The following is a 57,671-nucleotide window of genomic DNA, read 5'->3' as shown; positions in this document are numbered from 1 at the left end:
CTACCCTCCCAATTATCCGGAGGTCAGCAACAACGTGTCGCCATTGCTCGCGGGCTAGCCATGAAGCCCAAAATTATGCTGTTCGATGAGCCTACATCTGCACTTGACCCGGAAACGATCGGAGAGGTTCTTGATGTAATGAAAAAGCTCGCTAAAGAAGGAATGACGATGGTCGTGGTAACACATGAAATGGGCTTCGCACGTGAGGTGGCTGATCGAATTGTCTTTATGGATCAAGGCCAAATATTGGAGGAAGCGCATCCCGATCAGTTCTTTGCCAATCCACGTGAGGAGCGGGCCCAGTTATTTTTAAGCCGGATTTTAAATCATTAATCTTTTCTAGATAAAAATAAGGAAAAGGGGTAATCAAATGAAAGCAAATAAAACCTGGAAAAAAGTATTGGGTGTAGGCTTGGCAGTGATGTTGAGCGCAACATCACTAGCAGCATGTGGGTCTAGTAAAACACAGGATGGGGCTAGCTCATCAGGAAAGGCCGCAGCGACTACTAGTACAGTAGCCAAGATTAAAGAGCGAGGCAAGTACGTAGTCGGGGTTAAGTATGATTTGAATTTATTTGGGTTAAAAGATCCAGCCACGGGGAATGTCGAAGGCTTTGATATTGATATAGCGAAGGCAATTGCTAAAAAAATTCTAGGCGATGAAAATAAAATTGAATTGAAGGAAGTAACCTCTAAGACTCGTATTCCGATGTTAAAAAACGGAGAGATTGATTCCATTATTGCCACGATGACAATTACTGATGAACGCAAGAAGGAAGTCGATTTCTCTGACGTATACTTCATGGCCGGTCAGTCCTTCCTCGTGAAGAAAGACAGCACTATCAAAGGTCTTGAGGATTTTACAAAGGGTAAAAAAGTAGTGACGGCAAAGGGCTCTACTTCAGCCAAAAACATACGTGAAAATGCTCCAGAGGCAGAGGTTCTTGAATTTGAAAACTATGCAGAAGCCTTTACAGCATTAAAGGCAGGACAAGGTGATGCGTTAACTACAGATAATGCTTTGTTATACGGAATGGCTAAACAAGATCCGAATTTCCGTGTCGTAGAGGGAACATTTACGGAAGAACCCTATGGAATTGCTTTGCCAAAGGGTGATGCGGAATTCGTAGCATTGGTCAACGAACTCCTAAAGGAAATGAAGCAAAATGGTGAATATGACAAGCTTTACGAAAAATGGATTGGTGAAAAGCCAAAAAATTAGACCCGAGTGATTTGAAGACCTGAATGGAATGGGCGTCCTCCCTACCGCTCATTCCTTTATGTCATGAAGATAAAGGGGGATTACAGCAAAGATGATCGATTTTTCTATTCTTTTAGAGCACTCCGATCTATTTATAGAAGGCTTTGGAAATACGCTTAAAGCGAGTGTGCTGGCATTAGCGGGAAGCTTGTTATTAGGGACAATTATTGCCGTTTTTTGTATTGCACCAGTACGCCCACTAAATTGGATAGGGGTAGCATATGTAGAATTTATTCGAAATATTCCTCTCCTTCTGGTTGTGTTTTTATTTTTTGTGGGGTTACCTGCATTGGGAATTGTATTAAAACCGTTTCTGGCTGGTACGCTGGGGCTTACAGTCTACACAGCGGCGTTTATTGCCGAAACGATACGCGCAGGGATCATGGCTATACCTAAGGGGCAGAGTGAGGCAGCGCGTTCGTCAGGCCTTACTTACGTACAAACCATGCGCTACATTATCTTGCCGCAGGCGTTTAAAGTTGTAATTCCACCCATGGGGAATCAATTTATCAATCTAGTGAAAAATTCCTCGATACTTGGGGTGATTGCTGGCCTTGATTTAATGTATTTTGGTGATCTGATATCGGCCGAGACCTTTGTTACATTTGATGTTTATATATTTGTTGCTATTTTTTATCTCATGATAACTCTGCCGCTAAGCTTCCTCGTAGGATATCTGGAGCGACGCTTGGCGAGCCATAAATAAAGGGGAGGGCATATATGGATTTTATCGGAGCATACTCTCCTCAGTATCTTGTCTTTTTGGTAGAAGGCTTTGGGGTTACGCTCAAAGTAGCATTCATTTCGATTGTCTTGAGCTTTGCTATTGCGATTATGATCGGAACCATGCGATATGCTCGGATTCCTGTTGTGTCACAGGCGCTTGCTACGGTGGTTGAGCTTATTCGTAATTTGCCGCTTCTGTTAATCATTTTTTTCACGTATTTTGCCTTGCCAGAGGTTGGCTTAAAGCTGGATAAGGTAGCAGCGGCTATTTTAGCACTGGTAATTTTTGAAGCGGCTATGCTGTCTGAAATTGTTCGCAGCGGTTTGCATTCAGTTGATAGGGGGCAGATAGAAGCGGCACGTTCATCCGGTCTATCTTATATGCAAACACTTTGGCATGTGGTGCTTCCGCAAGCTCTGCGTAAAATGGTTCCGCCTATTGTAAGTCAATTTATCTCCTTACTTAAGGATACATCGCTTGCAGTTGTTATTGCGCTGCCAGAATTAATGAATCATGCCCAAATTATTAACGGCCGAAACGTTAATTATGTGATACCAACCTTTTTGATGGTGGCGATGATGTATTTTGTAGTGAATTACAGCTTGTCACGAGTCTCTAAACGCTTAGAAAATAAACATATATAAAGGAAATGGTTTTGCACATCTCTTTTTCCTAGTAAAATAGGGGAAAGAGATTTTTCTTTTTTTAGAAAAGGAGGTTTTATGCGCGAACGTCTTCTGTTATTGCTGATAATTATGCTAGCAACCGCCTTTTTTGGAGAGATGAAAGTGAATCCATTTGGAGGGACGTTTCGGTTTTCGTTAGGGATTGCTGCCTTCTTCTTCGGGTTATTGTGGTTCCAGTCAGTGCCAGTATTGCTGATTGGATTGTTAACGGGTGCGTTTACTATGTGGTTTCGGGTAGGCTTGGACATTGTGGCATACGGGACAGTCTGGCAAGAAAGCTTGTTCATTCATTTGCCCTCCGTCTTTTATTATTGTAGCTTCACGTTATTGTTTCAGATAGTGAGCGCCCGCCGCTATGTAGAATCTCCGGTACTGTTAGGGCTGATAGGCGCTACGATAGACTGTGCTTCAAATTTAGTAGAGCTGTGGGTACGTGAGATAAGTGGAGTAGCTCCTGCCAGTTGGGGAGAAAGTATATTGGTGCTTTTGTTCTTTGGAGCCCTGCGCAGCTTCTTTGCGGTGGGTCTATATAATAGTTTTTCCATTCGCCAAGTACGAGCGGTAGGGGAAGTTAGACAGCAGGAGCTGGAACGGCTACGAATGATTAACACCGGTTTGTATGAGGAAACCTTTTACCTGCGTAAATCGATGACGCAATTGGAGGAAATTACCAGAGAGAGCTATCAATTATATCGACAGCTTTTATCGTCAGAAAATACTGAATCATCAAGAGCCTTACACATAGCGGAGCATGTGCATGAGGTAAAAAAGGATTCTCAACGCATGCTGGCTGGATTATTAAAAATTATTAATCAAAAGGAATTAGCGCCTCAGCTATCCATATCGGAATTATGTGGATTAGTTATACGCGCAAATCAGAAATATGCCGAAATGATGGGAAAGAGGATACAGTTCACCGGGAAGTGCGATGTTAATCTGTCCACTAGTCAAATTTATGAGCTACTCTCTGTGTTAAATAATCTGGTAGCCAATGCAGTAGAGGCCATTCCTATTGAAGGAAAAATTGAGCTTTCAGTGGGTTTTGATAAGAGAGAAATTATTTTTCATGTTAGGGACAATGGGGCGGGTATTTTGCAGGAAGATCGGGAATGGGTGTTTGAACTAGGCTATACCACAAAGTATGACAGAGAAGGAAAGCCCTCTACAGGCATAGGCCTTACGCATGCAAAAGGCATCATACATAGCTTGGATGGTACACTCAGGATCATGCATGAATCAGAACCAATCACACATTTTGAGGTGAGAATACCAACCGATCAGTTGCTAAGAGAGGAGGGGGGCTTATGCTTCGGTTTTTCCTAATTGAAGATGATGCTGTTGTACGTAGGATGCTGGAGAGACTGATTCATGAAAGCAAGCTAGGGGAAATCATTGGACAAGCAAGCGATGGTATCCATGTTTCGATTGACCAGTTATATGGTGTAGACGTTGTTTTAATTGACTTATTAATGCCAGGGATGGATGGCATACAGACGATTAAAAAGCTTCAAGGGGAGGGCTTTACCGGTAAATTTATCATGGTATCGCAGGTAGAAAATAAGGAAATGATCGGGGAAGCGTACTTACAAGGAATAGATACCTTTATTCAAAAGCCGATTAATAAGCTTGAGGTGCTTTCCGTATTAAAACGGGTAGCCGACCATCTCTCATTGGAAGCATCCTTACAATCTATTCGCAAATCGCTTCAGATATTGGATATTAAGGGGAAGGAACAGCTTAATCAGGGGTATCAAGGCTTTCATGCGCCACGTCTGGGAACGTTTGAACAGAACCATCTGGAACAAAGTGCCCGCCAGCTCTTACTACAGCTAGGAATTGCAGGTGAGGCAGGGGCACGTGATCTTTTTGCCATGATTCAATGGCTGGCTACGGAAGAACGTGGGGGGCATTTATTGCGGGATATGCAGCTAAAGGAGCTGTATGCCCGGGTATTGCAAAGAATGTCTAATAAAATAGATGAGCAGGTACTTGTAAAGGAAGTTCGAGCTATGGAGCAACGGATTCGCCGAATGGTGCTACAAGCCTTTACACATTTATCCTCGTTAGGCTTAACCGATTATGCGAATCCTACATTTGAACATTTTGCTCCTCGCTTATTTGATTTCAAAGAGGTGAGGTTGCGAATGAAGGAGCTTGAGGCCGGCGAAAAAACTACGAAATGTCGCATAAATGTAAGGAAGTTTTTATCTGTATTTTTTATGGAAGCAAAAAAATGAGGGATGTCTCCATCATAAGAGACATCCCTCATTCTTTATTTTTAAACCGCTGTTATGCTAGTTTTTCTTTTTGCTTCTTTTGTCCCATTTGAATAAGGATTAGGAAGGCACTAGCTGCAACACCGCCAGCTAGCATTAGCATGAAGCCACCATCCCAGCCAGAAGCATCAACTAAAAATCCGATTACGGCATTAGCTACGAAGCTACCGCCTACATAACCGAACAATCCTGTCATACCTACTGCTGTACCTACAGCGAACTTTGGTACGAAGTCGATAGCGGATAGCCCGATTAAAAATTGTGGTACATAGATCAAACAACCGATAACAGATACCGCAATACTGATTGCTAGTACGTTGGAAGATTTCCAATATACCAATGTTGCAAGTACAACGCCTACCATACTAATGATACATAATGGCATACGATTACCTTTAAACACACGGTCGCTCAACCAACCAACAAGTAGGGAGCTTGGGATCGCAGCCCATTCAAATGCAAGATATGCCATATGGGATTGTGCTTGCGTAAAGCTTTTTACATCTGTTAGGTATAGAGGAACCCAGTTCAATACACCGAAGCGAATCAAGTAAACAAATGCGTTAGCAAAGCAGAGGAACCACACAAATTTGTTTTTCACAACATATTTCATCAAGATCTCTTTAGGAGATAGATCAGTACCATTTGATTCATCTTTTACATCATCATAATCGTTACGATACTCGTCAATTGGCGGAAGTCCGCAAGATTGAGGCGTATCTTTACCGCAGAACCATACAAAAATCGCAATAAGAATAGCTAGAGCTGCTGGGAAGATGTATACACCTGCTTGCCAGAATTGTGTACCGAAAATACCTAGACCCACACCAACGATTGGAGCGATGATACCGCCACCAATATTATGAGAGCAATTCCAGATACCCATTTTTGTTCCGCGTTCTTTCTTGGAGAACCACTTTGCCATTACGATACTGCATGGAGGAGCCCCCATACCTTGGAACATACCATTCATGAACAATAAAACGATAAACAGACCAAAGCTAGAAGTGAAACCAAAGAAAATGTTAGCCAAGGCAGACAGTACTAAACCAAAAGCAATAAAGCGTTGTGTATGAGCCTTGTCTGCCAGGTTACCCATAAAGAATTTACTTACACCATAGGTAATAGCCATAACAGAGCTTAATAGACCGATTTGAGTTGTAGTAAAACCAAAGTCACTTTTTAAGTAGGTTGTAGAAAGTGCGAAGTTACTACGAACTAAATAATAACCAGCATAACCGATGAAAATTCCGATCAATGTACGGATACGGAAGATCTTGTACATTTTAGCGATCATATGTTCAGGTAGACGAGGTGCGGCTGGAGCTTGCTTTAACCATCCAAACATGAATCATTCTCCTTGAGGTTGTTTTGTATCTCGTAATTTGTTCCAAAGTTTGATGATGGTATCATGCCATTTCATAGACTCATGAATCTGTATAACATCCATATTCAACCTATTCATCTTTTCTTGTTGTACGGTAGGAATCCCATATGATACACGTTCTAATACCTTTGCTGCTTGTTTGGACAACGAATAATCAATAAATAAATCAGCAACAAGTCCGTTTGGTGCATGCTTAATCTTAGAGAGAGCATTGACAGCTAATCCTGTATCTTCAGGGACAATGCTGATCAGTGGGAAGCCGGCTTCGCGTAGCTTTCGCTGATCCCCCAGAAAGTTAATTCCAATGAGATACTCTCCAGAACTTACTAACTGTGCCGGCATGTAGCCGTTTACAGTTAGAGCAGCTATATTTGGATGTAAACGTGTAATATAGTCGATTGCCTGCTTTTCACCTAATGTTTCAAATAAGGATAAAATAAATGTGTAGGCCGTGCCGGAGAAATTAGGGTTGGACATCACGATTTGGTTCTTATAAGCAGGATGCAACAAATCGGCCCATTTTGTTGGAAATGATAATCCTAACGGTTCAATCTCTTTGTGCCAGCGGTCTGCGTTAATAGCTATAGATAACTGTTCGATCTCATAGCCATACCAGTAACCATCCTCATCCTTTGTTTCTGCGGGAATGTGGGAGCCGTTCTTGCTGATAACGGGCTCTGACAGCTTCTCATTTTTCATTGTGATATGAGCGTCGACCGTGCCGCCGATAACTAAATCAGCTTGAGGGTTATTTTTCTCCTGTGCAACCCGGCGCAGAATATCTTCTGTAGATAAACGCATGAATTCATACGTGCAGCCGGTTTCTTGGCAAAAGGATGATAGCAAAGCATTTCCTACTTCTTCACGAGAAGCAACATAGGCAACAAGGTGATGACCTTTTAAACGAGGAATCCCATGTTTATCATAGGTAATAGGATTCACTTCTTTGGAACAACTAACAAGTAATAAGGAACAAATACTTAACAGCAAGAAAAAGAATAAACGTTTCGTCATCATAGATCAGCCTTTACTTTCTTTATAAGAGTTCTGCTAAACGCCCAGTCATATAGATGGAATTCCCATTATCATCGCCTAAATACTGAACAATAAAGTATTTCTCATAAACGATAAAAGTAAGAATATCGTTACGGTCATTCCTTTTCTGTTTGCCATTCTTATAGACGGTGATGATGCCGAGCGGCTGCTGTTTCTGGAAGGTGAGCTGCTTAATTTCGGACGTATCCTTAATTTCGTACGCTTGCTTTAGTTTTTCAATCAAGAAAACCTTTTCATGAATGCGTTTACCGGAATCGGCCACCGTTTTTTTGACAAAAACGTCCTTAGCCTTTTGGGTAAACTCTGCAAACTGGTTCGATGAATAAAACAAGCGAAGCAGATGTGTCCGAAAAGCAGATAAAATGGGAGTATCATACTTCTGGCCATACGTTAGCTCATCGAAGGTAAAAGCATTTTCTAACTGAAATCTATGCTCAACCCCATTAAGATAACGGATCTTGCCAGAGAACATGGTTACTCTCTTATCTCCTGAAACAACGAGCGGATCATTTTCTTTTTTAATAAGATCAATGTAAGAAATGATTGAGTATAGCAAAACCTCATCAGTAATGTTTACGACTCCCCATTTTTCGTGGTGTATCATCGCTTCCACGGGCAAGGAATCGCTTACTTTTTTCAACACTTCATTCTGATCTTCTATCACGACTACTTTCCGATAGAGACTTTCTTGCAGGGAGTAGCCAACGGAAGATAAGAGTATAAGCATGATGATGAAAAGCAAAGCTGGTCTTAATATTTTTTTCATGTTTCTTGCTCTCCTCATAAGATAACCAACGATTATTTCGGAATTACATCTCAATTGTTTCGTAAATGTATTATTTAAGCGGTTTCACTTAGCAATATGTTCCAATCCAGCGGGGGTAGGGAAAAGTAAACGTACGGTTGTACCGGTTATTTCATCAGAAGCAATATCCATGCTACCACCCTGTTTTTTCATAAGCTCCCGGCATAATAACAACCCGAAGCCATTGCCGAAACTAGACTGAAGCGATTCATTCGGTGGTGCATGCTTAATTTGGTCAAGCATTTCCTCACTGATTCCAATGCCATCATCGTGTATAACAAGGGTTAAGCTATGTTCAGCGATTTCCACATGAAACTCAAGGAAGGATGCATCACTATATTTAATCGCATTGTCTAATAGGTTTAAAAAAATCTGCTTTGTTTTATCTTGATCAGCTACTATTTTTGCAGATTCGACATGATTGTAAATCGTGATCTTGTATTTATTTAATCGTGGTTGGACACTAAAGACAGCTTCTTTTAAAATCGGTTGAATATCACATATCGTAGGTGAGACGTTAAATGGACTGTTTCCATATTTAGAGGTTTTCAGCAATTCTTCTACCAATGCAAGTAGGCGTTCGCTTTCGATAGAAATGTGCCTTAGACAATCCTTTACGTCTTGTTTATTTTCTAATCGGGGAATTAAATTGGCGTATCCCATAATGGCAGTCAGCGGCGTTTTTAATTCATGAGTGACCCGATCTAAAAAATCCTTTTGTTTTACCTTTTCCTCTTGAAGCTGAGTTATGTGCAGTTCAATGGCATGGGCCATCACATTAAACGATTGGGAAAGCTGTTTAATCTCTTCATAATCCTGTAGTTCGATTTTGCATTGGTACTTTCCATTGGCTAATTGCTGGGCCATGTCGCGTAATTTCTCAATCGGTCTGCTCAAAGAAATGGCAAATCTATGGGCAAAGAGTGCTACAGCAACAAACATGAGAATACAAGAAATCATAAATGTTTTATTGAAGTTGCTAATTAATAAGTCTTCTTGCTCAAGCTCATGAATAAAGCGAACAACACCAATCACTTTTCCGTGTACGTAAATCGGACTAGAGAATAGCAACAGGGGTGCTGATGTGGATTTTTCTATCATGTATGCTTTTTTCCCATCTAAAGCTTGAACGATATCGAGGTTTAAATTGGGAAAAGCCGTTCGTTTTGTATCAGCTAGTACCTCACTATTTATACCGATGATTTGTGTACGAGTACCTAAGCGTTTAGACAAATAAGAAGCGATTAGAGGGGCACCATTTTGCAAAGTCACAGTGGCCTCCGATTTTTCCCGCTCAACATAATTAATGCTATAGATTTGAGCTTCAACGCTTAACTTTTGAAAAGAAGTTACTGCATTTGTAAAAACATTTTTCTGTAACGTAACAATCAAGACAACGTACAAGAGGAGCATGACAGGAATTAAAATAGCCAGGATCGTTACATTTAAGTTTTTTTTAAGTGTCATACTCTCACCTAACAATCAATTTTATAGCCTACACCATATACGGTTTTAATTTTATCTCCGTATGAACCTAGTTTTTTGCGCAAGCGTTGGATCATGATATCGACGGCACGTGTATTGTCTGGATATTCGAACTTCCAAACCTTCATTAGAAGGTCATCTCGGGTAAATACGCGTTGTCTATTTTTTAGTAACAAAAACAACAAATCATATTCTCTGTACGTTAGGGTTATTTCTTTTCCGTCAAGAAATACTTTTCGCTCGTTCGGATGGATGAGAAAGCGATCAATTTTCAGATTATCCGGGTCCGGCTTCTCTTTCATTTTTTCCATACGTCGTTCAATGATTTTAATCCGAAGTAGAAGCTCCGTACTATGAAAGGGCTTGGTGATATAATCATCAGCACCAAGCTGCAAGCCTAATAATTTATCATTAATTTGCCCTTTAGCCGTTAGCATAATGATGGGAATATCGCTATCCTTCTCACGGAATTCCCGCAATAGTTGATAGCCATCTATGTCAGGGAGCATGACATCTAAGATAATCATGTCTGGTTGTTGCTCCCATTGAGCTAAAGCCTCTTCTCCATTAGCTGCCACTAGCACCTGATGACCCTCTATTTCTAATGTCAGGCGTATTAGATTTTGTAAACTATTTTCATCGTCCACAACTAATACCTTCATAGCAATCTCCTCTCCAGTGAAAGGTAGGCAAGAATTCACTAGTAGTATTGTGTCAATAAGAGCCAAAAAGTAGCCTAGTTATTCTACAGGCTACTTTTTGCTTCATGTATTTCTTTATTTATGGGTGTGAAACCATTACTTCTAAGGAGCCAGTCAGCTTATATGTCCCAAATTGAGCTGGAAGGATGAAGTGGTCCCCTTTCTTTAATGCAAAGGATTGCCCATCCTTTTCAAGGGTACCTGTACCCGCTAACACGCTTACTAATAAGAAAGCTTGATCCTGTTCAAAGGTAGCCGTACCACTGATTTCCCATTTGTATACAGAGAAGAATTCATTTGTTACGTACGTCGTGATGGTAGCATCGCCGTTTTTTTGTACCGTAATGGTTGGGTTTGTATCAACATGTGGTGCAGTGGTTACGTCAATTGCTTTCTTTAGGTGTAGATCGCGTTTTTTCCCCTGATCATCCACACGATCATAGTCATATACACGATAAGTAGTGTCAGAGCTTTGTTGTGTTTCTAGCACCAGCGTTCCTTGGCACAGGGCATGAATTGTTCCACTAGGGACATAGAAGAAATCACCCGGCTTGATTTTTACTTTACGCAAGAAATCAGACCATTTACCGCCCATGATCATCTCTTCTACTTCTGCCTTTGATTTTGCGTTATGCCCAAATACTAGCTCAGCATCCTCGTCACAATCAATGATGTACCAGCATTCTGTCTTTCCATATTCCCCATTCTCGTGCTTATGAGCGTATTCATCATTAGGGTGTACTTGGACCGATAAATCATCATTGGCATCAAGAATTTTGGTCAACAGTGGGAACTTTTCGCTTTGATGGTGGTCAAACAATTCTTTATTGTTTTCCCAGAGGTCTGCTAATGTTTTTCCCTGATGAGGACCGTTTAGCACGACACACATACCGTTTGGATGGGCAGAAATGGCCCAGCATTCACCGGTTTTATCAGAAGGAATATCGTATGGAAAACGATCACGTAAGGCGGTTCCGCCCCAAATGCGTTCTTGAAAAACAGGTTGTAAAAATAGCGGCTGTATATTCATTATGTTCATCCTTTTCGCTAACATATCGTATTTGTTGAGCTAAATAACAGTCTTCATTATACAAAAAAAATATAAAGGAACAACCTTATTTTAAGGAAATGTAGGTAAGTTATCATAGGTAATCCTATCCTGTGGGGGAAATCAATAGAGAAAAAACAACACCTCGTAGACTTTAGCGTCTGCTAGGTGCTGTTTTGATAGATAAGCAAGTCAAAAATGTTCAACCATATTTGATTATGTAGAAATAGGTAACACTGCTTTAGCCATATCCGTAAATTCTACAGCCACGTACATGCTCAAAAATTGCGATATGCTGCGATTGATTTTAAGGAGTCTGGTTCGTTTAAGGAAAGTAGGAATGAAGAAACGCGTTTTGCCATTGGCGCCATTTCTTGAGTTTTTTCACCAGATAGTTTGATAGCTTTATCGAATCCTCTCCAGTTAGCGGTAATTCAAAAGGAAAATGTACCTTCCTTACTTTTATGTATACCATCCTTTGATAGGGTGGCACCTGCTGTTTGCTCTTCTTTTATTGCAATGTGCCCGACTGAAGGAGATGTATGATGAGAGCAACCCAAGGCTAGTATGACAAGTAGAAGTGCCATGGCACCCAGTAAAAGCTTTCTCATGATTGCAGTGTCCCCCTGATTATCTCTTGTATCTCTACACATAAGTATAGGGGGAGGGCGAGATGAATAGGTTTCAAAAAGGTTACAAAGAGACCTGAGGGAAAACCATTGAAACAAAAGCCCTTTTCATGGGAGCAGCTTGTTCCTCTAGCGTTTCTTTACGCAAAAAAGGCCAGCGTACAGAATTTGATTATTTCTGTACGCTGACCCGGTAAGCTAGCACCTATTTATACTACGTAGGGAAAAATTAGTATCCCCAAATCATTGTGAATAAAGTACCGAAAATGGTGACTAAGCCTACAAATAGGGCGTAACCAACATTCAGATACAGCGAGTTTGCTGTTGAGTTTTCTTCATTGATATGCATGAAGACAAACAACTGCAAGGACGCTTGAATAATAGCACATACCGACAGGATGGTCATTCCTACTACTGGTGACATGTCCCAAAAGACGACGGCTAAGGCAACCAGAGAAAGGATGAGGGAAAAGATATATCCCATGACGTGACGAATCGGGAATAGCTGTTTCATATTACATCAATCCTTTCAAGTAGACAAAGCTGAAGATAAAGATCCAGACAACGTCAAGGAAGTGCCAGTATAGGGAGAAGATGAAAGTCTTGTTTGCGGTTATCTCATTAATACCTTCACGCTTCATCTGCATAATGATTCCCATTCCCCATAATAGACCAAAGGTAACGTGCGCTCCATGTGTGCCTAACAGAACAAATAAGCTTGATAGAAAGGCACTGGTTTGCAGAGTAGCACCTTCATTAACGTAAGTGATAAACTCAAAAATCTCAACACCTAGGAAGCCTAATCCTAGTAAAAGAGTAATGAGCAAAAAGACTAATGTAGGCTTTTTAAAACCAAGACGCATGCTGTGAATAGCTAGTCCACAAACGAAACTACTGGTTAACAGGAGGATCGTTTCAATCATAACGCCTTTTAGCTCAAAAAGATGAGAGGCTGTAGGGCCGTGACCTGTACGTTGCCACAAAGTAAAATATACAGCAAATAGGGTAGAGAACAGTACGATCTCGGCACCTAAGAATAGCCAGAATCCCAAAATCTTTAATTGATTCTCTTCCGTACGATATTCAAGCGGAAGGGATTTATCTATTTTCATACACGATCACCCCGCAATCTTTCCTCAGTCTCGATGATTTCCTTAACGGGAATGTGTTTGCCATGATCTCGTTCAAACGAGCGAACAGCTAGCATGACGATGACCAGAATTCCTGAGATAATCGCAGGAGTCCACCAGCTAAATACTAGGAAGAATCCAAAGAAGAAGAAGATTATACCAAGAATAAACGGTTGCCCGCTGTTATTTGGCATGTGAATCGGTTCAATTTTATCCGTAAACATCGGTAGATTTTTTTGTTTTGCAAACCAGAAGGCGTCACGACCAGTGTGATTAGGCATCACTGCAAAGTTGTACTCAGGTACAGGACTGTGTGTGCTCCATTCTAGCGTACGTCCACCCCATGGGTCTCCGTTTACATCGCGCGGACTGTAACGGCAGCTCCAATAGATGTTGTAAACCAATAAGATAAAGCCAAGCGTTAAACCAATAGACCCGATGGTAGCAATCAGATTGAGCGGACCAAAGCCGGTTCCAGCAGAGTATGTGTACATACGACGTGTCATACCATTCAATCCTAGGAAGAATAGAGGCAGGAATGTCGCGTTAAAGGAAACAGCAATAACCCAGAAGCTGATTTTACCTAGACGTTCATTCAATTTAAAACCAAAGACTTTCGGGAACCAGTAGTACATACCGGCAATAACCGCAAACACCGTACCAGGAATCAACACATAATGGAAGTGAGCTACTAGGAACATGGTGTTGTGGTATTGGTAGTCAGCACTAGCCATCGCAAGCATAACACCTGTTACCCCACCAATCGTAAAGATCGGGATAAAGGCTAGTGAATAAAGCATTGGTGTCGTAAATTCAATCCGACCCTTACGCAGTGTGAAGAGCCAGTTGAATATTTTTACCCCTGTCGGGACTGCTATGGCCATTGTGGTGATCGAGAAGAATCCATTCACCGCACTGCCGTGACCCATTGTATAGAAATGGTGAGCCCAAACTACGAAAGAAAGCAAGGAAATAGCTACCATACTGACAACCATGGAAGTATATCCATAAAGGTTCTTTTTCGAGAAAGTAGCGATGATTTCGCTATAGATACCGAACGCAGGCAGAACAACGATATATACCTCAGGGTGACCCCAAATCCAGAACAGGTTGGCCCATAGCATATCCATACCGCCGTTAGCCATTGTAAAGAACTGACTATCAAATAGACGATCAAACATCATTAGTGCCAACGCTACTGTTAAGACAGGGAAGGCAAACATGATGATCACGCAAGTAATAAGAACAGACCATGTAAACATTGGTATGTGCATCATTTTCATACCAGGAGCACGCATTTTTAAAATGGTTGCAGTAAAGTTAACACCGGTCATCAGTGTACCAATACCCGCAATTTGTAAAGCAATGGAGTAGTAGTTGTTACCTACTGTAGGACTGAATTCTTTACTTGCCAACGGGAAGTAAGCAGTCCATCCAGCGTCAGGCGATCCACCAATAACAAAGGAGATGTTAAATAGCATCGCACCTGCGAAAAACAGCCAGAAGCTAACGGCATTAAGACGCGGGAATGCTACGTCTCTCGCACCGATTTGAAGAGGAATAACCACGTTCATGAGTCCAATGATAAACGGCATCGCCATAAAGAGGATCATGATAATACCGTGTGTTGTAAAGACCTCATTGTAATGCTGCGAATTTAAGAAGGTATTATCAGGTACAGCTAGCTGAATACGCATCATTACAGCATCTACGCCACCGCGGAATAGCATGAGTAGAGCGGCAATGATGTACATAACACCGATTTTTTTATGGTCAACTGTAGTGAGCCATTCTCTCCACAAGTAGCCCCATTTTTTAAAGTAGGTTAAACCGCCAATGATAGCGATCGTGGCAAGCACAATACTTGCCATAGCGCCATAGATCATCGGCTCACCTGTAACGAAAAATTCGTCCCATTTCATAACCGATTTGACTCCTTTCTGAGCTAGTTATTTCTTATGCTGGTCGTGATTCATTTCGGAATGCTCGGAGTGTTCGGAAGAAGAATCAGAATGCCCAGAGTGCTCAGAAGTAGAGTGTGGCTCCGATTCAGTTGTTGTTCCGCCTCCATGATTATGACCACCATGGGCACCCTCAGGCGCTGGTCTAAATGATAAGTGTGTGGAAGAATACGTTTTTCTTCCTACATGCTCCATGTCAAGCACGCTATCAAATTCAGGCTCTGTCAATTCAGGAGCCGTTTTCTTTACTTCATCCACCCATTTTGAATAATCAGCAGGTGACATTGCTAGAACTTCAAATTCCATTTGTGCAAAGCCTCTACCGGAGAAGTTAGAGTTTTTACCCATGAACGAACCCGGATGATCAGCGGCAAAATGCAATTTGGTAACCATGTCGGACATCGCATATTTTTGACCACCAAGCTGTGGAATCCAGAAGCTCGTGATTGGTCCATACGAATACAGACGGAATTCGATCGGACGGTTTGTCGGGATGTTCAGGTAGTTAACCGTCTCAATGTTTTCCTCAGGATAACTAAAATGCCATTTCCAGTTAGAAGACGAAGCATAGATGATCATTGGCTTCTGATCGTCATAGCCGGCTGGCTTGTTTTCCACTTGATCCAGTGTTTTGACAGTAATAACTGATAAAATCACTACAATGACAATTGGAATGGCTGTCCATGCAATTTCTAATAGCTTACTACCTTCCTCGTGAGGAGGTACATAGCCCTCGTTCGCTTTGGTAGCGCGATATTTCACTAGCATGTAAACAAACAAAACATAAACTACAAATAATACACCAGCCATAACCCACATAGAAAAAATAATGGTGTCCGATTGTATTTTGGCAACAGGTCCTTTTGGATCAAGTACCATTAATGGCTCACAACCGGATAATAAAAGAGCAAGACAAAAAAACATGAAAAGAAACGACCCTTTGTGTCTCATAAGTGACCCCTTTCTCTGAGATGTGTATTAGTCGAAGGAAGACGGGAAATTTCTGCCCCTAGGTGAAAGTCGTTTACCAGTGTTCTATGAGATTACTTTCAATACGAAACCACATATAAAAATAGGGTTCCTAGCGATATGAATAGACTTCATTTATACGGAATGTTAAATTGAACGCCTTAAACGTAAGGAAGGATTACTACAGGTGAGGCATACGCCATGTAGAATTAGTTGTGGTTTGTTGTTAAGTATGCAATGAATCATGGTTGACCTCCTAGGGTGTGAAATCAGTGATGATTGAAAACAAGAAGCCTCATGCAATAACCATATTGGGATATTGCACAAATGTTAAAAATAACAGTATAGAATCATTTTTAAGTTAATTCAATACGGTTTTTTTGTAGAAACAGTTTTGTGCAAAATACCTCATTTGAAGCTCTAACAATTTTGGCAAAATGTTAGACAATCTGCTTATGAGCATATAAAAAATAATTTTAATATGTTCCCATCTACCTCGAAAAAGTAAAAGCGCTTACTGCCCAACCTTCATTTTATGCTTTCTTGCCTAAATGGCAAGCACCTGATTGTGGTAGAGATGGGGCTATTACACATTGGATGTTAAAAAAATCACAAATTCGCCACGAATTGTATCAATTTGATGTCATTTTTGGCATTTTTGATAAGTGAAAAAAAGTACAATTAAGTTTTTGGATGTTTTTAGGAAAGAAAGGATTTTGGTGATTTATCGCTCAAAAATGAAATAGAAAAAATTTTTGTAACATTTGCTAATAGGTTTCGACTAATTCACAAATATATAGAACAAAACCCAGTAAAATTAGAGTATGCCTTCCCAATGATAAATGGTCGAACATCAGAGAACCTGTACTTGCGTATACCTTTGAAAAGAATGCGTCTACCAGCATTCATGCAGGAACACAATGATCATACAATGTTCCGGCGTCACTCTACCTGCTCGATTTGACGGCGTTCCAGCCCAAGCTGTACCATGGAAGGATAAGCTAGCAGTAAATGGATAGCTTAGCTTACAAACTATTCAATGGGGTGGAACTATTTGTAGCGCGCACATAGTTAAGTTAAACCGTAACGAGATTGGCCGAGCAGCGAATGTATTGGCTGAAGGATTTATGGAAGACCCACTGTATCAGCATATCCTGCCTGACCGTTCTACTAGACTGAATGTTCTACAGATCTTTTTTACAAACTATGTTACCATGCTGTATGATTACTCCGATTTATATGCGACCTCCGATAGATTGGAAGCTGTTGCATTAGTATTCAGATCGGAAAAGGCAGAAGCATTGCCTGCATACAGATACATGTGGGATGTCTGTCGTACAATCGTAAAGTCGCTGAAAGCTAGTAAGTATATTGGGCTTAGGGGATTTTGCCGAGGATTGGCTATTCTACGCTGTATGAGCTCTGCTTGGTTGTCTGTGTTTGAGGGACGAGTATATATGCATTTGGATATGCTTGTGGTGCAGCCAGAGTTTCGGGGTCAAGGGTATGTGAGTAAAATTATGAAGCCTCTTTTAGAGGAATGTAAGCAAAGAAACATCGTATGTACGTTGGAAACTCAAAACCCTCATAACATTGCTATATATGAGCGATATCAATTTACTACAATTGAAGTAATTTCTTTGCCAAAGAGTCAGGTAGAACAGTATTGCATGGTTTATCAATGAACATAATAAGCATTTCTAAATAAAGCAATACAGGTTGAGATAGATGACTTACCGATTAGATCTGTCGTTTGTGATGATAATAATCCAAGCGGCAGTTTTTTTTATTGGTAAGGCATCTGTATAATGAAGAAGGAAAAAGAAGCGGATATAGAAGGTGATTGGGTTTTGTTAGAGTGGACAGGGGAACGTATTATTCCTAAATTGCTCAAGCCGATGAATGGAATGCTATTGGAGCATCTAGCGAGGTATTATTTCTCAACTCCGTATTGTCGGGGGAGAGTTCTAGATATCGCCTGTGGTACTGGCTATGGGTGTCACATGGTTGTGAAGGAACGCAAGCGGGAGGTGACCCAGCTGATTGGTGTAGATGTAGATCAAGAGACTCTATTTTATGCAAATCGTGAGTACAATCATCAAAAGGTTACATACTTACAGCATGATGCACTCGATCCTAAGCTTCCCGAAAAATTAGGCATGTTTGATACGATTCTTAGCTTTGAAACCATTGAGCATGTGGCAGATGATCAGCTATTTATGGAAAATATCTATCATATGCTAAAGCCTGGGGGTACATTAGTACTTTCTAGTCCATTTGGTAGAGGAAGAGGGATGCCCACTAGTGAACCGTTTCATGTTCACCAGCTAACTCCTGAGGAATTTGAGCAATTATTTGTTCGCTTTTCTGAGGTAGAAATTTATTACCAGCGTGGATTAACGTTTGAGAAGCCGCGTGATCAGGTTCGTTATTTTATTGGAATGGCTGTCTGCAAAAAGTGATAGCCACAGGTGTTGTTATTGGTAACGGGAAGAGGTGGCGGTTTTGCCAAAATTTCAGTCATTAGGAATACAGGCTTCAATAGAAAAAGCACTGCAACAGAATGGATTACACTCACCCACAGAGATTCAGGAGAAAGGAATTCCAGCAGTATTAACCGGGGTGGATGTAATTGCACAGGCACAGACAGGGACGGGCAAGACATTAGCCTTTGTTTTGCCTATTTTACAGATGGTTAATCCTGAAAATCCAGATGTACAAGCTCTAATTGTGACACCGACTCGTGAATTAGCCCTACAAATTACCGCCGAGGTAAACAAGCTTATTTTTACGCAACCTGGCGTACAGGTTCTAGCTATCTATGGTGGACAGGATGTAGAGCGGCAGATGAAGAAATTAAGAGGCAGCCGGCAGATCGTGATTGCTACTCCGGGTCGATTGCTGGATCATATGCGCCGAGGCACGATACAGCTTGCTCAGGTGTCTCAGCTAGTTCTTGATGAAGCCGATCAGATGTTGCATCTAGGCTTTTTACCTGAGGTAGAAGAGATTATTCAAGCCACATCGCCAACCAGACAGACGCTATTATTCTCAGCAACGATGCCAAAGCAAATCCAAAGTCTGGCAAAAGGCTTTATGCGCCAGCCTGTCACAATTAAGGCGAAGAGTGAAGGAATTACGGTAGCTAACATCGAGCAGCGGGTAATTGAGACGACCGACCGGGCCAAACAAGCCGCCTTGCGTCAGGCTATTGATGAGTGCCGTCCTTTTTTAGCGGTGATCTTCTGTCGAACCAAACGGAGAGCTTCTACTTTAAATGAAGCCTTGCAAGGATTTGGTTATGCTAGTGACGAGCTTCATGGTGATTTATCACAAGCCAAACGCGAACAAGTCATGAAACGCTTCCGGGAAGCAAGCCTACAATTTTTGGTGGCTACCGATGTCGCCGCACGTGGTTTGGATGTTGAAGGGGTCACACATGTGTTTAACTATGACATCCCTCATGATGTAGAGAGCTATATACATCGAATTGGCAGAACCGGGAGAGCCGGTGGTACAGGGGTAGCGATCACGTTTGTTGCTCCTAAAGACCGGATGTATTTAGATATGATTGAAAAGGTAATTGGGCAGTCCCTAACAAAAGAAGCCTATGGCAATTCCTTTTCTCAAGCGAGTTCTAATGAAGAAACGGCAAGACATACGGCGGACAAAAAGGCAGGACAATCAGAAAATAGACGTCAGTCAAAAGCAAGAGAAGGTAATCGAGCGAAAGCTACAGGATCGAAAGCCGGGTCTAAGTCGTCAGCACGATCAGGTCAGGCAAAGCATAATCAGACGAGACCGGGACAAAAGACGGGAGTAAAGCAAGGGACAAGGACACAAAACAAGCCAAGCTCAAGATCAGGTACACGTCAGGAGACAAAGTCAGGGGCAAAACGATCTGGAGGGACAGCCCCAACCAAATCAAAAGCCAAGTCAAGCCGCTCAGCCGGTCAAGGACGATCAGCTTTCTCTAAAAAAAGAACGAGAACAAAATAAGACAGAGAGTAAAAAAGCTGTTCAGTCATATTGCTGAACAGCTTTTTATATGGATAAAGCAAGAAGCCAAAAGCCAAAACGGCATATAGTAAACATAAAATTTACAAAGTGTATTACATGGGATAGGATTGTGGTAAACAAGGTATGGATGATGGTTGTGATGGGTGAAGTGTTGGCGGATGGGAATTTCTGAAGCTGTTCTGGGGGAACTTTTTTAGATGTGGGCAAGAGATAACATGATTGAAATTGCTTGGTTTATGTATCCACTGCGCTTGAGTTTGACCGGATATTTACTGTTATTACCGATACAACAAAAGCCATATTGGGACATATTATCCGTATAGGCCAGTTGCTGTTACGTATGCTTTGATAATGTGTTTTCTACGATCTTATTACAGGGGTCAGGCGAGTAGGTTTGCATAGAGAGAGGCTAGATGCAATCAGGGACTTTCCATTTAAAAGCTTGACAGATGTTTATTGATGTAACTATAATCGTTACAATTGTAATCTTACCTATTCGGTTTTAAGAAAGGAAAGTAACATCGTATGAATTCTTCTTCACAGTCAGCGGCTACGGAAGCTGCTGCCAAATCAAAACGTTTATGGCTAGCGATTGTGTTAGGCGCATTATCTGCGTTTGGACCGCTTTCGCTGGATATGTATCTGCCAGCCTTGCCGGCAATGGCTACCGATTTTCAAACAACTACTTCGGCTGTACAGCTTAGTTTGACAGCTTGTTTATTAGGTTTGTCCCTAGGGCAGTTGTTTGCTGGACCGTTAAGCGATATTCAAGGTCGACGTAAACCGCTGCTGATTGGTCTGGCTATTTATGCAGTCGCTTCTATTTTGTGCGTATTTTCAACTTCTATATGGGCTTTAGTGGCTCTCCGATTTATTCAAGGGGCCGCTGGTTCAGCCGGAATTGTTATTTCACGTGCGATGGTAAGGGATATTTATGTAGGCCCAGAATTAACTAAATTTTTTGCCCTTTTAATGCTGGTTAATGGAGTTGCTCCTATTGCGGCTCCCATCTTTGGAAGTCAGCTCTTACTCTTTACACCGTGGGAAGGTGTTTTTGTAGTATTAGGTGCAATTGGTATTATTATGCTATTGGTTGTTCTATTTGGTTTACCCGAGTCATTGCCTGTCGAGCGTCGTTCCACGGGTGGATTCAAGAATACCTTGGTTACATTTAAAAATCTATTCGTAGATAAAATGTTCATGGGCTTTGCTTTGTCACAAGGCTTGGTGATCGCTGCCATGTTTGCTTATATATCTGGATCACCGTTCGTATTGCAAAATATGTTTGGTGTGTCAGCGCAAATGTTTAGTGTGTTTTTCGCTATCAATGGTTTGGGAATTATTCTTGCTAGCCAAATTACCGGGAAGCTGGCTGGTAAAATTAGCGAGAGTAAGCTGATGATCAGCGGGTTGATTTTAGCGGCGATTGGTGGCGTTAGTCTACTGATTGTGATTTTGCTAGGTGCCGGATTATATGCTATTTTACCACCTTTATTTATAATCGTATCGTGTGTGGGGATTGTTAGTACGGCAGGGTTTTCTCTCGCAATGCAAAGTCAGGGGAAAGCGGCAGGCAGTGCCTCTGCTTTGCTAGGTGTCTTGTCATTAATCTTTGGTGCGCTCCTTGCTCCCCTAGTAGGTATTGGTGGAAGCGGAACGGCGGTTCCAATGGGCATTGTAATAGCAGTAGCAGATGTCGGGGCACTTTTGTGCTATTATTTCATGGTTCATAAGGGCAAACCAACCAGCTAATCCATCTAAATGATCTAAAAGGAAAAGGAACTAATTCAGGTACATTTTTTGCGTACCGGGTTGGTTCCTTTTTTCTGTATAAGGTATGCCTCTTTATCCAACTGGTTTGATCTATGGCAACTAAGAGCATAATAAGCTGAGCTATTATTTTAGATGCATCTTTGTCGATCAGGAGGAGGCTAGCTTTGATGAATGGGTCATTGCTGATGGAATATGGATGGGTGCTACTCATATTAGTGGCTTTGGAAGGAATTCTAGCGGCTGATAATGCATTGGTATTAGCCATTATGGTCAAGGATTTACCGGAGAAACAGCGTAAAAAGGCCTTGTTTTATGGCCTAGCTGGGGCTTTTATCTTTCGCTTTGCATCATTGTTTATCATTTCCTTCTTGGTTGATGTGTGGCAGGTTCAGGCACTTGGTGCTATTTATTTACTATTCATCTCCATCAACCACATTTTTCGCAAAAAATACAGGAAGCCCCAAGAAAAAGAACACACGGATAGGAAAAAAGGACCCGGTAGTTTCTGGGGGACCGTAGCAAAGGTAGAGCTGGCTGATCTTGCTTTTGCAGTAGACTCCATCCTAGCTGCTGTGGCACTTGCTGTTTCCCTTCCTTCAACGAATCTACCTAAGATTGGAGGACTGGATGGCGGGCAATTCCTAGTGATTTTTACAGGGGGATTTATCGGGTTAATTATAATGAGGTTTGCAGCCAATTATTTTGTGGCGTTGTTAAAACGACGGCCTGGATTAGAAACCGCGGCTTTTTTGATTGTGGGCTGGGTTGGGATCAAATTGCTGGTGTACACCTTCTCTCATCCCCATGTGGCTTTTTTACCAGAGAGCTTCGCAACAATGAAAGCTTGGAAAATTACCTTCTATGTAGTTCTAGTAGGAATCGCACTAGGTGGATGGTTTTTATCGAAAGAAAAAACGACAGAGTCAGGCAGATCATAAATCATGTATAATAAATGATGCCTGAGATCACTTTGAGCTAGAGATTCCTAGGCTGAAATATCTGCTATGGAAGAAGGATACATAACATGAGGATTAATAAATTTATTAGTGAAACAGGCTATTGTTCCCGCCGAGAAGCAGACAAGCTCATCGAGACTGGGCGAGTCACGATTAATGGAGTGATAGCAGAGCTAGGGAGTCAAGCTACTAGTGAAGACGATGTAAAAATTGACGGAAAAGCGCTGGGGATCAAAAAAGAAGCTATTTATATTGCTCTAAATAAGCCTGTTGGGATTACTTGTACAACAGAGAGGCACATAAAGGGAAACATCATTGATTTCGTCAATCATCCAGAACGGATTTTTCCAATTGGACGACTAGATAAAGACTCAGAGGGATTAATCCTATTAACGAATGATGGGGATATCGTCAACAAAATTCTGCGGGCGGAAAACAACCATGATAAAGAATATATCGTGACGGTGGATAAACCGATTACAGATTCTTTTCTAAAAGGTATGGCTAGCGGGGTACGTATTCTTGGGACTACAACCAAGCCTTGTCAGGTACAACGCATGAATGAACGATCATTTCGAATCATTCTGACCCAAGGATTAAATAGGCAAATCCGCCGAATGTGTCAGGTATTCGGCTATAAGGTTCAGCGTTTGCAACGGATACGCATTATGAATATTCATTTGGATGGCATCAAAAAAGGCGAATGGCGTGATGTAACTACAAAGGAATTGAATCAATTGCTACAAAATCTAACGTAATGAACCGACGAAGCGCTTCCTTACATATACAAGACTCTCGTATCGTTCCAGCGTACAAGGTAATTCCACAGCGATTGATGTCTTTTTTAATGGGCAAGGAACGTAGCAAAAGATTTCAACATATAGGTACATGGAGTCCCTTATTTCTGGGGGGTCATGTGCCTTTTTCATTTTTTTTTACCGCTATTGGGAGATTTGATGCTAACAAGTCCTATTCAGGCAAGACCTTGTATTCAAAAAGCCCACCTCAAATTACCCCAAGCAAATGGTCTAACCTAAGAAAAATCATAATGTCGCTTATGGTTAAAAAGGAGGGGCGTATAGATGAAACAATTACAAATATCCCTGTGCATGATTGTTTGTGATGAGGAGGAGCACCTTGAACGCTGTTTATCTTCAGCAGTCGATACTGTCTCAGAAATGATCATCGTTGATACAGGCTCACAGGATCGAAGCGTAGAAATTGCCAGGAGCTATGGAGCGCGGGTTATCTCGATACCTTGGAGGGGAGATTTCTCTGAGGCTAGAAATTTATCGTTGGAATATGCGACCAAGCCGTGGATTCTGGTACTAGATGCGGATGAGGAATGGGTCGTGCCACCAGCCGAGCAATTGATAGAGATGATGGACGAGGCAGAAGCGTTTGGCTATTATGTCCAATTGCAAAGCTATGTGGGCGCTACAGGAGAAGAATTTATCACTGATTCGGTTTGTCGCTTTTTTCGAAACGATGAACGCCTGCGCTTTCGAGGAATGATTCATGAAGAGATTGCCACGTGTATTCTGGAAGTGGAACCAGAAGGTGTGAGATTTTCGCCTATGGTGGTTAAGCACTATGGCTGTTTAGACCATGTTATCGCTCAAAAAAATAAAGCTGCCCGGAACGTTTCTCTTATCCAAAAGGCACTGCTAGAAAAGCCGGATGACCCTGTGTTGATTTACGCTCTAGGCACAAAATATTTTCAGCAGGAAGAATACCAGAAAGCGCGGGTATTATTTGAAGCACTACTTTCTGCTGTTCCTCTTCGGGTTGGTTATATGTCGGATGTATTGCTAAAGCTAGCGTTTTCCTATAAAGAGATGGGCAATACGAAAGAGGCGCAAAACATGATAGAGGAAGCGTTGCGCCATTATCCAGATTTTGTTGATCTGATCGAACTGCGGGCCATTCTTCATATTGAAGAAAATGAGCTAGATTCAGCTCTTGCGTTATTGCAGAAAGCCGTCCTTCTGGGAGATGTATCTCATAAATATACATCGTGTTCAGGGGCGGGGACCTACCGGAGCCTTTATATAAGGGGATTGCTTTATGAAAGACTGCTTTCTTATGAAAAATCATGTCGTTGCTATGAGGAAGCCTTGACCTTCCAGCCACAATTCCACGCAGTTTGGCAGAGATTAATCCGTATACGGGGAGCTTTTAATCAAATTCAAGAATTAGTGGAGCAATTCCAGTTATATAAGGGGAAATTGTCGCCTCAGGTCCAAAGCAGTATCGTGCAATATTTGATGGAATTAAATCAGCCGCAGTGGTTCACACAATATCAGTTGCTATTGCCGGATGCTTATACCCATAATCCGCTTTGGAAAGGAATTTTCCTCGCACAGCTTGGAAAGGAGGAGCTTGCTTTACTAAGCGTCAGGGAAGCACAGCAATGCTTTCATACCCATATGCAGGCGGATAAACAGCTTGAGGCGGATCTTTTACTATGGGCGATTTTCCTGCAAATGAATGAATACGCGCAGGCTTATGAAATCGTCTTACGGTTAGCTCAACGGCAAAAAGAATATCAAGCTTTATTTGGATGGAAGCCAGGCCAAATTATTGCTTTGTCGCGACCTGTATACCAATCCTGTAGTCGAGCATTGCTAGCGATAGGGGCCTGGGAAAAATGGTTAGACCTGCATCGTTCTTGTTCCCCCTTAGGATGGACAGAGGAAGTAAATGATTCGTTTGCAATCGCGTTGCTTCGAGCCCCTCATTCTATCCAGCTTCAATTCCTCCAAATGTTTCTAATGGAAACTCATTTATCTTCGCGACTTCTTCAGATTGCTGGAGTTCTTGCTATTCAATGCAGGAAAAACCACGAAGCTACGACTTTATTTGAAAGGCTGAACCATAGCTCCATCGAGAAGGAACAAATAATAGCCCAGTTAGGCCTATTATATGCGCAAGCTGGGCTAGCTAAGAGATGGAGAGCTGATATTTTACCTGATCAGGTCAACAGCTTGCAGTTTTTATCTATTTTTTCGTAAGGACAGCACGAAAGCAGGTTAATACGCTACCATACATTTGTGTTTTGACAGTATCTTCAGCATTTTCTAAAAGGGGAATGCCCTCCCAGTTCACATGAGGAAAAACAATTGCTTTGCTCATGGTTCTCTTCCTTTTCTTGAGCTGAATAACCTACTGAAGTGTATGGGAGTAAGCAGGGATTGGGCCCTTTTTTTTTTTGAAAGTAAATAGGGAGGAAAAATTCTGATTCAAGATTGTTTTATTAGGGTAAATAGAAAAAAACTCTGTATTTTCTGTTTTATATTTTGTCTAAGGATGGGAGAGATATGACTTTTCGCCGAAAACAATTGCTTGGCTACAGCTTGATTTTATTCTTATTACTGATTTTAGCTTCCCTGGTTATCTTTACGATGAATAGTATTAATAATAATGTTGAAGAAATTGCGAACGAACGTTCTGTGAAAATCAAGCTAGTGAGTGATTTGCAGAACAAATTTTTTCATATAGACCAAGAGCTTAGCTATATCATTGCAGAGAATAATATTTTGCTCATCAATCAAAAAATCGAACAAATGAATCAGAAAATACTAGATACTAACTCCTTAATGACAGTGATCGGCATTAAAATGAATTCGGAGTCTGGACAGCAATTATTAGCGCAAATTAAAGTTCACTATACAGATTATCTCACCTATCAAAAGCAGATTGTAGCGTATGTTAAGGCAGGAAATAAGGAAATGGCTAGAGGCATGTATGTGGGTGGAAAAGAAGAGACTCGCAAAAATGTTATGGAGTTAACGGAAGAATTTAAAAATCGCCAGCAGGAACTAATGGATCAAGCTGCTGACGAATCTGTGAGAACTTACCATAGCATGTTGCTCATCATCATTTTGAGTGTCGTACTTTGTTTGGCATTAGGAATCGGAATTGCAAGCTGGGCTATACGTAGTACCTCGCGTAGTCTTAGTCATATCTCCAGTACAATCTCCGGAATTGATTTTAAACAAGCTGAAAATGTACCGCGATTATCTGTTGTAACGAGAGATGAAATAGGGAACATTTGTGAATCTTTTAACGAGATGGCGGCCTCCCTAGAGGAACATACGACTAAGGTAAAGGAATTTAATAAAAAGATAACAGAGCAAAGCTGGGTAAAGACCCAACAAGCTTATATGGCTAATTTAACGCAGGGGATGCAGGATTTTGAATCTCTAGGGCGAGAATTTATTTCAAAAATCGCTTGGATAATAGAAGCCTCCTACGGTGCTTTTTATCTAGCATTTGGAAAAGGGGACGCCAAGGAATTTAAAAAGATTGCTTCATTTGCATCAAATGGGGAAGATGTGGGAGCTGCCAGCTTTCGTTTCGGTGAAGGTGTAGTGGGGCAATGCGCGCAAGAAAAGAGAATGCTCGCCTTAAAAGAAATGCCTGAGCAGTACATTACCATTAAGTCTGCTTTAGGGAAAGCTTATCCGAAACAAATTTTGATTGTTCCAGTTACCTTTGAGAACGAAACGGTTGCTGTGATCGAGATGGCTACCTTAGGTTCGTTTTCCGAATTACATATGCAGCTAATGGAAAATGTCACAAGTCACTTGGGGACTACTGTTAATCGAATTTTCGATCGCTTAGAGGTAGATCGCCTTCTACGAGAATCGCAAGCAATGACAGAGGAATTGCAGGCTCAATCAGAAGAGCTACAGACACAATCCGAGGAATTGCAGATGCAGACAGAGGAGCTTACTAGCATTAATGAAAGGCTAGAGGAGCAGAAGCAATATGCAGAAGAGAAGGCCCGAGAGCTGGAGCAAACAAAGATAGAGCTAGAGGAACAGACAACAGCACTATTGAAAAGCTCTCAATACAAATCTGAATTTCTAGCTAATATGTCACATGAACTACGTACTCCACTAAATAGTATTTTAATCCTCTCAGAAATGCTCTCGGAGAATCTTAATGAGACGCTTACCGCGGAAGAGCAAGAATATGCACGTGTTATCAATTCCTCTGGTTCAGATTTACTTAACCTGATTAATGATATTTTAGATCTTTCCAAAGTGGAGGCAGGCAAGCTGGAGGTTGTCTTTGAAGAGGTAAATATCAGTGAATTGCCAATATTTATGGAAAGTCACTTTTCACACATTGCGGCTCAGAAGAATCTTCCGTTCCATATTGAAGTACATGCTGATGCGCCCGATATTATGTACACCGATGAACAACGACTGCATCAAATCTTACGGAATTTACTTTCCAACGCCTTCAAATTTACGAAAAAGGGCTCCGTGACTCTACAAATTAGAAGGGCAGACCCCTTGCAGGTCAATAAGATAATGCCAGAGGAGAAGTATACGGATTACTATTTGGAGATTTCCGTCACGGATACTGGTATTGGCATAGCCGAGGACAAGAGAGAACACATCTTTGAAGCCTTCCATCAAGCAGATGGCGCAACGAGCAGAAAGTATGGGGGGACAGGTCTAGGGTTATCCATCTGCCGAGAATTTGCACGTCTATTAGGTGGTTGCATTACCTTAGAAAGTGAAGAGGGTTGCGGTAGTACCTTTACGCTATATATTCCAAATATGCAGGAAGGGACGAGACAGGAGCTGTTTTCCGTTCACACAGAAACGGAAGTAGCTCATATGGAAGGGGTTCACGCAGATAGCTCACAGCGTCCCGTTTTTGAAACAGAGGACTTACAGACTTCCTTGGAGCAGGGGCAAGTAATGATAGAGCAAGATCAAGATCAAATAATTTCTCCACAAGCACAAAAGTATACGCAGCAGGTACCAAGCTTGTTTAAGGGTAAGCATGTCTTGGTTGTGGACGATGACAATCGAAATGTTTTTGCGCTCACCACCACTCTTGAACGAGAAGGATTTAAGGTGATCGCCGCCAGTAACGGGAGAGAGTGTCTTGAAATACTAGATAATGTTCAGCACATGGATATCATACTCATGGATATTATGATGCCAGAGATGGATGGGTATGAAGCAATGCAGGCTATTCGCCAAAAAGCTGATATGAAAAATGTACCAATCATTGCCTTGACCGCAAAAGCTATGAAATATGACCGAGAAAAATGCCTGAGGGCTGGAGCATCCGATTACATCAGTAAGCCATTAAAGACGAGTCAACTGCTTTCAGTTATGCGTGTCTGGTTGGTGAAGTAGGTGTAATAAATAGATGGAGGACAGATCGATGACTTCTTTGACTGAGGCAAATGAATACCAGATTGATGAACGAGAAAGCATTGAAATCGATCTTCTTTTAGAAGGAATTTATCGGATGTATGGCTTTGATTATCGTGATTATGTTAGATCTTCAATAAGAAGACGCATATGGAATCGCATGATACAAGACAGGATTCCTACAGTTACTGCTCTTTTAGAGAAGGTACTTCATGATGCTAAATTTGTGGATAAATTGCTACATGATTTCTCCATTAATGTAACGGAAATGTTTCGTGATCCTAGCTTTTTCTACGTTTTTCGTAAGAAGGTAATACCTTTTCTTCATCAGCTTCCTGAAATTAGAATTTGGCACGCAGGCTGTTCAACAGGAGAAGAAGCATATTCCATGGCTATTCTAATTGAAGAAGAGAATCTGAGCCATAAGACTAAAATCTATGCGACAGATATGAACGAGGAAGTGTTGAAACGGGCCGAAAAGGGGACCTTTTCCTTAAAGAAGATGCAGAATTTTACAAGGAATTATATACAAGCCGGTGGCAAAAAAGCCTTCAGTGAATATTATTCGACTGACTCTGAATTTGCAATCTTAAACCAATCCATCTTAAAAAACGTAACCTTTGCCCAACACAATTTAGTAACAGATGGTTCTTTTAACGAGTTCCATGTGGTGATTTGTCGGAATGTCCTGATTTACTTTAATACAGACCTACAGAGTCGTGTCTTCCAATTGTTTGATGAGAGCTTATCTACCAATGGTTTCTTCGGCTTAGGGAGTAAGGAATCGCTCTCTTATGTAAAGGATATGGGCCATTATCAGGAGATTGAAGGAGTGCGGATATATCAAAAATGCAGGTAGAAACATAAAGGAAAGCGAACCTTCTGGATTACGGGAAGGTTCGCTTTTTATTGAAGGAATCAGGAGGTATGATCCGATGGAATTATTGTAGAGGCTCACCTGTCAGCGCATCAATGAAGTAGGAATCTGACGGCTGACTTAGGATATAAACTAACAAAGGAGCAGGTGCCATTTGATCCTCGTATTGTGGCCATAGGTAGCTCAGCTTCACTGGATGAGATGCGATAAAGGCCTTTTTCGCTTGTTCAGCAGTAATGATTTTTTTGCTGTCAGGCAGGGCTGCTTCTGTTTGGAGGTCAAAATGGAAACCAATTATTTTTCCTGTAAGAGCATCTACCTGAACCGAGTATGCTTTGTCAGCTACAGGGATGTTTTGGTGTAGCTGGCTGAAGGTAAGATAATATTGGGGATGTTTCTCATTCTTCTTCAGCTTACTCTTGTCCACCCATTCAGGAATTTGCTTTGTATCCTGATCGTTTGAGAAAAGGGAATCAAGAGAAAGCTCTTTTACCTTCGAATCAGCATACTTCTCTATAAATGGCAGGGCTGCTTTCTCGGCATCCGCAGGTGATAGGTTCCCTTTTTTCCCTAGTTGGGAGCTATCATGTAAGTTCATTCTGATAACTTCTCCTGTTGCCTTATTTGCGCTCAGGTTTATATAGATATTCTTATTATCATCGGTATGAGAACTCCAGGAATATTCTACGTAGGTATTACCTGTATAAGAGTCTTTTTCCTCACGCTCGTCGTATTTTAGCTTGCTCAGATCAAGGCCAAATGCAGGCGATGACAAAAGCTTTTCTGCCTCAGCCTTAGATGTTACCATCAAGGCTTCTCCTTTAGCGGAGATGGATACTTTTTTAGGGGTCAAGGGTTTAGTTGAATCCCATGTATCCATAGGCTTACCTGTCTTGGCATCGAGTATTTTGACTTGGGCGGGAGCGTATGCAATCACAGGTTTTGAGTTGGTTTTGGCTTGGTTATTAGAATAGTTGCTGATATAGAATACATTCATTTCCGTCAGCTTTTGAAGTGCTTCTTCTGCCTTTTCTTTACTCAACGCTTCTTTTGGATCGGGGAATTTTTTATCATCATAGACAATATCTGAATCCCCTAAGTAATAAGCGGTAATATTACCCGATTTGTCCACAGATACATGGACGCCGCTTGAAAGCAGAGGAATTCCGTTGTACAAGCGTTCAAATGCTACACTTCTATACTTCCAATCCATTCTTTTTCCGTCTTCCGTTGTCATCCCACTTTGTGAGACGCCGCTGTGCTCACTTACCTTTAATTTATCCAGCTCATCACCTAATACGGTTTTGAGAAATGCAGTGGCTTTTTCTTTAGCTAGCTTTTCAGATGGCGGAGTATCTGATGTCCATTCAGAATGATTAATAGAAAGCTCTAGCAATCGACCAGATTTTTGATCAAAGGAAAGGAAGGCTTCTGGTTCTATTTTATCTTTAGAGGCTTTATCAGCGCCTTTATCAGAGCGTTTAAGGAGATAGACCTGATACTTTCCGGTCTGTGTCTTATTATCACTATCAGGTCTATGAGATACCACAGTAAATGCTTTTAGCTCGGGAATTGCTGTGAGTACCTTGTCAAGCGATTGTTTGACAGCTGTAGGCAAGTTAGCCTGTTCCTGTTTGGCAGGGGCTGGTGTCGTGCTTGCCGATGTGTCCGCTGCCCATACGGGTGTAACGGATAGCATGCTAACGGCAATAAAAGTAGCTAGCGCTGTATGAAGCTTCTTTGCTTTTCTCATAATGACCTCCTCGTAGTGAATCTTTGTAAAATGTTCCCAATATATAATGACGACAATAAACAAGAAAAGTCACGCTTATCAGAAAAAATATTTTTTAAAAATGCTTACAGGGAGGTTTATTCGTTAGCACGAATCATTAGCAGGCACATATCATCATGCTGATGCTCCCTAGCTTCAGGAGGTAAAATATTTTCTACCAGTTGTTCAGGAGTTAGGGGGTGATTGAAAAGCGCTGTCTTCATGATTTCTGTCCCATCATCTACGGTATTTTCCAGCATTTCTAAAAGACCGTCCGTGTATAACACCATTTGCATGCTCTTCTTGTACGCAATCACCGTTTTTTGTACCTCAATTTCTGAGAAGAAACCGACGGCACAACTTCCTTTATCCAAATAATGAACCGTTACATCGTCTACGATCATGATCCCCTTTGGATGTCCAGCATTGACGTATTCTACAGTCCTTTTTTCGGTATCAATGACTAGGTAAATGGCGGTGAAATAGTATTGAAGGAAGCGCTCTGTGCTGTTTAACTGATACATGTATCTGTTTAACTCCTGAATGACTTGTTCTGGGTCAGTAATTTTCGTAATGGTATCACGCAGAACAGATGAAATATACATACAAACCAGAGAAGCCGCAATTCCATGGCCCATCATATCTAATAGGATCACGCCATAGCGCTTTTCATCAATAGGTATCCAGGAATACATATCTCCAGCTAGTTCAAAGGTAGGCAGATAGGCAGCGCTAATCTGAATCCGTTCATTATGGATTGGATGGCTTAACACGCTTCGTTGTACTTGTTTAGCAAGCTGAAGCTCACTTTGGATGACCTTATCACGTTCTCGATGCCAGTCGCTTTCGTGCTTTAAACGCAAAGCAACACGAATACGCGCCATTAATTCAATTTTATTAATCGGCTTCATTACATAATCATTTGCACCTACATGAAGAGCCTCTGCCATTTTAAACGAGTCACCCATAGCTGTAACAAAAATAATCGGGATATGCTTTAATTCGTCATTTTGCTGAATGCGGCGACAGGCTTCAATGCCGTCTATTTCTGGCATCATGAGATCAAGCAATATGAGATCCACACTGCGATGAATTTTATGTGGCGCATCTATTTGCAGATAGTCAAAAAGCTCGTAGGCTGAATGCAGGAGCTTAATATCTGTATATCCTTCACTGTTTAATATCTTTTCAATTATGGTGAGATTAATCGGATTGTCATCCACGACGAGAATGCTCATTACCTAATTCTCCTTTTCGTAAAGACAGGATATGTACTTGGTTAATCGTATCATAGCTAGATAGTGAGTGAGCGGCTACACGTCACTTACCTCTTTACCCGTAAACTATATGTTTGAATCAGACTCATGATAAGATTTTGTCTATCTTGTTTTGATACAATAGAAAAAAACATGGTGGCAAATGAACGGGAGCTGCCAAAAAAAGTGGTGATGATAATGCTACATTTACATCAGGCAGAGGAGCTTCTGCAAAGATATTACGGCTATCCGGCCTTTCGACAAGGACAGCAGCAGATTATTGAAAGTATTTTGAGCGGACACGACACGCTAGGAATTATGCCTACAGGCGGGGGGAAATCCATCTGTTATCAAATTCCCGCCTTACTGTTCGATGGAATTACACTCGTAATCTCTCCCTTAATCTCTTTAATGAAGGATCAGGTAGATGCCTTAGTTAGTATGGGTGTACCTGCTACTCAGATTAATAGCTCTCTTTCCTATCATGAGGTGCAGGAAAGAATGAGTGATGCTAGAGGGGGCAGGTACAAATTGGTTTATATTGCTCCAGAGCGACTCGAATCCGAACAGTTTCGGGAAATGATTCAGGAGATGCCGATTTCGTTATTAGCCGTGGATGAGGCGCATTGTGTCTCGCAGTGGGGGCATGATTTTCGCCCCAGCTATCTAGCGGTTGCGAGCCTTGTACAGTCATTACGTACGCGGCCTATCGTGGTGGCTCTGACCGCAACGGCAACCCCTGAGGTAAAAGAGGACATTTGCCGACTCCTTGCACTGCAAGAAGGTCAAGTATTCGTTACCGGGTTTGGCCGGGACAATTTAATGCTAGCTGTACGGAGAGGCGAGGATAGACGCTCATTTGTTTTTGACTACGTGACAGCAAATCATGGACAGGCTGGTATCATATATGCTTCTACTCGCAAAGAAGTAGAAAATCTCTATGAATTTTTACGCCAAAAGGGGCATCGTGTAGGTAAGTATCACGCAGGCCTATCCGAGGATGAGCGTATCAGCAATCAGGATGCTTTTCTATTTGATGACGTAAATGTCATGATTGCAACGAATGCATTTGGAATGGGGATTGATAAGTCCAATGTCAGATACGTCATTCATTACAATATGCCGAAAAATCTGGAGGCCTATTATCAGGAGGCTGGGCGTGCAGGACGTGATGGAGAACGTAGTGAATGCATCCTGCTGTTTCAGGCACAGGATATCCAAACGCAGAAATATTTTATTGAACAAAATGAACAAACAGATGAAAGAAAAGAGCAGGATTACAAAAAATTATATGCAATGAGTGACTATTGCCGAACCTCACGTTGCTTGCAGCAATACATCCTGGAGTATTTTGGTGATCCCCATGCCAAAGAGTGTGGTACCTGCGGAAATTGTACAGATGACGCAGAGTTAATAGATAGTACGGTGGAGGCTCAGAAGATTTTTTCATGTGTGAAACGAATGAAGGAACGTTTTGGAGCGGTTATGGTCGCACAGGTTCTGAGGGGCTCTTCTAATAAAAAGGTACTTCAATTCGGTTTTTCGGCACTGCCTACATACGGCATTATGAAAGACTACACGGAAAAAGAGATTGTAGAGATGATTCAGTGGCTGATTGCGGAAGGTTATATGAGCTTAACAGAAAGCCAATATCCGGTGGTTATGCTTGGGGAAAGAGCGGTGCGAGTATTAAAAGGAGAAGAGCAGGTCTGGCATAAGCAACGCGCGAAGCCGATCAAGCGACAGGAGGATAGTCAATTGTTTGATATCTTACGTCAGTTGCGCAAAACGATTGCCGAGCGAGAGGGATTGCCGCCTTATGTTATTTTTCATGATAGTACCTTGCGGGAAATGAGTGAAATCGTTCCCACTGATAAAGCTACCATGCTCACGATCAAAGGTGTGGGGGAAGCTAAGTGGGAAAAATATGGCGAAGAATTTATCGCATGTGTAACCGAGTATAGTCAGAAGGCATAGCTGGAAAATGGAGTAAATGATGTAGCAAAGAAAGAGTGGGGAAAGCCTTGAATTTGGCTCTCCCTACGTTTTTTGGAAGCATAAGGCTTGTTTTATTTTTTGGAAATAAAAACCTTCAATTTTTCCTGCTTATTTTTAGTTGTAACATTATTAATATTTCGGTAGTCTACTACTAGGACTTTTTTTCACAATTTGATAAAAGGGAGATACTACATGCACTTACTTCAAAAAGCCTGCAAAGGTTTCCTAACAGCTATGCTTGGTTTTTCCTTTCTTGCAACCGGAGTAGCAACTCCTGCTCCTGTAGAAGCTGCAGAGAGCAAGAGTAACGATGTGAACGTCACGCTACTGGGCACATCTGATATTCACGGACGCTTCATGCCGTGGGATTATGGCTTAGATGGTCCTAATCTGACTGGAAGCATGACACAATTATTTACAATTATTAAACAAGTAAGAAAAGAAAACCCAAACACGATCTTATTGGATGCAGGTGATCTTATTCAGGATAACTCCGCGGAGCTATTTAATGATCAGCCGCAATCTCCAATGATGGTAGCTTTAAACGAAATGGGCTATGATGCTTGGGCATACGGAAATCATGAATTCAATTTTGGATTAGATGTATTAGATAAAATCGGAAGCCAATTCACAGGCACGATGCTCGCAGGTAACATTTACAAAGAGAATGGCGAGCGCTTTATGCCTGCTTATAAAATCATCGAAAAAGATGGCGTTAAAATAGGAATTATCGGAATGAATACGCCAATGATTACAGAATTTGAAAAAGGCACTGACCATCTAAACGGGTTGATCGTTAAGAACCCTGTTGAAGAAACAAAGAAAGCAGTTAGCGAGTTAAAAGGGAAAGTAGATGTCATGATTGGTCTTATGCACATGGGGATTGAGAATGAGAATGGCATCCCAGGTACGGGTGTAGAGGACATTGCGAACGCTAACCCGGAATTAACCGCCATCTTTGCAGGTCATATGCACAAATTGGTTAAAAAAGAAGTTATTAATGGCGTTTTAATCACAGAACCTGATAAATATGGAACACATATCTCCCGCATTGATCTTTCCTTTACCAAACAGGGAGATAAAGTGGTTTTAAAAGAGAAAGAAGCAACTGCCATTCCGGTGAAGGCGGCGGATGGTACTTTTATAAAATCTGACGCTGGTTTAGAAAAAACCTTGCAGCCGTTCCATGAATTCGCTCGTGCCGATGCTAACATCGTCGTTGCAGAATTAAAGGATGGCAATCTAGTACCGCGCGATGAAATTAAAGGCATTCCACAGGTGCAAGTACAAGCCACACCAATGGCTAACTTCTTTAATGAAGTAATGCTGTATTATAGCAAAGCGGACGTGGTTGCTCACCAGATCGATAATGACGATGTGAAGCTAGATGCAGGCCCGATCAAGAAAAAAGATATTGCCTATAGCTATCGCTATGCGGGCGGAGAGGTTACCGTTTATAACATTACAGGTAAAGACTTGAAGGATTATATGGAATGGGCAGCAGGCTACTTTAACACAACTCGCCCAGGTGATGTAACCCCTAGTTTTGATAAAAAACGCCGTGCCTCGAAATATAGCACGAATGATTTTTTTGGTAACGTGAAGTATGAAATTGATTTATCAAAACCAGCCGGTGAACGTATTACTAATTTACGCCGAATGGATGAGACTGCAATTAAACCAGAGGATACAATTAAAATCGGTATGAACTCCTACCGAATGGAAGCTCTGCAAGCAAAAGGTGGGGCATTAGAAGGACGCAAATTCGACGTTCTTTGGTCTTCTAAACAAAATGATGCGTATGGAGAGACAGGCGGGACGATCCGTAACCTGTCTATGAAATATCTGCAAGAAGTGAAAAATGGTGTTTACACGCCAAATAACGAGCAATACTGGAAGGTTACCGGCTTCGATGCGAAAGCTCCAGCGCGTTCAGATGTGGTAGAGCTTCTAAATGACGGCATTATGGAAGTCGCAAAAGATGGTAAGTACACAAACATAGCTTCTATTAATGTAAACGATGCTGTTACACCAGCCGAAATCGCAGAGCTTGCGAAAAAAGCGAATGTAAAAGCAGATCAATTTACGGGTGTAAAAACCAAAGGTGAGTTCTATCAAAAGCTAAACCAAGCTCGCAAGGCGTCTGAATCTGCAACGGATCAGTCCACAAAAGAAGCTGAAAAACCAGCTCCTGCGGCTAAAGCGGAAGAACCAGCAGTAACAACGCCAGCGGAAAAAACAGTGGTTACTCCTGTTCAGCCAGCAAAACAGCCAACAAAACAACCAACAGTAGAGGCTCCTGTCAAAAAGCTGGAGCCAGCACAAGTGGTTGCATCTGACAAGAAGCAGGCTAGAGTTACAGCATACTTTTTGAACCTACGCACCAAGCCATTAGCGGGTTCTAAGATTATGGGAGCTGTACCGAAAAATACCGTTTTAGAGATTGTAGGTTCGCAAAAAGGCTGGTTACAAATCTCTTATCAGGGTAAGACCGTGTACGTTGATAGTGCCTTTGTAAAGGTACTACCGTAACCAGCTAAATGAAATCAATACCGTAATATATGATGTACTAGGAAAGCAGTCCGATTATAAATCGGGCTGTTTTTTTTATAGAGAGGGCCTTTCCAGCTAGGATAGATGCCGTGTCCAACTATGGAATGAACACATAGAAATAAGGAGGTAAGTCAGAACTACCTGACAGCTAGGAGCTAAGAAGGAGGATGACATGTTAAAACCAAAACAAATAAGAACGGCTAAAGAACGGTTCATAGTAAAAGCAAAGAACGAAGCTACTACAAAAGAAACACCAAAATCAAAGGTGAAAACAAAACCAAAGGTCACAACAAAACCAAAGGCCGCATCAAAAACCAAACTAACAGGACGAATTGTTTTCCCGGGGGATGCTGATTATAATCGGGCACGTGCAGAGTATAATCGTCGATTTAATAAGTTTCCTAGAGTAATTGTGTTTTGTCAGTGTACAAAGGATATCATTAATGCAGTTAAGTGGGCCCGTGAAAGGAAGGTACCCATTCGTATCCGCAGTGGTCGACATAGCTATGAAGGGTTTTCCGTCGTTACCGGTGGAATTATTATCGACGTGAGCGAGATGAACAAGATAATTGTAGATCGCAAGCGTAATCTTGCTTACGTACAGACGGGTGCACCGTTAGCAGAGGTCTATCAAAAATTATGGGAAAAAGGGGTAACCATTCCTGCCGGCACGGCGGCCGATGTGGGCGTGGCCGGACTCACATTAGGTGGGGGAATTGGACTGCTGTCACGCCAATATGGACTTACACTGGATCATTTGCAAGCAGTCAACATGGTGGTAGCTTCTGGGAAAAAAGGGGCAAAGCTATTAAAAGCTACTCCAAGCCAGCATGCTGATCTGCTGTGGGCTTCCAAAGGTGGGGGAGGAGGCAATTTTGGTATTGCTAGTTCCTTTATATTCCGAGTTCGCCCGATTCAATTCGTATCGATCTATAGTATTACGTGGAAGTGGAAGGACTTTATAAAGGTATTTGATAAATGGCAACACTGGGCACCAAGTGTAACCAATCGCTTAACATCTACCATTGAAATGTCTTCTAAGCAGGTAGGTACAATCGTTTCAACGGGACAATTGCTAGGAACAGCAAAGGAGCTTAGAAGATTAATAAAACCCCTCCAAAGCACGGGTTCACCGATAAAAGTTAAAGTGCGACAGGTTCCTTATATCGAGGCAGTTAAGTTCTTTGCTGAATCAGACGAGAATTTATTGCCAAAATTTAAAATAACAGGAGCCTACGCATATAAAAATCTACCTATTAAAGGGATAAAGGTTTTACAGGAGTTTTTGGCAAACGCCCCAAATCGCCATTCTACAGTGTGGTGTCAAAGCCTAGGGGGAGCTGTTGGCCGTGTCCTGCCCTCGGATACCGCCTATTTCCATCGAGGGGCCAGATATATATTTGAGCTTTCGGCTAGATGGAGAGATAAATCATTCCAGACAGCTAGCATACGATGGGTCAATCGCTTTCGAGAAGCACTTACTCCTTATGTCATTGGGGATTACGTGAATTTCCCCGATCTTCATATCAAAAATTGGCCACAGGCCTATTATGGGACCAATTTTGCCCGCTTAAAGCAGGTAAAGAAAAAGTACGATCCTCACAATGTATTTTGCTTCGCTCAGAGTATTCCGGTGAAAAGGACAACGAGGAAAAAAGTGAAATAAAGCAAGGAAGCTACGCTTTCCCGGAGATTTGTGCTCCGGTTTTTTTCATTCCAGTAGTTTCCGAGAAAAAGATCAATTTCCCTTGAAACTTTTCCTACATTCTGTCACGATTTTCGATATAATCATAGAGATGTAGATTTGGGTAAATCACCGTTGAGAGACAATTACGCAAGAAATGATTCTTTTTTTATAAAGCAAGCAAACAATTAATCATAAAACTAAAGGAGTTAATCATGAGTATTTTAACCGTACAAGGTCTAAGCCATGGTTTTGGCGACCGTGCTATTTTTAATGACGTTTCCTTCCGTTTATTAAAAGGGGAACATATCGGCTTAATCGGTGCTAATGGCGAAGGAAAATCTACCTTCATGAACATTATCACGGGAAAGCTAGAGCCGGATGAGGGGAAAATCGAATGGGCGAAGAACGTGCGCGTGGGCTATTTGGATCAGCATGCCGTTCTACAACGCGGCATGACGATTCGCGACGTGCTGCGTGGAGCGTTTCAATATCTTTTTGACATGGAAGCTGAGATGAATGCAATCTGTGACAAAATGGCCGATGCGACTCCAGAAGAGCTAGAGCAACTGCTTGAAGATATGGGAACCATTCAGGATACGCTAACTAACAATGATTTTTATGTGATTGACGCTAAAATAGATGAGATTGCCCGCGGACTAGGTCTAGAAGACATTGGTTTGGAACGAGATGTACAAGATTTAAGCGGTGGACAACGTACCAAGGTTCTACTTGCCAAGCTACTTTTGGAGAAACCAGACATTCTGCTATTGGACGAGCCGACCAACTATTTGGATGAGCAGCATATTGAATGGTTAAAACGCTACTTAAACGAATATGAGAATGCCTTTATTTTGATTTCGCATGACATTCCATTCTTAAATAGCGTTATTAACCTGATTTATCATATGTCCAACCAAGAGCTAGGCAGGTATGTTGGGGATTATGATAACTTCATGCAAATCTATGAGGCGAAAAAGGCTCAGCTTGAATCTGCTTATAAACGCCAGCAACAGGAAATTTCTGAGCTTAAGGACTTCGTAGCACGTAACAAGGCACGTGTATCCACGCGTAATATGGCGATGTCCCGTCAGAAGAAGCTGGATAAGATGGATGTGATTGAGCTTGCGAAGGAAAAACCAAAGCCAGAGTTTAACTTCAAGGAATCTCGTGCTTCCGGCAAAGTGATTTTGGAAGCAAAGGATTTGGTTATCGGGTATGACGAGCCATTGTCCCGTCCGCTTGAATTGTATATGGAGCGCGGACAAAAAATCGCCTTAGTAGGTGCAAACGGTATTGGTAAAACAACCTTAATGCGCAGTATTTTAGGCCAAATTAAGCCCATCTCCGGTGATGTACGTATGGGTGATTACCTGAATATCGGTTATTTTGAACAGGAGATGAAAGGAAGCAATCCTAATACGTGTATTGAAGAAGCGTGGCAGGAATTCCCGTCATTCACTCAATTTGAAGTGCGTGCAGCGTTAGCAAAATGTGGGCTGACAACCAAGCATATCGAAAGTAAGATTGATGTGTTGAGCGGGGGAGAAAAGGCGAAGGTACGCCTATGTAAGCTAATTAACCGCGAAACCAATTTACTCGTACTAGACGAGCCTACGAATCACTTGGATGTTGAGGCCAAGGATGAATTAAAACGCGCCTTGAAAGCGTACAAGGGCAGTATCCTAATCATATGCCACGAACCAGAGTTCTATCAGGATGTTGTGACTGATGTATGGAATTGTGAATCCTGGACGACTAAAGTATTCTAAGCTTGCGCGGGATCAAACTATCATATAATGGTTCCATAAAAGGGAAGCACTCTAAACCTAGCTTTTGCTGGTTTAGGGTGCTTCTTCTATTAATAAAACGCTTTTTTTCTCAGAACTCCTTTTACTGTCCGTGACGTGCCAATTGCTATGATTGTGATTTGACCTCATGCCTAATTTGCTTTGGAAAAATCGCCGTTACTTTAAAGTAGTCACCATCAATATCGATGTGCAATTCCCCACCCTGCAAATCCATAATACTCTTGGCTATGGCAAGCCCCAGTCCTGAGCCTTCTGTATGGCGGGATTGATCTCCGCGCTTGAAACGCTCAAATAGCTCGCTTACTTCATAGCTAATTTCGTAGGCAGAGACATTTTTGATCGTAAACAGCACGCGATCTGCTTCCTCGTTCAGGGAGAGGTAAACACGAGTATTAGGCAAGGAATACTTAATCACATTGCTAATGAGGTTTTCGAATACACGCCAGGTCTTTTTCCCATCCACATGCATAAGTATTTTAGGCTGATCAACATGAAGGCGGAAGATTAGTCCTGAAGCAGGTATCTTATCAGTAAACTCAGCCAGTGCTTGGTCTAGGAGAGCGACAATATCTACCTGCTCTACATGCATCTCGACAGCACCACTCGCGACTTTGGATGCCTCAATCAAATCATCAATCAGCACCTTTAAACGATGGGTTTTTTTGTCCAATATGTTAAGGTATTCTTTTGATTCCTCAGGAGTCAGTGTGTCTTGTTTCAAAAGTCCGACATAATTCATAATCGAGGTAAGCGGTGTACGCAGATCATGCGAGACATTGGTGATCAGCTCCGTCTTTAACTTTTCGCTTTTCATCTGGCTATCCAGCGATTTTTTTAAGCCCTCCCGCATATTATTGAGATTCTGGACCAGTTCTTTAAAGTTTCCGGCCTTTGGCTCCTCGATATGCAGGCTAAGCTGTCCCGCTGCTATATATTCTGTAGCTTTCATAATTTTGTTTAAGGCACCTATTCTACGTAGGGTAAGAGGTACTACAAAGAGAAGGTAAAACAGGCTATAAAAGAAGCCACAGATAACAGGAATACGACGGATATCAACCATTCCCCGGATTCCCCAGAAAATTAACAGACAGCTAAAACCAAACCCGGCTGATAAAATAGCTAATAGGACGACTTTAAACAGTAAGCTTTTGTATAACGTGCTTTCTTGATAGAGAATTTTTAGCTGATGCAAAAAACTTTTTTGCCATTGAAGCTGGAGCTGTTCCCGATTATTCAAAATGTAACAAGCTTCGTAGATATGCAAGATGATATAGGCAAACAGTAGTGCAAAACCGGTTAATACAAGAACATGTACGATGCCAGGCTGTAAATAGAAAAAGGATGTTCGATTCAAGGAAATGATTGTAGTTATGCAAACAATGGCCAATAAGAAAATCCGAATATCAATCGGTATACAGCGTAGTACTCGTGCCATTTTTTCTAAGAGTAGGACAGTTATATTCTTTTGTTTGAATAAATAGATACCAATCGAGATGATTCCTATCAGACTAACCAAACCTACTAGGCACTCGTTAATCAATCGATCTCTAATTGTTAAAAAGTGCGTATAGTATTTAAGTTCCAGATTTTCTTCATTTAGGGTAAGAGGAACTATGACATACCCCCACCAGTCCAAACGTTTGAAAAGATCATTAATGTCTTCAAGATTATCAGGTGGATTTAACATTGGGAATCTTGCATAGAATAGTGTTCTTGTTTTTAATTCTTCTTCAGTTGGAGTTTTATCTATGTTTTTATAAACATCTTTCGTTTGTTGATTTTGAATATAGTAGTGAAAGGTATTATCTAGTATAGAAAGTCTAAACTCGATCCTTTTAAATGCTTCACCTTGTTCATCAAACGGTTTTTTTTTGTAATCTTTAAAAACTACAAATCTTCGTTCCAATAAATTTGAAAATCGATCCACATCTCTTCCAAAGTCATTGGTAGTAAAGTAATAGTCCTTGCTTAATTGCGGTATGTTATTCAGAACATCTATCGTAGCTAGGAATGGTAAAGCCAGCAGATAAAAGCTTACAACAAGAGCAACTAAGGGGATAAATTTACCCTTCGATTTTGTATCCAATGCCCCACACCACCTTTAAATATTTGGGCTCTTTTGGGTTGATTTCAATTTTTTCGCGAATTCTTCGGACATGAACAGCCACTGTATTTTCCGCATTGTAATAAGGCTCCTTCCACACTTTTTCATAAATTTCCTCAATAGAAAATACGTGGCCTTTATTGACCATTAGTAGCTCAAGAATTTTATACTCCGTTGCGGTCAAACGAACTTCTTCACCATCTACCGTTACGGTTTTCGCATTCGTATTAAGGGTCAAACCGCCGACTGTCGTTTCACCATCGCGTACCTTGTAATTGCCTAGATTGGTATATCTGCGCAATTGGGATTTCACACGGGCAATTAATTCAATAGGATTGAACGGCTTCGTGATGTAATCGTCTGCACCTACATTAAGACCTAGCACGATATCAGTATCTTCAGACTTTGCTGAAAGCATAATGATAGGAATATTCTTTGTTTCTCTGATGGTAAAGGTAGCTTTAATTCCATCCATAATCGGCATCATAATATCGAGTAGGATGAGTTGAATATCTTCTGTTTCTAGAATCTCTAATGCTTCCACACCGTTCCTCGCTTGAAAGACGGCGATATCCTCATTGCGCAAATAAATTTTGATAGCTTCTCTAATTTCTGCTTCGTCATCTACGACTAGTACTTGATATTTTGGCATCTGTTATCCACCTTTTCTTCACGTTCCTTTCATTGTGTCATAGGCTTATCTTACAAACAACTTGTTACAAATAATAAAACGGAAATCTTACAAAAGTCTTAAGATGTAGCAAGTCCTGCTGCTCAAACAACAAAAACCCCCTTCACTAATGTGTAAAGGGGGAGCTGAAACATCTAGTAATGGCTGATTTGCCAAGGCCGTTTGGCAGGAGCAGGAGCAGGTACACCTGTCGGAAAGTGAGAAGGATAGGAATGTCTACATGAGTGTGTGGTCGAATGTTCACGGCGTATGACCTTGGGGATGGCACTTTGTTCAATACGCTGGCGTAATGCGCCGGAGGAAGTGATTAATCCGGGTCGAGTGTACAATCTAACGGCGTCCTTTGTGCAAAACGGACAATCAATGATTTCGGTAGCATGCTTCATGCTTATTGTCTCTTCAAATAGGCCGCAATCCTGACAGTGAAAGACGTAGGTTGGCATTAATAGCTCCTTTCTTTTGAATCACGCATGAGCGCTCAACACGATTATTTTGGTAAAATATCTCGATCAAAAATGGAGGTGAGAAGCCACAGTGTGTAACAAGCATTAGGTACGGTTGAGATTCACATTTCGAATATCACTGGGGTCGTCATTATTTAAGATTTGCCCATCAGTCCAGTCTTTGCATTCCATTCGAAAGACAGCTCCAGGATTTACAGAAACAGTGGCGGGAATGTCTGGATGCCAACGATTATGGCCAGGAGTGACCTGATCCTCCATAGAAGACCTCCTTTTACTGTATAGCCTTGTTATCCATTCCTATGTGGACAAGGATAAAATCATTACTGATTGAATGAAATGGTTTCTTGTTTGGATATGTTGGTAGATAGAGGTACAATAAGAGCTAACCAAAAGACTAGAGATTATAGGGGATATGCGATGAATAATATTTTTAAGATATTCAAAAGAGACGTGAAAAAAATTGCGACGAATTGGGCTGCTGCCATTATTATTTGTGGACTTGTTTTCTTACCGTCTCTTTATGCGTGGTTTAACATTAAGGCCTCTTGGGACCCGTATGGACAAACGAGCGGTATTAAGATTGCTGTGTCTAATCTGGATAAGGGAGCAGAACTGCGCGGGAACAAGCTTAATATTGGAGAAGAGATCATTACCTCGTTACAAGAGAATAAAAAGATAGGCTGGGTATTCACCGATGCGGATAATGCCCTAAGAGGAGTAGAGCATGGTGATTATTACGCGAGTATCACCATACCTGCTAATTTTTCAGAACGAATCGCAACAGTGCTGTCCAAAAATCCGCAAAAGGCGGAAATTATCTATAACGTAAATGAAAAAATCAACGCTATCTCACCTAAAATAACGGCTAAAGGGGCAAGTGGTGTAACGGAGGAGGTCAATCGCAATTTTATCAAGACAGCCAACGGCACCATTTTCCGCATATTTAACGAGATTGGCATTCAGTTAGAGAGCGAGCTACCAACGATTAGACGACTAATTGAACTTGTATATAAAGTAGAAGCCTCCTTCCCGGAAGTGCATAAAGTGATTTCTACAGCAAGTGCCGATTTGAAAAAAGCGGATGATATCTTAAAGAAGGCGCAAAATAATCTGCCGGTAATGACGCAGCTTGCACAAGATGCCGAAAAGCTTTCTGTTCACGTAGGTGAGTTCTTGGATCACAGTGCAGATGCTATCGGAACGCTGACACCTACCATCAAAGAGAACTTACTTTTGATTCAACAAACCGCTGTGCTAAGCGAAAAGTTGCTAGGCATACTGCAAGATGTAAGCTTTGTGCCAAGTTTGGCTAAAGTAGAGCTGGATCGTACTGCTGAACGCTTGGACAGAGCGCTTAGCGTTACCGATCGTTTGATAGGAGTGTTTGAGCCACTATCCAATTTGACTGGGAAACGACTGCATTTTGTTACGGATAAGCTTAAAGATATAAAATCAACGTTTGAAAAGCAGCAGACGATTGTCACCTCCATAGCAGATACGCTTGATCGCGGTGAAAGGCCGGCTCAACAGCTAGTGGATCAGTTTATGCAGCTCTCAAGAAATACCTCGCAGGCGATTGATGATCTTCTCAATCGATTTAATACGCAGATTGAACCGCTTATCATGGAAGGCATCGAAAAGGCGAAACAGGATGCCAATCAAGCAAGAGCGGTGATCAAGGATGCAATTGCCAGCATACCAGATGTGCAACAGATTTTGCAGGATGCCGCGAAGGGACTTTCTTTGGGAAGCAAGGATTTATTGCTGCTTCAAAAAAATCTTCCTGAGATAGAAGCAAAAATTAAAGATGTAGCTAAGCGGATACGAGCCTTAGAAAAAGAGGGCAACCTAGAAGAAGTAATTGATCTGTTGAAGAGAAATGCAGAGAAAGAAAGTCAGTTTTTCGCAGAACCCGTTATTTTAAAAGAAAATCGGATGTTCCCGATTCCGAATTACGGTTCAGCAATGTCGCCGTTTTTTACCACACTATCCCTGTGGGTGGGTGCCTTGCTTCTTGTTTCATTAGTAAGCGTAGAGGTTCATGATGAGAAGCATGTCTTTAAAAGCTACGAGGTTTATTTTGGCAGGTATCTGACCTTTGGCCTATTAGCTATGCTCCAGTCTGTTATGGTCACGATGGGGGATATCTATATACTGGGTGCTTATGTAGCAAATAAAATGTGGTTTGTATTATTTGGTTTAATCATTAGCGCGGTGTTCATGCTGATTGTTTATACGCTTGTCTCGGTTTTTGGAAATGTAGGGAAGGCGATGGCAATTGTGCTTCTGGTACTCCAGCTTGCTGGCTCTGGAGGGACATTCCCGATTCAGGTTACACCTCCATTTTTTCAAGCGATCTATCCATTTTTACCCTTTACGTATGCTATTAGCATGATGCGAGAAGCGGTTGGTGGCATTCTATGGGATATTATCAACAGAGATATCATCATGATGACTGTCTATGCTGGAATTGCTTTGATCATCGGATTGGCTTTGAAGAAATTCATAAACCGATCATCAGCTAAATTAGTGAAAAAAGCTAAGGAAAGTCAACTGATTCATTAGTACAATCTAGCCAGAATCATTCAGTATGTTTCTCAACCAAATGAAAGACCGTTCCCCAGCTTGCGGGAACGGTCTTTTACAAATCATTTGTGAGTATAATGAATCATATCTCACAGGAATCATGTTTGATTACTTGTTTGGAAGTAGCTCAGCTTTTGTTTTTCCTACTAGAATTGATGATTCAGTAGGAATCCACATACCTGTGTTTTCATCGCGACCTTGTAGTACGTATTTAGGGTTTGGTCTGTTCATTTCATCCACAGCTTGTTTGGAAACCTTACCAATATTTCCTTCTTTTAGAAGATTAAGAATTAGAACTAATTTTGTATCAGGGAATTGAGTCATCATTTCGTAGTCACCGTTGCTGTCGCCGCCAATGAATAGAGGACCGTTTCCACCGTGTTTTTTAGCAATTTCTGCTTTAATTACTTCTGTTTTTCCGCCATAAACGGTTTTGTACCAGTTCTTTTTGTATACTGGTTGCATAACGCTTTTTGCGTCTTTTTCCAATTCCATACCGATTACGTTTTCTTTTGGAATGTTATAGCCATACTTAGGATTTGATGCAAATACTTCTACTACTTCTTTCATAGAAGCAGACACTACATAAACATCAATTCCATTAGAACGGAACGTATTCATCATGGAAGCAACCTCTGGAGACAGACGAAGACCAGATGTATATGTAACGCTGATTACGCCAGCTTTACCGCTCAGTTTTTTAGGGCTTGTATAGTTGATTTTGCGGATAGAGTCACCAAGACCGTAGTCATTGGAACGTTCAGCCAACTCATGAACTTCATCAACGCTCATGTTAGTCAAGAAGTAAAGAACCCAAGGATAACCTACATCGCTACCATGAGAACCGTTGATCGCTTCGTACAAGAAGTACATTTTTGTACGGAAGTCGATGAATTGGTCAGACTTAGTAACTTCCTCTAGGGATTTTTTACCTTTTAAGCCTTTATAGTTTTCATACAAGTATTTGTAGTCAGAAATGATGTCAGCAGAAACGTTTTCCATTGTGATTGCTTTGCCATCTACTGTTTTGTACTTGTCAGCAAAAGGACCTTTTGGAACGTTCATAACCAATACTTTTGCAAATTCTTCTGGTGTTAATTTGAAGATCAAGTGATTGATTTGATAAATAAGAAGCGCTTCTTGCGTATCGTGCATGATGCTAGTGTTATCCCAGTCAAATACAGCATAAGGCTTTTTATCTGCTTTGTAATTAGGACTTTTCACGCCATATTGGTCGATCATTTTTTGAACAGCAGCGTGAGTTTTGTCAGCCCATTTACCTTTATCAAGCAGTTGTAATTGCTGTTGAGCAATTTGTGTAGCAGCAGCTGTTGATAGTGGAGCTGCGAATGCTGGTGCTGCACCTAGCATAAGTGATAGAGATAGTCCAACACTTAGCAATACGTTTGTTTTTTTCATGATTTTCTCTCCTTTAATGATGTGAGTTTTCTTATAAACAATCGGGAATATCATGGATACTCCCGACTATTTGCGATGGAAGTCTTGCTAAATAGAGAGTATAAATATGCTGTTATACACGGAAACGGTCAATTAAGCTCGTTAATTCCTGAGATATTTGACGTAGTTCCTCAGATGATCCTTGAAGAGCCAGCATTGCAGTTACCTGAGACTCAGAGGATGCAGACACATTTTGCATGTAGTCAGCCGAAAGCTTAGCGATATGTGCTGTCTCATCTACAGAAGATGCAATCTCTTCACTGGCAGCAGACATTTCCTCTGAAATTGCCGAGTTATCATGGATTTGTTCAGTTATATTTTTGATTTGTTGAAGGATGCGTTGGAATGCTTCACCGGAATCCTGTACCATTTGAACACCGTTCGAGACGCTATGGTTTACATCATTCATAGAATCCATGGCACGATTGGTTTCTCCGTGTACTTCATTGATTAAGCTAGCAATCTTACCAGCAGATTCTGAAGATTGTTCGGCAAGCTTTCTTACTTCATCCGCAACAACAGCAAAACCTCTACCATGTTCTCCCGCACGAGCAGCCTCTATGCTTGCATTTAGAGCAAGAAGGTTGGTTTGGGAGGAGATGTCGGTAATCATATCTACAATTTTTACAATCTCGTTAGAACGATCCTGTAGGACCTTCACAACAGAGAGAGAATGCTCGACAGATACACCGATGTTGCTCATTTGCTGAACAGCGTGCTGTACGGTTTGGTTACCATTCTCAGCTTCTTGTGTTGTATCAAGCGAAAACTCTGCAATAGAGGAGGTGGATTCTGCAATTCGTTGAATACCCAGTGCCATTTCCTCCATGCCTTTAGCACTTTCCTCTGTACGCATGAGCTGATTATCTGCTCCGCTTGCTACTTCTTTTACGTTTTCAGCAATTTTATCGATAGCAATTATATTACTCTCCACATGAGCGGATACCTGCCCGGAGGAGGCTACCAGTTTTTTGGATGCGGATACAATCTCTGAAATCAGATACTTAATAGATAATTGCATGGATTGCAGAGAATTTGCTAGAGTACCTAACTCATCCTTACGCTGAAGTAAATGAGGCTGTACTTCCTTGGTTAAATCACCTTCTCCAATCTCCTGCATGTGACCAATTAAGGTAACGATTGGCTTAGAGAACTTACCAGCTAGAATAATAGATGCAACCAAAGCAATAACGCCTAAAATTACACTCATGATCAAAATAAGGAAGAAGATATGATCAATGCTGCTATTAAGCTCGCGTTGTTCAATAAATGAAATATACTTCCAACCAGTTTTTGGCGAGGTATAGACGTTCGTTAAATAATTTTGATTTTCCATAACGACTTCTAGTTGACCTGTCGACATTTCACTTAGTTGGGCTAATGTTTTATTATCCAAATCTTTTACGTTTTTGGAGATCATATCCGGATATTGAGGGTTGGCAAGTACAGTACCCTCAGCGGAAATCATCATAACATAACCGGTCTCGCCAATTTTCATTTCCTTCAAGACTTCGGTTAAATTCAACAGGTTTGTATCAATACCAAAAACCCCTACTGCTTTTCCAGTCATATCGCGAAGCTGTGTAACGATACTGACTGCAATAGTCTCTGTTCCTGTCAAGATATAAGGAGCAGTGATTACGGCCTTGCCTGGTTCTTTCATAGCATCTGTATACCAAGGACGGTCACGTGGGTCATAATGTGAGCTCATATTTTTGACAGGATACTGTGTATAACCGCTAGCCTCAGTGCCTATAAATAACGATGAAGTGTTGGGATGGGCTTGAATATAGCGTTTAAACTCTTGGGCCAGTTCTGCTTCTAAACCACCATTTGCCATAGCATCTATTTTAACTGTTCCAGTTTCGTTCTTATATGACTTGATCGATGCATCTGTTCTTTTCAACAGTGCAGAGTTTGCAAGCATGAGTACGTTTTCACGAATGGAATTAAAATAAATAGATACGCCATTATCCACTTGGGCTACTTCCTTGGTATTAGCATCCAAGAAGTCCTGATGAATCTGTCTTTTCATATCCAAGTAAACAATGCTACTAATAAGGGCAATCGGGATCGTGATGCATAAGACAAATGCAATGATTAACTTGGCTTTTATTGTATGAAACAAAGGCATTCCCTCCCACATGCAAGTAACCCCTATCAACTTTTTCCAAATAAAAGGAAATAGAGGCGGAATTTTATTTCTGTTCTATTAATTAATCGGATAAATCGGGAATAAAATGAAGGATTATTTCAAAGGTACATAACAATGTTAAATATTCGTTGAAAATTTATGATATTTCTGTGAAATTTTAAAAACATGATATGTAAGGGATTCTATTAGATTTAATCGTGTAAAAACAGGTGGTTTTTCGAGCGTTTTTACGTGAAATTTAAACTTTATTTTCACAAAAAAATTATCATTTTAATGCATATATTTAGGATAAATATGGTAATCAATGGTGATTACATTCATTTTCTTAACAAAATGCTGTTCTAAACTTAACAGGACCTACACAGCATATTAAAAAACAAAAGGTACGATACAACTAACAAGTAGATAGTGAAAAGGTTGGAGCTGGGGAGAAACCTCAATAGAAATTACCAAAAACTTTTTTAAAAGAAAGTGGATTGGCAGGTTCTATTTGAGGTTTTTTGTTTTTTAAACAGGAGGCGAATAGCAGACATGAATCAAGCGGAGTTTTACGCCAGATTAGCAAGGCATAAAATCATTGCATCCATTAAGCAGCCAAAATCGCTGGAACGTGCATTAGAGGCTCCCATCAGTGCTGTAGTGTTGTCAATCGGGAATCTAAACACAATGAAACGATACGTTGATCTGTTTAAATCGCACCAGATTCCCGTTTTTCTTCACCTAGAGCGCATTGGTGGCATTAGCTACGACCGGGAAGGAATGGCTTATGTAGGCGAGAATGTGAAGCCAACAGGCATTGTTGCAACGCGTAATACGCTGATTAAATTAGCAAAAAAGCATGGCCTGCTTACGATCCAACGTTTGTTCTTAGTTGACAGCGATTCGCTCAAATCTGGAATTCAATCGATTCAGGAAACTCAACCGGATGCGGTGGAGATCATGCCTGCCCTGCTGCCGGAATATATCATTGAGTATCGTAATTCGCTTCAACAGCCAATTATTGCAGGCGGGCTGATCAAGAGGCGGGAGCAAATGGTGATTGCTCTTTCGCATGGCGCTATTGCTGTATCTGTAGGAAAACATCAGTTGTGGAAGGAGAATATGGGGAATGAACACTTGCAGCACTCTTCTATTTGATTTGGATGGAACCTTGCTGGATAGCAGGGAGGGTGTGATAGATGCGGTTTACTACACGATAGAAGAGCATTGTCCCGGCTTGTTTACCAGAGGAGAAATAACAGATCGGTTTGGCGAAGCCTTGGAGGAATTTTTACGTGCCGTTGAAGCAAAAATCAATGAGCAGCAGGTACAAAAGCCTGAACTGCCTGACCAATTCAAAGTAAGTCATTGGGATCGGACAGCATATTGCAAGGATTACTTTACGTACATGAAACGCCACAACCAACAGGTACAGTTGTTTCCATTTGTGAGAGAAGGGATGGAGGCACTCAAAAAACGAGGATTTCAGCTTGCTGTTGTCACTAACAAACAACGTGAGCTTGCTTTGCAAAACCTAGAAATAGCGGCGATTCTGCATCTAATGGACACAGTGGTCACGCTAGATGATGTGGTGCTTGGCAAGCCTTCTCCTGAGCCCATACAGAAGGCGATGGCAATCCTAGGGACCGTCCCTGAAGCGACACTCATGATTGGTGACAGCAGGTATGATCTGTTATCCGCTCGTGCGGCAGGTGTGCGCAGCGTTTTGTTGGAGTGGTACGGAGCAGATCAACGAATCCAAGAGGAACCTCATTATCGATTTCAAACATTCCAAATGCTTGTCGATGAACTGCTGTTAGCCAGTGTACAAGGAAAGGGTGAGTAGAGTGGCAGAAGTTGTGCTGAAGCAGGTAGTGAAGTCCTATCAGCATCAACAGGTGGTAAAGGGGATGGATTTGGTGATTCCGGAGGGCTCCTTTACCGTTCTTGTTGGGCCATCAGGCTGTGGAAAATCAACTACGTTACGAATGATAGCTGGACTTGAGAGAGTGACCAAAGGCGAAATTTGGATAGGTAAGCAAAAGGTGAACGATGTACCACCCGGTAAACGAGATTTAGCCATGGTGTTTCAAAACTACGCGCTGTACCCCACGATGACAGTCTTTGACAATATTGGCTTTGGATTAAGAAACCGAGGCATTTCAAAAAAGGAATGCAAGAGACTGGTCGAGGAAATCGCTGAAATCGTAGGGCTTCAGGATTACTTGCATCGTAAGCCGGCGCAATTATCAGGAGGTCAGCGCCAGCGTGTGGCTTTAGCCAGAGCCATGGTGAAAAAGCCAAAGGTGTTTCTCATGGATGAGCCCTTATCTAATCTAGATGCGAAATTGCGGAATCAGATGCGTGTAGAATTAACCAGCTTGCATAAACAGCTAGGCACTACATTCATCTATGTGACACATGATCAGGTAGAAGCAATGACGATGGGCGATCAAATCGTGGTCATGAATGAAGGGGAAATTAAGCAGGTGGCCTCTCCGATCAAGCTCTACCATGAGCCGGAAAATCTGTTTGTTGCCCAGTTTATCGGTTCCCCTTCTATGAACATTTGTCAACAGAGGGATCACGCAGGATTACTAGTAGGTTTTCGCCCGGAAAAAGTGATGATCAAGACAGAGCAAGGATTGGTACAACATGAACATATGCCGCAATCATCTGGCTCGGACTTTTCTAGTAGAGGCCGTATTATTTCGCGGGAAATTCTTGGCTCCGATGTATTGTATTACGTACAGACAGATTCAGATCAGATCGTAGTCAAAAAGGAGGCAGACCAGCTTCTTTCCTCAGGGGCCGATGTTATTGTATCCGTGCCTCCTGAACACCTGTATCTCTTCGATCCAGCTACAGGAATGCGTAAGAATCCTCCCCATCCTCCTTATCAAAAATCTGCGATCGCAGGAGGATTGGTCTAAATGGAAAAGGTGGCTGCATCAGAAACCAAATCGCTGCCTACTCCATCGGTCTGGTCTCGGGAACAGATGATGAAAACAAAATTTTTGGAACATGTGCGTCCTTATGCATACATTACTCCTGCTTTGTTGTTTTTTACGCTTTTTTTCTTATTTCCGATCGGTTACATGATTTATCTTAGCTTCCATGATTGGTCGTTGTTGAATTTGGGTGAGATCGAATGGGTAGGCTTTGCTAACTTTCGAGAGCTATTTTATGAACCAGATTTTCATCTCGTGTTTTTCAATACGATTGTGTTCACTATTGGTACTGTGTCTATCAGTATTTTGCTAGCATTTTTTCTGGCTCTTTGGCTAAATCGAACAGCTAAAATTTATGGAATCATGCAAGCCGCGGTTTTTAGCCCGCATATCATTTCTCTGGTGTCAGTGTCTATGCTTTGGATGTGGCTTATGGACCCGCAGTACGGTTTATTGAACGCTCTTTTGGAATTCATCGGATTACCAGCCTATACATGGCTTAGTGATACCAAAAGTGCGCTGATTTCACTCATTCTAGTCAGCGTTTGGAAGGGTGTAGGCTATAACACGCTAGTCTTTATTGCGGGACTGCAAAGCATACCGAAAGATCTCTACGAGGCGGCCAGTTTAGATCAGGCAAATAGATGGAAAACGCTACGCAAAATTACGCTGCCGATGCTGTCCCCCACTTTATTTTTTCTAACGGTCATTAACATCATCTCCTCCTTTCAAGTTTTTGACACGATTTATATCATGACGCAGGGAGGTCCTGTTAATAGCACAAATATGCTTGTCTTCTATATCTATGAACAGGGAATGGATTTCTACAATGGGGGGATTGCTTCGGCCGCGTCTGTTTTACTATTGGGACTCATTGGAGTGGTCACTCTTCTGCACTTTTTATTTATGGAAAAACGTGTTCACTATCGCTAAAGGAGAGATGACAAGTGAAGCAAATAGGATACCTTTCGCTTCAAGCGCTTGAATGGATGCTGTTACTAGCCGTATCGCTCATCTTTGTCTTTCCTTTTCTATGGATGGCGTTGACTGCTTTTAAAACATTGCCGGAGGTCTTCCAATTTCCGCCTACCTGGTGGCCTGAGTCTTTGCAGTTTCAGAACTTTGTAATCGCTTGGAACTCGGGGCCATTCTTTACTTATTTACGAAACAGCCTGCTGGTGGCAGTTGGTATTTTAATTCTTCAAATCTTAACGGCTGTGCCTGCTGCCTATGCATTTGCAAGGTATCGCTTTCGGGGAAGAAATTTTTTGTTTGGCGTCACCTTAATCGCTCTGATGATTCCGCCTCAGGTGATCTTTCTGCCGATCTACGTGGAGATGAGCAATTGGGGGCTCGTGAACACCTTATGGTCATTGATATTACCTTATGGAGCGAGTGCCTTCGGTATTTTTTTATTACGTCAGGCCTTTATGCAGGTACCAGACGAGGTAATTGAGGCGGCACGGTTGGATCATGCATCTGAGTGGAAAATCATGTGGACCATTATGGCTCCTATGGCAAAGCATGTGCTGGTCACATTTGGACTATTTAGCTTCATTTATCACTGGAATGATTACTTTTGGCCGCTCATCATGACCAACAGTAACGAGGTACGCACATTACCGATAGGAATTTCCATGCTGAAAGCGGCTGACGGAGGCAGTCAGTGGAATGTGATTATGGCGGGGAATATGATTTTGGTGTTCCCGATACTGCTGATTTTCTTTTTTGCTCAGCGCCATATTATTAGCGCGTTTGTTTATCAATCCAAATAACGTAATCTCAAGGAGGGCAAGAACGTGAAAAAGTGGGGCTTATCTATTCTAATGTGTACAGTAGGCTTGTCAGGGATGCTAGCGGGATGTACTCAGCAGCAGGCAGTAGGAACTACTGAACAGCGGACAGCAGCAAGTCAGGAAGCAACAGCATCTACCCAGCCTGTTGAGATTGATTTCTGGTATGCAGTAGGCGGTCATAATGGGGAAATGGTTCAAAAGCTTGTAAAGGAATTTAATCAAACGCATAAGGATATTGTGGTGAGGCCCTCTTATCAAGGAAGCTACTACGAGAATCATACTAAGGTGCTGTCCGCGGTCACAGCCGGGAATCAGCCTGATGTTACGATGGTTGAGATTGCTTCCATTGGAGCCTTTGCGGATGCGAGGGTGTTAGAGGACCTAGGGCCGTATGCCGCTGGAGAAGAGAAGAAATACAATCCTGGTCTGATGGGCAACTCCTATTGGAAGGAGAAATTATATGCCGTTCCCTTTAACCGTTCCACTCCTTTGCTATATCTCAATCGCGATTTATTGAAGAAAGAAGGACTTGATCCAAATGGTCCAAAAACCTGGGAGGAATTACGTCATTTTTCTCAAAAGCTCACAAAAAAGGAAGGCGGAAAAACGAAAAGATACGGATTTTCTACGCCCATTGATATTTGGTTCTATGAAGCGCTGGTGTTTGAGAGCGGCGGACAAATTTTAAGCGAGGACGGCAAGAGCTTAATGATTCATACAGAGGCAGGTAAAGCGCCGTTGGAATTTTGGATGAGCATGCTACAAGAAGGGATCATGAAAGCTCCTCCAGGTGAGAAGTACAATGCATGGGATGTAGCCGCGCAGGATTTCTTAAATCAGCAAGTAGGGATGATCTTTACAACCACCGGTGAGCTGAAGGGCATGCGGGAAAAAGCCAAGTTTGATGTAGGAACGGCCTTCCTGCCTGCTAATAAGGATTTCGGAGTACCAGCAGGTGGGGCAAATCTAGTAATTCTACAAAAATCATCTGAAAAAGAAAAGAAGGCGGCGTGGGAGTTCGTGAAGTGGATTACTGATACGCCGCAAACCAGTGTATGGTCAGCGGAAACAGGATACATGCCAGTCACATCAGAGGCAATTCAATCAGATGAGATGAAAAAAGTGTATGAACAGGATCCGAACTTCCAAGTAGCTGTGAAGCAGTTAGAGTATGGTAAGCCGCGCCCAATGGTACCGGGCTATAAAGAGCTACAGGAAGTCATTATGACAGAAATTCAGCGTGTAATTTTAGGTCAGGCTAGTATTGACGAGGCACTATCCAAAGCTGTGGAAAAGGGGCAAAAATTGTTGAAGAAATAGGGGGGAATCTCATATGAGCTATTGCATGGCACAACGAGGCTGGTCAGGGAGGGCACCTGAAAATACGATGGCAGCTATTAAGCTTGCCTTAGCAGAACCGGGTATTCAGGCGATTGAGGTAGATGTACAGCTATCCAAGGATGAGATTCCTGTGCTCATTCATGATTTTACGCTAGAACGCACCACAAACGGATCAGGGCTAGTTAAAGATCATACATTTGAGCAATTGCGTCAGTGGAGTGCAGGAGGCTGGTTTGCTGAGGAATTTTCTGATGAAACCATCCCCGCCTTAGAGGAATTGTTTCAAGCTGTTTCACAGCATACTTGTCGCCTTAATGTAGAGCTAAAGACAGCAGGCAATCTATATCCGCGTCTAGCTGAAAAGGTTGTGGAGCTGGTAGAAGCATATGAGCTTCATTCACAGGTTTGTCTCACCTCTTTTGATCACGAAATCATAAAAAAGGTCAAAGAACTACAACCCTCGATGAAAACGGGGTTAATTATAGCGGGCAAACCAGTGCTGTTACGTGAACAGCTAGAGGAAACAGGAGCAACCATTCTGTCCATGGCCTATCCTTATCTGACAAAAGATTTTGTACACATAATGCTGGAGCAAGACTACGAGATATTTGCTTGGACGATTGATGGTGAACATGAGATAAGGCGAATAAGCGAATGGCATCCCCATCTATATATTTGCACCAATTATCCTGACCGAATGCTTTCTTGGCACGCTGAACGAAAAGAGTCGGAGTAAAAAAATAGAAGGTTGAACCAAGAAGAGCAGTTACATGTAATCGATGTAACTGCTCTTTTTATTTTTTTGATAGATATTTATAAAAGCGCTTTATTTGGTAATGATAATTTTTATGCTTCATGATTATGTTTTAGATTTTTTAACTATTAATGAAAAGACAAAAATATTTTGATTTCGTTATAGGAATGGCTCAAATCCTCCTATATAATTTACAAGGGGAAATAGTAGTTCCCTGTAATTTTTTCATTTTAGGAAGGAGAAATTCTTGATTATGGGAGCGGATGAGAAAAAACTCCGATGGTATAATATTGCGTTAATGGCGTTTGTAGCAGTTTGGGGCTTTGGCAACGTTGTTAATAACTATGCCAACCAAGGATTACAAGTCATTACCTCTTGGGTTTTGAT

48 protein-coding genes and 2 pseudogenes (2 of these 50 running past the window's edge) are annotated in these 57,671 nt (G+C 41.6%); 30 read left to right on the top strand and 20 right to left on the bottom strand.

Annotated elements, in window-relative coordinates; translation table 11 throughout:
* From BRLA_RS22135 to BRLA_RS22110, 6 genes are all read left to right on the top strand, one after another.
* Positions 1 to 333: the end of an amino acid ABC transporter ATP-binding protein gene (locus tag BRLA_RS22135; protein WP_003334082.1), read on the top strand. It extends 396 nt beyond the left edge of the window; 333 of the gene's 729 nt are visible here — the last part of the coding sequence; its start codon lies beyond the left edge, outside the window; its stop codon occupies positions 331 to 333.
* A gap of 37 nt (positions 334 to 370) precedes the next feature.
* Positions 371 to 1,222, top strand: coding sequence for a glutamate ABC transporter substrate-binding protein (locus BRLA_RS22130; protein WP_003334083.1), 852 nt, complete (start codon positions 371 to 373; stop codon positions 1,220 to 1,222).
* 91 nt (positions 1,223 to 1,313) lie between these two features.
* Complete coding sequence (locus tag BRLA_RS22125) at positions 1,314 to 1,967, top strand: amino acid ABC transporter permease (RefSeq protein ID WP_003334084.1); 654 nt, start codon at positions 1,314 to 1,316, stop codon at positions 1,965 to 1,967.
* A gap of 14 nt (positions 1,968 to 1,981) precedes the next feature.
* Positions 1,982 to 2,632 carry an amino acid ABC transporter permease gene (locus BRLA_RS22120; protein WP_003334085.1) on the top strand — a complete coding sequence of 217 codons (651 nt, stop codon included), beginning with the start codon at positions 1,982 to 1,984 and terminating at the stop codon, positions 2,630 to 2,632.
* A gap of 78 nt (positions 2,633 to 2,710) precedes the next feature.
* The gene (locus tag BRLA_RS22115) at positions 2,711 to 3,997 is read left to right on the top strand and encodes an ATP-binding protein (RefSeq protein ID WP_041752436.1); all 1,287 of its coding nucleotides are present in this window, start codon (positions 2,711 to 2,713) and stop codon (positions 3,995 to 3,997) included.
* Complete coding sequence (locus BRLA_RS22110) at positions 3,979 to 4,911, top strand: response regulator (RefSeq protein WP_003334088.1); 933 nt, start codon at positions 3,979 to 3,981, stop codon at positions 4,909 to 4,911. Before BRLA_RS22115 ends, BRLA_RS22110 begins: the two co-directional genes overlap by 19 nt.
* A 52-nt stretch (positions 4,912 to 4,963) precedes the next feature.
* Here the strand turns inward: BRLA_RS22110 and BRLA_RS22105 are convergent, their stop codons facing one another.
* The 11 genes from BRLA_RS22105 to qoxA all read right to left on the bottom strand — a co-directional run bounded on the left by BRLA_RS22105 (position 4,964) and on the right by qoxA (position 16,103).
* Complete coding sequence (locus BRLA_RS22105; RefSeq protein ID WP_003334089.1) at positions 4,964 to 6,298, bottom strand: MFS transporter; 1,335 nt, start codon at positions 6,296 to 6,298, stop codon at positions 4,964 to 4,966.
* 3 nt (positions 6,299 to 6,301) lie between these two features.
* Positions 6,302 to 7,351, bottom strand: coding sequence for an ABC transporter substrate-binding protein (locus BRLA_RS22100; RefSeq protein WP_031309602.1), 1,050 nt, complete (start codon positions 7,349 to 7,351; stop codon positions 6,302 to 6,304).
* A 22-nt stretch (positions 7,352 to 7,373) separates the two neighbouring features.
* Positions 7,374 to 8,159, bottom strand: a complete 786-nt coding sequence (locus BRLA_RS22095) for a DUF3919 family protein (protein WP_003334091.1) — start codon at positions 8,157 to 8,159, stop codon at positions 7,374 to 7,376.
* A gap of 84 nt (positions 8,160 to 8,243) precedes the next feature.
* Entirely contained in the window at positions 8,244 to 9,665 is a 1,422-nt protein-coding gene (locus tag BRLA_RS22090; protein WP_003334092.1) for a sensor histidine kinase, read from the bottom strand.
* An 8-nt stretch (positions 9,666 to 9,673) separates the two neighbouring features.
* Entirely contained in the window at positions 9,674 to 10,345 is a 672-nt protein-coding gene (locus BRLA_RS22085; RefSeq protein ID WP_003334093.1) for a response regulator transcription factor, read from the bottom strand.
* Between the two features lie 118 nt (positions 10,346 to 10,463).
* Positions 10,464 to 11,414 (bottom strand): mannose-6-phosphate isomerase, class I, encoded by a 951-nt coding sequence (gene manA, locus BRLA_RS22080; RefSeq protein ID WP_003334094.1) that lies wholly within the window; start codon positions 11,412 to 11,414, stop codon positions 10,464 to 10,466.
* Positions 11,415 to 11,866: 452 nt separating this feature from the next.
* Positions 11,867 to 12,043, bottom strand: a complete 177-nt coding sequence (locus tag BRLA_RS24420; protein WP_003334095.1) for a hypothetical protein — start codon at positions 12,041 to 12,043, stop codon at positions 11,867 to 11,869.
* A 247-nt stretch (positions 12,044 to 12,290) separates the two neighbouring features.
* On the bottom strand, positions 12,291 to 12,575 hold the full coding sequence (gene qoxD / locus BRLA_RS22075; RefSeq protein WP_003334096.1) for a cytochrome aa3 quinol oxidase subunit IV: 285 nt from the start codon (positions 12,573 to 12,575) through the stop codon (positions 12,291 to 12,293).
* Position 12,576: 1 nt separating this feature from the next.
* Positions 12,577 to 13,173, bottom strand: coding sequence for a cytochrome aa3 quinol oxidase subunit III (gene qoxC, locus BRLA_RS22070; RefSeq protein ID WP_003334097.1), 597 nt, complete (start codon positions 13,171 to 13,173; stop codon positions 12,577 to 12,579).
* A complete protein-coding gene (qoxB, locus tag BRLA_RS22065; RefSeq protein WP_003334098.1) occupies positions 13,170 to 15,113 on the bottom strand; it encodes a cytochrome aa3 quinol oxidase subunit I in 1,944 nt (647 codons plus the stop codon). The genes qoxC and qoxB overlap by 4 nt, the downstream gene beginning before the upstream one ends.
* 27 nt (positions 15,114 to 15,140) lie before the next feature.
* A complete protein-coding gene (qoxA, locus tag BRLA_RS22060) occupies positions 15,141 to 16,103 on the bottom strand; it encodes a cytochrome aa3 quinol oxidase subunit II (RefSeq protein WP_022586070.1) in 963 nt (320 codons plus the stop codon).
* A 1,130-nt stretch (positions 16,104 to 17,233) separates the two neighbouring features.
* Between qoxA and BRLA_RS22055 the strand changes: the two genes are divergently transcribed.
* The 9 genes and pseudogenes from BRLA_RS22055 to BRLA_RS22020 all read left to right on the top strand — a co-directional run bounded on the left by BRLA_RS22055 (position 17,234) and on the right by BRLA_RS22020 (position 25,884).
* Positions 17,234 to 17,806 carry a GNAT family N-acetyltransferase gene (locus BRLA_RS22055; RefSeq protein WP_236867702.1) on the top strand — a complete coding sequence of 191 codons (573 nt, stop codon included), beginning with the start codon at positions 17,234 to 17,236 and terminating at the stop codon, positions 17,804 to 17,806.
* Positions 17,807 to 17,929: 123 nt separating this feature from the next.
* Entirely contained in the window at positions 17,930 to 18,583 is a 654-nt protein-coding gene (locus BRLA_RS22050) for a class I SAM-dependent methyltransferase (protein WP_003334103.1), read from the top strand.
* A gap of 34 nt (positions 18,584 to 18,617) precedes the next feature.
* Entirely contained in the window at positions 18,618 to 20,120 is a 1,503-nt protein-coding gene (locus tag BRLA_RS22045) for a DEAD/DEAH box helicase (protein WP_003334104.1), read from the top strand.
* A gap of 218 nt (positions 20,121 to 20,338) precedes the next feature.
* Positions 20,339 to 20,464: a hypothetical protein gene (locus BRLA_RS25095; protein WP_272897998.1), complete on the top strand. Its 126-nt coding sequence runs from the start codon at positions 20,339 to 20,341 to the stop codon at positions 20,462 to 20,464.
* Between the two features lie 202 nt (positions 20,465 to 20,666).
* Entirely contained in the window at positions 20,667 to 21,893 is a 1,227-nt protein-coding gene (locus BRLA_RS22040) for a multidrug effflux MFS transporter (RefSeq protein WP_003334105.1), read from the top strand.
* Between the two features lie 188 nt (positions 21,894 to 22,081).
* Positions 22,082 to 22,852 carry a TerC family protein gene (locus BRLA_RS22035; RefSeq protein ID WP_003334106.1) on the top strand — a complete coding sequence of 257 codons (771 nt, stop codon included), beginning with the start codon at positions 22,082 to 22,084 and terminating at the stop codon, positions 22,850 to 22,852.
* Between the two features lie 86 nt (positions 22,853 to 22,938).
* Entirely contained in the window at positions 22,939 to 23,628 is a 690-nt protein-coding gene (gene rluF, locus BRLA_RS22030) for a 23S rRNA pseudouridine(2604) synthase RluF (RefSeq protein ID WP_003334108.1), read from the top strand.
* Between the two features lie 22 nt (positions 23,629 to 23,650).
* Positions 23,651 to 23,734 (top strand): annotated as a pseudogene (locus tag BRLA_RS25090) (DUF6385 domain-containing protein); the annotation flags it as partial.
* A 218-nt stretch (positions 23,735 to 23,952) separates the two neighbouring features.
* Complete coding sequence (locus BRLA_RS22020) at positions 23,953 to 25,884, top strand: tetratricopeptide repeat-containing glycosyltransferase family 2 protein (protein WP_003334109.1); 1,932 nt, start codon at positions 23,953 to 23,955, stop codon at positions 25,882 to 25,884.
* Here the strand turns inward: BRLA_RS22020 and BRLA_RS25085 are convergent.
* Positions 25,871 to 26,005 carry a hypothetical protein gene (locus BRLA_RS25085; protein ID WP_003334110.1) on the bottom strand — a complete coding sequence of 45 codons (135 nt, stop codon included), beginning with the start codon at positions 26,003 to 26,005 and terminating at the stop codon, positions 25,871 to 25,873. The two genes, BRLA_RS22020 and BRLA_RS25085, sit on opposite strands and share 14 nt — an antisense overlap.
* A 185-nt stretch (positions 26,006 to 26,190) precedes the next feature.
* Here BRLA_RS25085 and BRLA_RS22015 point away from each other — a divergent pair, with 185 nt between their 5' ends.
* Together BRLA_RS22015 and BRLA_RS22010 are read left to right on the top strand one after the other, a co-directional pair.
* A complete protein-coding gene (locus BRLA_RS22015; protein ID WP_003334111.1) occupies positions 26,191 to 29,037 on the top strand; it encodes a sensor histidine kinase in 2,847 nt (948 codons plus the stop codon).
* 28 nt (positions 29,038 to 29,065) lie between these two features.
* On the top strand, positions 29,066 to 29,914 hold the full coding sequence (locus BRLA_RS22010; protein WP_051876132.1) for a CheR family methyltransferase: 849 nt from the start codon (positions 29,066 to 29,068) through the stop codon (positions 29,912 to 29,914).
* An 82-nt stretch (positions 29,915 to 29,996) separates the two neighbouring features.
* On the opposite strand, the gene BRLA_RS22005 is transcribed toward BRLA_RS22010, so the two are convergent.
* Both BRLA_RS22005 and BRLA_RS22000 read right to left on the bottom strand, forming a co-directional pair.
* The gene (locus BRLA_RS22005) at positions 29,997 to 31,685 is read right to left on the bottom strand and encodes a YcdB/YcdC domain-containing protein (protein ID WP_003334113.1); all 1,689 of its coding nucleotides are present in this window, start codon (positions 31,683 to 31,685) and stop codon (positions 29,997 to 29,999) included.
* Between the two features lie 116 nt (positions 31,686 to 31,801).
* On the bottom strand, positions 31,802 to 32,941 hold the full coding sequence (locus BRLA_RS22000) for a PP2C family protein-serine/threonine phosphatase (RefSeq protein ID WP_003334115.1): 1,140 nt from the start codon (positions 32,939 to 32,941) through the stop codon (positions 31,802 to 31,804).
* Positions 32,942 to 33,157: 216 nt separating this feature from the next.
* On the opposite strand from BRLA_RS22000, the gene recQ reads away from it, so the two are divergent.
* The 4 genes from recQ (at position 33,158) to BRLA_RS21980 (ending at position 40,966) form a co-directional block, all read left to right on the top strand.
* A complete protein-coding gene (gene recQ / locus BRLA_RS21995) occupies positions 33,158 to 34,936 on the top strand; it encodes a DNA helicase RecQ (protein WP_003334116.1) in 1,779 nt (592 codons plus the stop codon).
* A gap of 213 nt (positions 34,937 to 35,149) precedes the next feature.
* Complete coding sequence (locus tag BRLA_RS21990; RefSeq protein ID WP_003334117.1) at positions 35,150 to 37,489, top strand: 5'-nucleotidase C-terminal domain-containing protein; 2,340 nt, start codon at positions 35,150 to 35,152, stop codon at positions 37,487 to 37,489.
* A gap of 193 nt (positions 37,490 to 37,682) precedes the next feature.
* Complete coding sequence (locus BRLA_RS21985; RefSeq protein WP_003334118.1) at positions 37,683 to 39,176, top strand: FAD-binding oxidoreductase; 1,494 nt, start codon at positions 37,683 to 37,685, stop codon at positions 39,174 to 39,176.
* 233 nt (positions 39,177 to 39,409) lie between these two features.
* Entirely contained in the window at positions 39,410 to 40,966 is a 1,557-nt protein-coding gene (locus BRLA_RS21980) for an ABC-F family ATP-binding cassette domain-containing protein (protein ID WP_003334119.1), read from the top strand.
* 145 nt (positions 40,967 to 41,111) lie between these two features.
* Here BRLA_RS21980 and BRLA_RS21975 read toward each other — a convergent pair whose 3' ends face one another.
* The 4 genes and pseudogenes from BRLA_RS21975 to BRLA_RS23470 form a co-directional block, all read right to left on the bottom strand.
* Positions 41,112 to 43,091 carry a sensor histidine kinase gene (locus BRLA_RS21975; protein ID WP_003334120.1) on the bottom strand — a complete coding sequence of 660 codons (1,980 nt, stop codon included), beginning with the start codon at positions 43,089 to 43,091 and terminating at the stop codon, positions 41,112 to 41,114.
* On the bottom strand, positions 43,069 to 43,761 hold the full coding sequence (locus tag BRLA_RS21970; RefSeq protein WP_003334121.1) for a response regulator transcription factor: 693 nt from the start codon (positions 43,759 to 43,761) through the stop codon (positions 43,069 to 43,071). Before BRLA_RS21970 ends, BRLA_RS21975 begins: the two co-directional genes overlap by 23 nt.
* A 173-nt stretch (positions 43,762 to 43,934) precedes the next feature.
* The gene (locus BRLA_RS23475) at positions 43,935 to 44,243 is read right to left on the bottom strand and encodes an FmdB family zinc ribbon protein (RefSeq protein ID WP_003334122.1); all 309 of its coding nucleotides are present in this window, start codon (positions 44,241 to 44,243) and stop codon (positions 43,935 to 43,937) included.
* A gap of 111 nt (positions 44,244 to 44,354) precedes the next feature.
* A pseudogene (locus BRLA_RS23470) lies at positions 44,355 to 44,522 on the bottom strand (acetamidase/formamidase family protein); the annotation flags it as partial.
* 159 nt (positions 44,523 to 44,681) lie between these two features.
* Between BRLA_RS23470 and BRLA_RS21965 the strand changes: the two are divergent.
* Positions 44,682 to 46,829, top strand: a complete 2,148-nt coding sequence (locus tag BRLA_RS21965) for a YhgE/Pip domain-containing protein (RefSeq protein WP_003334124.1) — start codon at positions 44,682 to 44,684, stop codon at positions 46,827 to 46,829.
* Between the two features lie 129 nt (positions 46,830 to 46,958).
* Here the strand turns inward: BRLA_RS21965 and BRLA_RS21960 are convergent, their stop codons facing one another.
* Complete coding sequence (locus tag BRLA_RS21960; protein ID WP_022586087.1) at positions 46,959 to 48,269, bottom strand: HAD family hydrolase; 1,311 nt, start codon at positions 48,267 to 48,269, stop codon at positions 46,959 to 46,961.
* Positions 48,270 to 48,381: 112 nt separating this feature from the next.
* Entirely contained in the window at positions 48,382 to 50,442 is a 2,061-nt protein-coding gene (locus tag BRLA_RS21955) for a methyl-accepting chemotaxis protein (RefSeq protein ID WP_236867703.1), read from the bottom strand.
* Positions 50,443 to 50,994: 552 nt separating this feature from the next.
* Between BRLA_RS21955 and BRLA_RS21950 the strand changes: the two genes are divergently transcribed.
* From BRLA_RS21950 to BRLA_RS21915, 8 genes are all read left to right on the top strand, one after another.
* Complete coding sequence (locus BRLA_RS21950; protein WP_003334128.1) at positions 50,995 to 51,600, top strand: glycerol-3-phosphate responsive antiterminator; 606 nt, start codon at positions 50,995 to 50,997, stop codon at positions 51,598 to 51,600.
* Positions 51,572 to 52,288 carry an HAD family hydrolase gene (locus BRLA_RS21945; RefSeq protein WP_003334129.1) on the top strand — a complete coding sequence of 239 codons (717 nt, stop codon included), beginning with the start codon at positions 51,572 to 51,574 and terminating at the stop codon, positions 52,286 to 52,288. The genes BRLA_RS21950 and BRLA_RS21945 overlap by 29 nt, the downstream gene beginning before the upstream one ends.
* 1 nt (position 52,289) lies before the next feature.
* The gene (locus BRLA_RS21940) at positions 52,290 to 53,375 is read left to right on the top strand and encodes an ABC transporter ATP-binding protein (RefSeq protein WP_003334130.1); all 1,086 of its coding nucleotides are present in this window, start codon (positions 52,290 to 52,292) and stop codon (positions 53,373 to 53,375) included.
* On the top strand, positions 53,376 to 54,326 hold the full coding sequence (locus BRLA_RS21935) for a carbohydrate ABC transporter permease (RefSeq protein ID WP_003334131.1): 951 nt from the start codon (positions 53,376 to 53,378) through the stop codon (positions 54,324 to 54,326). It abuts the gene before it with no gap.
* A 56-nt stretch (positions 54,327 to 54,382) separates the two neighbouring features.
* Complete coding sequence (locus BRLA_RS21930) at positions 54,383 to 55,168, top strand: carbohydrate ABC transporter permease (RefSeq protein WP_423752628.1); 786 nt, start codon at positions 54,383 to 54,385, stop codon at positions 55,166 to 55,168.
* Between the two features lie 24 nt (positions 55,169 to 55,192).
* On the top strand, positions 55,193 to 56,509 hold the full coding sequence (locus tag BRLA_RS21925; protein WP_003334133.1) for an ABC transporter substrate-binding protein: 1,317 nt from the start codon (positions 55,193 to 55,195) through the stop codon (positions 56,507 to 56,509).
* A 13-nt stretch (positions 56,510 to 56,522) separates the two neighbouring features.
* Positions 56,523 to 57,266, top strand: a complete 744-nt coding sequence (locus tag BRLA_RS21920; RefSeq protein ID WP_003334134.1) for a glycerophosphodiester phosphodiesterase — start codon at positions 56,523 to 56,525, stop codon at positions 57,264 to 57,266.
* Between the two features lie 271 nt (positions 57,267 to 57,537).
* Positions 57,538 to 57,671, top strand: partial view of an amino acid permease gene (locus BRLA_RS21915; protein WP_003334136.1) — the start only. Its footprint extends 1,291 nt past the window's final position; only the first 134 of its 1,425 coding nucleotides appear in the window; its start codon is at positions 57,538 to 57,540; its stop codon lies beyond the right edge, outside the window.

It is taken from the genome of Brevibacillus laterosporus LMG 15441 (assembly GCF_000219535.2).
In the GTDB taxonomy this organism is placed as follows: domain Bacteria; phylum Bacillota; class Bacilli; order Brevibacillales; family Brevibacillaceae; genus Brevibacillus_B; species Brevibacillus_B halotolerans.
The sequence above is the reverse complement of the archived record's forward strand: the minus strand, read 5'-3'. Positions and strand labels throughout refer to the sequence as shown.

Bases quoted from the DNA above. Each gene is read 5' to 3' on its own strand.
- BRLA_RS22115 (WP_041752436.1), top strand. From the start codon at position 2,711: ATGCGCGAACGTCTTCTGTTATTGCTGATAATTATGCTAGCAACCGCC.
- BRLA_RS22010 (WP_051876132.1), top strand. From the start codon at position 29,066: ATGACTTCTTTGACTGAGGCAAATGAATACCAGATTGATGAACGAGAA.
- BRLA_RS22125 (WP_003334084.1), top strand. From the start codon at position 1,314: ATGATCGATTTTTCTATTCTTTTAGAGCACTCCGATCTATTTATAGAA.
- qoxB (WP_003334098.1), bottom strand. From the start codon at position 15,113: ATGAAATGGGACGAATTTTTCGTTACAGGTGAGCCGATGATCTATGGC.
- BRLA_RS23475 (WP_003334122.1), bottom strand. From the start codon at position 44,243: ATGCCAACCTACGTCTTTCACTGTCAGGATTGCGGCCTATTTGAAGAG.
- recQ (WP_003334116.1), top strand. From the start codon at position 33,158: ATGCTACATTTACATCAGGCAGAGGAGCTTCTGCAAAGATATTACGGC.
- BRLA_RS22105 (WP_003334089.1), bottom strand. From the start codon at position 6,298: ATGTTTGGATGGTTAAAGCAAGCTCCAGCCGCACCTCGTCTACCTGAA.
- qoxA (WP_022586070.1), bottom strand. From the start codon at position 16,103: ATGAGACACAAAGGGTCGTTTCTTTTCATGTTTTTTTGTCTTGCTCTT.
- BRLA_RS21945 (WP_003334129.1), top strand. From the start codon at position 51,572: ATGAACACTTGCAGCACTCTTCTATTTGATTTGGATGGAACCTTGCTG.
- rluF (WP_003334108.1), top strand. From the start codon at position 22,939: ATGAGGATTAATAAATTTATTAGTGAAACAGGCTATTGTTCCCGCCGA.
- BRLA_RS21985 (WP_003334118.1), top strand. From the start codon at position 37,683: ATGTTAAAACCAAAACAAATAAGAACGGCTAAAGAACGGTTCATAGTA.
- BRLA_RS21930 (WP_423752628.1), top strand. From the start codon at position 54,383: ATGCTGTTACTAGCCGTATCGCTCATCTTTGTCTTTCCTTTTCTATGG.
- BRLA_RS25095 (WP_272897998.1), top strand. From the start codon at position 20,339: ATGTGGGCAAGAGATAACATGATTGAAATTGCTTGGTTTATGTATCCA.
- BRLA_RS21950 (WP_003334128.1), top strand. From the start codon at position 50,995: ATGAATCAAGCGGAGTTTTACGCCAGATTAGCAAGGCATAAAATCATT.
- BRLA_RS21960 (WP_022586087.1), bottom strand. From the start codon at position 48,269: ATGAAAAAAACAAACGTATTGCTAAGTGTTGGACTATCTCTATCACTT.
- BRLA_RS21920 (WP_003334134.1), top strand. From the start codon at position 56,523: ATGAGCTATTGCATGGCACAACGAGGCTGGTCAGGGAGGGCACCTGAA.
- BRLA_RS24420 (WP_003334095.1), bottom strand. From the start codon at position 12,043: ATGAGAAAGCTTTTACTGGGTGCCATGGCACTTCTACTTGTCATACTA.
- BRLA_RS22100 (WP_031309602.1), bottom strand. From the start codon at position 7,351: ATGACGAAACGTTTATTCTTTTTCTTGCTGTTAAGTATTTGTTCCTTA.
- BRLA_RS21955 (WP_236867703.1), bottom strand. From the start codon at position 50,442: ATGCCTTTGTTTCATACAATAAAAGCCAAGTTAATCATTGCATTTGTC.
- BRLA_RS22050 (WP_003334103.1), top strand. From the start codon at position 17,930: ATGAAGAAGGAAAAAGAAGCGGATATAGAAGGTGATTGGGTTTTGTTA.
- BRLA_RS21980 (WP_003334119.1), top strand. From the start codon at position 39,410: ATGAGTATTTTAACCGTACAAGGTCTAAGCCATGGTTTTGGCGACCGT.
- qoxD (WP_003334096.1), bottom strand. From the start codon at position 12,575: ATGAAACAGCTATTCCCGATTCGTCACGTCATGGGATATATCTTTTCC.
- BRLA_RS22095 (WP_003334091.1), bottom strand. From the start codon at position 8,159: ATGAAAAAAATATTAAGACCAGCTTTGCTTTTCATCATCATGCTTATA.
- BRLA_RS21970 (WP_003334121.1), bottom strand. From the start codon at position 43,761: ATGCCAAAATATCAAGTACTAGTCGTAGATGACGAAGCAGAAATTAGA.
- manA (WP_003334094.1), bottom strand. From the start codon at position 11,414: ATGAATATACAGCCGCTATTTTTACAACCTGTTTTTCAAGAACGCATT.
- BRLA_RS22110 (WP_003334088.1), top strand. From the start codon at position 3,979: ATGCTTCGGTTTTTCCTAATTGAAGATGATGCTGTTGTACGTAGGATG.
- BRLA_RS22040 (WP_003334105.1), top strand. From the start codon at position 20,667: ATGAATTCTTCTTCACAGTCAGCGGCTACGGAAGCTGCTGCCAAATCA.
- BRLA_RS25085 (WP_003334110.1), bottom strand. From the start codon at position 26,005: ATGAGCAAAGCAATTGTTTTTCCTCATGTGAACTGGGAGGGCATTCCC.
- BRLA_RS21935 (WP_003334131.1), top strand. From the start codon at position 53,376: ATGGAAAAGGTGGCTGCATCAGAAACCAAATCGCTGCCTACTCCATCG.
- BRLA_RS22120 (WP_003334085.1), top strand. From the start codon at position 1,982: ATGGATTTTATCGGAGCATACTCTCCTCAGTATCTTGTCTTTTTGGTA.
- BRLA_RS21990 (WP_003334117.1), top strand. From the start codon at position 35,150: ATGCACTTACTTCAAAAAGCCTGCAAAGGTTTCCTAACAGCTATGCTT.
- BRLA_RS21965 (WP_003334124.1), top strand. From the start codon at position 44,682: ATGAATAATATTTTTAAGATATTCAAAAGAGACGTGAAAAAAATTGCG.
- qoxC (WP_003334097.1), bottom strand. From the start codon at position 13,173: ATGAAAATAGATAAATCCCTTCCGCTTGAATATCGTACGGAAGAGAAT.
- BRLA_RS22130 (WP_003334083.1), top strand. From the start codon at position 371: ATGAAAGCAAATAAAACCTGGAAAAAAGTATTGGGTGTAGGCTTGGCA.
- BRLA_RS22000 (WP_003334115.1), bottom strand. From the start codon at position 32,941: ATGAGCATTCTCGTCGTGGATGACAATCCGATTAATCTCACCATAATT.
- BRLA_RS22020 (WP_003334109.1), top strand. From the start codon at position 23,953: ATGAAACAATTACAAATATCCCTGTGCATGATTGTTTGTGATGAGGAG.
- BRLA_RS22035 (WP_003334106.1), top strand. From the start codon at position 22,082: ATGAATGGGTCATTGCTGATGGAATATGGATGGGTGCTACTCATATTA.
- BRLA_RS22015 (WP_003334111.1), top strand. From the start codon at position 26,191: ATGACTTTTCGCCGAAAACAATTGCTTGGCTACAGCTTGATTTTATTC.
- BRLA_RS22005 (WP_003334113.1), bottom strand. From the start codon at position 31,685: ATGAGAAAAGCAAAGAAGCTTCATACAGCGCTAGCTACTTTTATTGCC.
- BRLA_RS22090 (WP_003334092.1), bottom strand. From the start codon at position 9,665: ATGACACTTAAAAAAAACTTAAATGTAACGATCCTGGCTATTTTAATT.
- BRLA_RS22085 (WP_003334093.1), bottom strand. From the start codon at position 10,345: ATGAAGGTATTAGTTGTGGACGATGAAAATAGTTTACAAAATCTAATA.